Here is a 54,587-nt window from a genome sequence, read left to right on the forward strand (position 1 = left end):
GGCGAACGTGCTGACCTGGTTCTCCGCGCCGCTGGCGCTGTTCATCGGCGGGATCGGTGCCGTGTCGGTGTTCAAGGCAGTCTATGTCGATCGCCGCGACCTCAAATGCGCCTGCGTCGGCGGCGACAGCAACGTGCCGCTCGGCTTCGTGTCGCTCACCGAAAACCTGATGATGATCGCGATGGGCCTCTGGATGCTCGCGCGACCCCTGCTGGGAGCCTGACCCTTGCGTACCACTTTCGCCGCCCTCGCCCTGCTCGCCCCCCTGCCCGCCTTCGCGCAGGAGGATCACGGCATGCACGACATGGGGTCGATGCCCGCCGAACCGACGCCGCAGGACCATGCCGCGATGGGCCACACCATGCCCGACATGGACTTGTCCAAGCCGATGGCCAACATGCGCATGGGCGGCTCCGACCATGCCGCCGGTGGCTCGGGCACCGCGCTGCTGCCCCAGGCCGACGGGCCGATGCGCGGCGTGATGCTCAGCCATGGCGACTGGATGGTGATGGCGCACGGCTATGTCTGGGGCGTCTATACCGATCAGGGCGGCAAGCGCGGCAAGGACGAGGCGTTCGTCGAATCGATGGCGATGCTCAGCGCCAGCCGCGACTGGGGCGGCACCAGCCTCCAGCTCCGCGCGATGGGCAGCCTCGAGCCCGCGATGGGCCAGCGCGGCTATCCCAACCTCTTCGCCAGCGGCGAGACCGCGAACGGCCAGCCGCTGGTCGATCGCCAGCATCCGCACGACCTGTTCATGGAACTGAGCGCCCGTATCGACACCCAGGTCGCGCCGGACACCAAGCTCTTCGTCTATGGCGGCCCCGTCGCCGAGCCCGCGCTGGGCCCCAGCGCCTTCATGCACCGCCGCTCGGCCCGCTATTTCGCCCTGTCGCCGATCGCGCACCACTGGTTCGACAGCAGCCACATCACCTATGGCGTCGTCACCGGCGGGGTGCAGGCAGGCCGCGTGCAGCTCGAAGGATCGTGGTTCAACGGCCGCGAGCCCGACGAGCATCGCTGGGACATCGATCCGATCAAGCTCGATAGCTGGAGCGTGCGCGCGAGCTGGTCGCCCACCGACAACTGGGTGGCGCAGGTTTCGACCGGGCATCTCAAGAGCCCCGAAGTCACGCATGCGGGCGAGGACGAGCAGCGCACCACCGCCAGCCTCCACTATAGCAGTGGAAAGGTCTCGGCGATGGTCGCCTATGCCGCCAAGCATCGCCTGCCGGGGCCGGTGCTGAGCGCATTCACCGCCGAGGCGAACTGGGACCTGACCAGCCGCCACAGCCTGTTCGGCCGGGTGGAGAATGTCGCGAATGACGAGCTCTTCCCCGACCATGACGATCCGCTGCACGACGCCAAGTTCCGGGTGACGCGGTTCGAGGGCGGCTATGCCTATCGCATCCCGCTCGCGCACCAGACCGAGCTGGCGCTGGGCGGATCGGTTGCGGCCTATGCCAAGCCAAGCGCGCTCGACGCGGCCTATGGCAAGGCACCGGTGAGCTACACGTTGTTCGCGCGGTTTGCGCTGGGGCGGTAAGCGCGGGGGCGCCCCCTCCACCACGCCGCTGGCGCGGCGCGGTCCCCCTCCCCCGCTGCGCGGGAGAGGAAACGCTATCTACACAGGTGTTTCCTCCACCGCGAAGCGGGGGAGGGGGACCGCCGCCGAAGGCGGTGGTGGAGGGGGCGCCCCGGGTCTTCCCCCCGCAACAAATCCAGCGCATGGCGCACCCCATGCGCTGGACCACCAGAATCGCCGCCGCCGCGCTGATCGCGGTCCTCCAGGCCTGTGCCACGCCGCCGGTCCAGGCCCCGCCCCCGCCGCCCGCGGCGGTAGAAGCCCGCGCGCCCGTCACGATCCTGATCTCGATCGACGCCTTCCGCGCCGACTATCTCCAGCGCGGCGTCACGCCCAACCTCACCCGGCTCGCGGCCCAAGGCATCACCGGCCCCATGCGCCCGAGCTTCCCGAGCAAGACCTTCCCCAACCACTGGACGCTGGTCACCGGCATGGTGCCCGACCATCACGGCATCGTCGGCAACCGCATGGAGGACGCCGCCCACCCAGGCGAGACCTTCACCACCGCCAGCGACGCGCCCTATTGGTGGAACGCCGCCGCGCCGATCTGGGTCGAGGCGGAGAAGGCAGGCATCCGCACCGGCACGGTGTTCTGGCCCGGCGCGAACGTCGCCTGGGGCAGCAGGGTCACCAGACCCGATCACGGCGACTATGCCGGCGGCACGCGCCCGCGCGACTGGCTCCAGTACAACCAGGCGATAAGCGACACCCAACGCGTCGACACCGTGCTCGATTGGCTCCGTCGCCCCGCCGCCAGCCGCCCGCGCTTCGTTACGCTCTATTTCGACCGGGTCGACGTGGCCGGCCATGAACATGGGCCGGACTCGCCCGAGGTCACCCAGGCCGCCGCCGCGGTCGACGCGCAGATCGGCGCGCTGGTCGAGGGCCTCGCCGCGCTCCGCCAGCCCGCCAACCTGGTCATCGTCTCCGATCACGGCATGTCCGAGACCAGCGACACCCGCGTGATCCCGCTCGGCCTGCCCAAGGACAGCTATCACCTGATCGAAGCCGGCCCCTTCGCCGCGCTCGATCCCCTGCCCGGCAAGGAAGCATTGGTCGAACAGGCGCTGCTCCGGCCGCATCCTCACATGGAATGCTGGCGCAAGGCCGACATCCCCGCCCGCTTTCGCTACGGCACCAACCCGCGCATCGCCGCGCTGTTCTGCCTCGCCGAACCGCGCTGGATGATCGTCGAGAGGCTGCCCGATGCCCCCTTCACCCGCGGCGAGCACGGCTATGACAACCGCTCGGCGGACATGGCAGCGCTGTTCGTCGCCGCCGGCCCCGCGTTCCGCCACGGCACGGTCGCGGCGTTCGACAATGTCGACGTCACCCCGCTGCTCCGCGACCTGCTCGGACTGCCGCCCAAGGCCGGGCTCGACGGCGACGACGCGCCCTTCCGCCCCCTCCTCCAGCCCGGCTGAATCCGCTTGCCAGCAACGGGTTTCTCAATGAAACTCGTTGCCATGCGCTTCTTCGACGACATCCAGCCCGGCGACCGCGCCAGCTTCGGCCGCTACGACGTCACCCGCAAGGAGGTGCTGGAATTCGCGCGCAAATATGATCCCCAGCCCTTCCACCTCTCGGACGAGGCGGCGGCCAAGACCCATTTCGGCCGGCTGGCGGCGAGCGGCTGGCACACCAACGCGATGACGATGGCGATGCTGGTCGCGCACTACGAGGCGGACCCCATCGCCAGCCTGGGCGCGGCGGGCATCGACGAGCTGCGCTGGCTCAAGCCGGTCTATCCGGGCGACGTCCTCCGCTGCGAAACCGAAGTACTCGAAGCCCGCGCCTCGCAAAGCCGCCCCGACATGGGCATCGTCCGCAGCCGGCTGACGACGTTCAACCAGAACGACGAACCGGTGCTGACGTTCATCGCCAACGCCCTGATCGCGCGCCGCGCGGCGGGGTGATTGCAGCCGGTACGCCCGTCGATGGCGGGCTGTTCCTGACGACGATGGGATTCAAACGTCTGAACTAGCCTTGACATCGTCACGATAATATGGAACAAATCAGGAACGCTGACGAATCTCGCCCCGATCGGGGCCGGTCCAGCCCCTCGACATCGACGTACCCCAGATTGGCTGTGTCAGCGTGACATCGGGCCGCGTGAAGTCGCGTCTGCAACACCTGGAGAATCAAACATGACGGTTTCAACCTTTGGCATCCCATCGTCGATCGTCGATGGGGATCTGGCGGTATTGGCGCGGATCGCCGCCGCCTATGCGCCCCATGAAACGGACCCCGCGAGCCTCGCGATCGCCGTCGACGCGGGACACGTGATGGTGGGAACGACGCTGATCGAGAATGACGAACAGCTCGTGTCGGGCTTCAGTGCCCCGACCACGAATACGCGCATCGATCGCGTGGTGCTCAATCCGCAGACCGGCGTCGCGAGCAGGATCGCCGGGACGGAAAGCGCCACGCCCGTCCCCCCGGCCATTCCCGCCGGGTCCGTGCCCGTGGCACAGGTCAAGCTGCGGCCTGCGCAGGTCAAGATCCTGAACGAAGACATCACCGACGAGCGCGATTTCTTCGGCCAAGCCGCGTCGAGCGTGTCGGGAAGCCTGATAAACGTCCAACGCTTCTCCGTAAGCGGTGTCTATACGCCGACGCCGGGTACGACGAGCGTCATCGTCGAAGCGTTTGGCGGCGGCGGTGGTGGGGGCGGCTGCGCGGTAACCGGATCCAACCAGTCGTCCGCAGGCGGCGGCGGCGCCGCAGGATCCTATGGCAGGGCACGGTTCACTTCGGGCTTTGCTGGCGTGACCGTGACGGTAGGCCTCGGCGCATTCGCTACGAGCGCGGGTGCTGCCGGCGCGGACGGCCAGGCATCGAGCTTCGGCAATCTGCTGGTCGCACCCGGGGGCCTGGGCGGAACCGCCGGTGTCGCGACGTCATCTCCCGCCGCAACGTGGGGGACGAATGGGGGTCTTCCGCCGACGGGTGCCAATCTGGGCGGCGGCGGTGGTGGCGCCGGCGGTATCGGGCTGGCGCTTAGCCCTTCGTCTTCGGTTGGCGGGCGCGGCGGGGACAGCGCTCTGAACGGCGCGTCCGCAGGCAGCATCAACGGTGGCGCCGGTGGCGGCAACCCGAACGGCAGCGGATCCGGCGGCGGCGGCGGTGCCTCCAACATCGCGAACATGGCAGCACGCGCGGGCGGCCCCGGCAATGGCGGCTTGGTGATCGTCTGGGAATATTCGTGACCGCATCGCCCTAGCATGATCGACGTCGCCGGGTGGCCCTTCGCGCTACCCGGCGATTTCGTGTGTCGGCCGTGCCCAGCGGGGTGAGGAAAGCTGCGGAAGCATCTTGCTATTCGGCCCCAGTTCGAGCGCCGCGATAAACGTTCATGCGCGTGAACTTTGGCAACTTAGCCGCAGGACGCGCCCTTTGGTCGCTGCTATGCTCGGCTTCATGCAGCGCTGGGCAGCAGCCCGCCCGGCTGCCTGCCCGGGAGAGGGACCATGTCCGTTGCCGCGACATCCGACACCGCCGAAATCGATGCCAAGATCGCCGCGCTCGCCGATTGGCGCGGCGCGCTGCTCGCCCGCATCCGCCGGCTGATCCACGAGGCCGTGCCCGAGGTCGTCGAAGCGGTGAAGTGGCGCAAGCCGAGCAATCCGGACGGCGTGCCGGTCTGGTCGCATGGCGGCATCCTGTGCACCGGCGAGCTCTACAAGGACAAGGTGAAGCTCACCTTCGCGCGCGGCGCAGCGCTGCCGGACCCTGCCGGGCTGTTCAATGCCAGCCTCGACGCGGGCACCCGCCGGGCAATCGATCTGCGGCAGGACGCGGTGCTGGACGAGACGGCGTTCCGCGCGCTGATCCGCGCCGCGGCGGACGAGAATCAAGGCGTGTGCGCCTAAGCCTCCCCCGCCCTGTCCGGGCACTCCTCGCGATCGACCGCACCGATCCGATCCGGTCGCGTGCGCTGGCAATCGGTGCGCTGGGCATGGCCGTGCCGGTGGCGCTGGGGCTGCTGCTCGGGCAACCGCACGCCGGTTTCCTGATCGGACTCGGCGCCGTACTGCTCGCCGGCGGCCCTGCCGAGGCGAGCGTCGCCGGGAGCGACCGGGCGATGCGGCTCCTCACCATGGCACTGCCGGCGCTGGCCGCCGTGGCGACCGCGACGCTGCTTGCCCGGCTGCCCGCGGCGGACCCGGCGATGATCCTGATGGTCGCCATCGCGGCGCTGTCGGTGAACTACAGCCGCCCGCTTGCCGCTGCGGCCATCCGCTTCAACATCTATTGCGTGCTGGGGATGACGCTGATCGAGGGCAGCACGGCGCACGGCGCGGGCAGCGCGCTGGTGTTCGGGCTGGGCGCCTTGTGGAACATCCTGCTGCGGCTGCTGCTCGATCCACGAGGCCAGGCAGAATCAGCCCTCGTCCAGCCCCAGCGCCGGCAGCCCAGCCCTGCCCAGCGGCGCGCGCATTTCCGCAAACAGCTGCACAGCCTTGCCGGTTGGCAGTTCTCGCTGCGGCTGGCGATCGGCCTGGGTATCGCCAGCATGCTGCGTCACGCCTTCCCGACGCACCATTTCGCCTGGCTCGTGCTGACCGTCCCGCTGCTGACCGAGCATGGCATCGTGCCCCTGCCGCTGAAGACGCTCCAGCGGCTGCTCGGCACGTTCGGCGGCGTCGCGCTCGCCTGGCTGCTGTTCGCGCTGGCATATGGCCCCATCGCGCTGGGGATCGTCGCGGCGGTGCTGGCGACGCTGGTGCCGGTGGCCCGAGCACGCAGCTATCTGCTCTACGCGATCCTCTCGGCGCCGCTGATCCTGCTGGTGATCGACATCGGACATCCGGCGACGACGGCGCTGTTGGTCGATCGCATGGTCGCGACGTTGATCGGCGGGGCGATCGTTGTTGCGCTCAATCTGGCGTTCGATCGCCTGCTTGCCCTTGCCCCGCCCGCAATGCCCAGCGCAGGCCGCTGAGCGAGCCTCAGGCCGCCTGCAGCATCGCCGCCTGCCGCTTGGCGGCCCCGCGCTCCAGCTTGAACGCGCCGGTCTGGCCGCTCAGCACCTCGACTTCGCGGAGCAAATGCGTCGTCGCCGCCGAGGTCTCCTCGACCATCGCCGCGTTTTGCTGGATGCCGGATTCGATGGAACTCAGCGCGCCGGACACCGCCTTGGTGGCATCGGCCTGTTCGCGGCTGGCGCGGGCGATTTCGTCTGCACGGCGGGCGCTGTCCTCGGTCGAGGCCTCGATCGTCTGGAAGGCCTCGTCGATCAGTCCGACGGCGGCGACGGCGGTGCCGATCTCGTCGCGCGCGCGGGTCAGCTGTTCCTTGGCGCTCGCCGATTCGGTCTCCGCCCGCAGCGCCAGCGCGCTCACCAGATCGGCGACCACGGCGAAGCCGCGCCCTGCCTCACCGGCGCGGCCCGCTTCCACGGCCGCGTTCATCGCAAGCACCCGGGTCTGGAACGCAATCTTCTCGAGGCCCTCGATCACGCCATCGATGGCACGCGAGCTTTCGGTGACGGCGTCCATCGCGACCGTAGCGGCGGTGGTACGGTTGCGGCCCTCGGTCACCGCCGAGCGCGCCGAATAGCTCGCGGCGAGCGACTGGTCGGCCGCCGCCGCGGTCTCGCGGACGCTGCCGGTGATCTGCTTCACTGCGACCGCAGTGTGGCTCAGTTCGGCCGAGGCCTGCTCGGTGCGGCGGGCGAGATTGCCCGAGGCCTGGGCGATCTCGCGGCTGCCGGTCTCGATCGACTGGGTGCTGTCCATCAGCGCGTCGATCAGGTCGCGCAGGCGGTCGATCGCGCCGTTATAGCCGTCCTTCAGATCGCTGAACTCTTGGGGATAGTGTTCGGTGATCTTGGCGCTGAGGTCGCCGTCGGCCAGCCGCTGGAAATAGACGGCCATGCCGCGGACCACCGCGGCATGTTCCTTTGCGAGCAGGTTCTGCTCGATCTGCTCCTCGGCGGCCTGCTTGAAGCTGGCCATGGCGCGGGTGAGCCGGCCGACGCAATCGGTGAACTCGGTATAGGCGATCGGGCTCTTGAGGTCTCCCGCCGCCAACGCCTCCATGCGGACCACGGTGGTGACGTAGGGCACTGCGATCGCCTCGCGCAGCCACCAGGCGCTGATCACGCCGCAAACGAGCAGCACGATTTCAATGTCCAGCGAAACGCTTGGGGTGAACAGCGCGTCGGCCAGAGTCGCCGCAAGCAACAGCCCGACGAACAGGCCGAAAGCGATCAACAGCTTCAATCGGATCGGCGCATTCGCCTTGAACCACTCCATACCCAAGCCTCGTCTTTGATCTGCGTCAAAGACATCATAGACGAGGAAAAGTTTCTCGTTGCAGATTCGGGGTAAAGGGAAGTTACTTAGTTGCCTACGGCATATCGTTGCAGATTCCATATAATTATTGACTGATCGCCACCTTGCCTGGCCACTGGCCCCGCTGGGAACGTTCTACGTTTATTTTGTGAACGCGGGTTTTGCTTATGAAAGCCCAGAAATCCCCAATCGGCGCTCGGCAATGTGGCGGGACAGGCGGCGGTCAGCGCCGCCCTCCGCCCGGGCGGCCGCGGAAGTCGCGCCAGTTGTTGCGCCAGCGCTGCTCGCCGCGCCAACCGCCGCGGCGCTGCTCCCAATAAGCGCGCTGGCCGTCGTTCCAGGCATGGCGATGCCGGTAACGATCGTACACATAGACGCCGGTGCCGGGATAATAATAATCGTCGTACCAGCCCCAATACGGGCTGCCGTACGCGCTGCCATAACCGACCGCGACACGCGAGCCGCCATAGCCATAGCCGTCGTCCATGCAGCCGCCGAGCGCCGCCGCCCCGCCGAGAAGCGCCGCGCCGAGAAAGGACTTCAAACCGATATGCATGGGGTACGCTCCTCTACCGGAGGCGCGCGGCGGGGCGATGCCCCTGGCCGCGCCCCTCGGGCGGAGAAGCGCACGGACAGGCGGTGGAGTTCCGTCAGTGCCCTTCGAACGCGACGAGCGACGTGACCTGGATTCCGTCGCTGCGCAGTGCATCGGCGCCGCCGAGATCGGGCAGATCGACGACGAAGGAGGCCTGGACCACTTCCGCCCCCGCCTTGCGCAGCAGCCGCACCGCCGCGCGCGCCGTTCCGCCGGTGGCGATCAGGTCGTCGACCAGCAGCACGCGAGCGCCGGGCACCAGCGCATCGGCATGGATGGCGATCCGATCGGTGCCATATTCGAGGGCATAATCCTCGGCGATCGTGGCACCCGGCAGCTTGCCGTCCTTGCGGATCAGCAGCACGCCGGTGCCGAGCCGCACCGCCAGCGCCGCGCCGAACACGAAGCCGCGCGCCTCGACGCCGGCGACGAGATCGATCTTGCCCTCAACCTGCGCCGCCATCTTCTCGATCGTCAGCCGCAGCCCCTCGGGATCGAGCAGCAGCGTGGTGATGTCGCGAAACAGGATCCCCGGCTTCGGAAAGTCGGGGATCGTGCGAATGCGACTGCGGATGTCTTCGTTCTGCTGGATGTCCATCAATGCTTCATGCCGCGCCAAACCGTGAGGTACGCGCCATAGGCGAGCACGGTGGCAAACAGCAAGAAGATCACGACCGCCACGCCCGCCTGGTGGCGCACCTGCAGCGTCGGCTCGGCGGTCCAGACGAGAAAGGCGGAGACGTCCTTCGACATCTGGTCGACCGTTGCGCGGGTGCCATCGTCGAACTGGACCTGGCCGTCGCTCACCAGCGGCGGCGGCATCGCGATGTTGAGATTGGCGAAATAGGGATTGAAGTGCATGCCCTCGGGCGTCTTCATCGCCTCCGGGAACTGCGCCGCCTTCGCCGCATCGGGCTTCTCGCCATAGCCGGTCAGCAGCGAATGGACATAGGCAGCCCCGTCATGCCGCGCCTTGGTGATCAGGCTGAGGTCCGGCGGGTTGCCGGTGCCGGCATAATAGACCTTGGGGATATGGTCCGACGGGATGTTGTCGCGCTCGCCCCAGGTGCCGGCCTTTTCGTCGAACACCGGCTGCTTGTTCGCCCATTCCTTGGCGATCTTCTTCACCTGCGCGTCGCTGTACCCCAGGTCCTTGAGGTTGCGGAAGGCGATCATGTGCAGCGAGTGGCACGCTGCGCAGACTTCCTTGTACACCTTGAAGCCGCGCTGGAGCTGGGCGGTGTCGAACTTGCCGAGCGGCCCGTTCGAGGGGAGGTCCAGTTCCTTCGGATGCTTGTGCAGCGCCTGTTCGGCGGTCTGCTTGGGCGGCTCCTTGATGAGCCCCGTGATGCTGCCCAGCAGGGCGAGCAGCAGCACGAAGACGAAGCCGCCACCAATCAGGAACTTGATCGAGCGAAAGAAGATCGACGTCATGGTTCCCGGCCCCCTTATGCCGTCGCCGCGGTGGCGGTGATGCGCGATCCGCCTTCATCCCCGAGCACCGCTTCGGTGATCGAGTTGGGCAGCGGGCGCGGCGTCTCGATCCGCGAGATGATCGGCACGATGATCAGGAAGTGCGCGAAGTAATAGGCCGCGGCGATCTGGCTGGTGATCACGTAGAACGGCTCCGCGGGCGAACCACCGCACCAGCCGAGGATCAGCACGTCGGCGACCAGCACCCAGAAGGCGACGCGGTACATCGGCCGGTAATGGGCCGAGCGGACCGGCGAGCGATCGAGCCAGGGCAGGAAGAACAGCAGCAGGATCGAGCCGAACATAGCCAGCACGCCCCACAGCTTCGCCGGCAGGATGAAGTCCGCGGTGAAGGCGCGCAGGATCGCGTAGAAGGGCCAGAAATACCATTCGGGCACGATGTGCGCGGGCGTCGAGAGCGGGTTGGCCGGGATGTAATTGTCCGGATGGCCCAGATAATCGGGATAGAAGAAGATCAGCGTCGAGAACAGGATCAGGAAGATGCCCACCCCGAAGCCGTCCTTGGCGGTGTAATAGGGGTGGAAGGGCACCGTATCCTGCTCGCCCTTCACCTCCACGCCGGTCGGGTTGTTCGACCCCGGGATGTGCAGCGCCCAGATGTGCAGGATGATGACGCCCGCGATCACGAAGGGCAGCAGATAGTGGAGCGAGAAGAAGCGGTTGAGCGCCGCATCGTCCGGCGCATAGCCGCCGAGCAGCCAGACGCGGATCCAGTCGCCCACCACCGGGATCGCCGAGAAGAAGCCGGTGATCACCTGCGCGCCCCAGAAGCTCATCTGCCCCCAGGGGAGCACATAGCCCATGAAGGCGGTGGCCATCATCAGCAGGAAGATCACCACGCCGAGCAGCCACACCATCTCGCGCGGCGCCTTGTACGATCCGTAGTGGAGCCCGCGGAAGATGTGGATGTACACCACGACGAAGAACATGCTGGCGCCGTTGGCGTGGGCGAAGCGCAGGAACCAGCCCGCGTTCACATCCCGCATGATCGTGCCGTTGACCGAATCAAAGGCCCCGGCTGCCGAGCTGTGGAAGTGCATCGCCAGCACGATGCCGGTGACGATCTGAATCACCAGCGAGAGCCCGGCAAGAATGCCGAAGTTCCAGAAGTAATTCAGGTTGCGCGGCACCGGATAGCCGGCGCCGATCGCGTTATAGACGAACCGCGGCAGCGGCAGCCGATCGTCCACCCATTTCATCACCGGGTTTTTCGGCTCGTAATGGCGCGCCCAGGGAAAGCTCATCCAGGTCTCTCCTCACCCGACTGTGACAACCGTGTCGGACGTGAAATTATATTTTGGTACTTCGAGATTCTTCGGTGCCGGCCCCTGCCGGATACGGCCGGCGGTATCATAGGCCGAGCCATGGCACGGGCAGAAATAGCCGCCGAACGGCCCGCGATTCTCACCCTCGCCCGCCCCCAGCGGCACGCAGCCGAGATGCGTGCACACGCCCAGCGTGATCAGCCAGTTCTTGTGACCTTCCTTGGTGCGCTGATCCAGCGTCTGCGGATCGCGCAGGCTGGAGACCGGCACCGCATCGGCCTCGGCCACTTCCTTCGGCGTCAGATTGCGCACGAACAGCGGCTGCTTGCGGAAGCTGGCCTTGATCGCCTGCCCCGGCTCGATCGCCGCGAGGTTCACCTCGGTGGTCGACTGCGCCAGCACGTCGGCCGACGGATTCATCGAGTTGACGAGCGGCAGCACCACCACGCCCGCACCGACGGCCGCGACGGCCGGGGCGGCATACAGCAGATAATCGCGACGACGAGGATTCTCGAGAATTTCGCCGCCAAGGCCCACAGTCTGATCGGGAGAAACGCCTTCTTCAAACGTTGCCATGCTCTAGCCCTTGCACTTCGGGAACTCTTCCGCGTTGAAACCGCGGAGAGAGGAACGCGGACGAAACGAAGCTCAGTGCCGGCCGGATTTCCGGTGGCGTTACAAGTTTGATAGACGGCGCAATGCAGCTTTGCCAACAGGGTTTTTCATCTTCTCGTCTCCAAGGCCTTAATGTTGCACTGCAAAATGACTTCGCCCTCCACAATTCGCGTTGCGTTGTTCCAGCCTGAAATTGCTGGGAATGTCGGCACCATCTTGCGGCTGGCGGCGTGCATGGGGGTGGCGGTGGACCTGATCGAACCTATGGGTTTTCCCTGGGGCGATCGCGCCCGCAAGCGCGCGGCGATGGACTATGCGCCCGAGACGGTGCGCCATGCCGACTGGGATGCGTTCGAGAGCCGCATCCCCGGCCGGCTCGTGCTGTTCACCACCCGCGGCGGCACCCGGCTGCCCGAAGCGCGGTTCGAAGCCGGCGACACGCTGCTGTTCGGTGCCGAAAGCAGCGGCGTGCCGGACTTCGTGCACGCCCGGGCGAATGCTGCAGTGCGAATACCGCTGCGGCCGGAGCTGCGCTCCTTGAACCTCGCGGTCGCAACGGGCATCGGACTCGCCGAAGCGCTCCGCCAGACCGAAGGATTCCCGCAATGATCACGCTCGACGACCAGCAGCAGCGCGCCCGCGCCTGGTTCGAGGGTTTGCGCGATTCGATCTGCGCCGAATTCGAGGCGATCGAGCGCGAGGCCGGCTCGGATGCGTCGTTCGACTATCTCGCCTGGGACCGGGTCGATGCGAGCGGCGCGCCCGGCGGCGGCGGCGTGCGCGGGGTGATGAAGGGCCGGGTGTTCGAGAAGGTGGGCGTCAACGTCTCCACCGTCGGCGGCGCGTTCGAGGGCGATTTCGCCAAGACGATCCACGGCGCGGGCGAGGATCCCAGCTTCTTCGCCACCGGCATCAGCCTGGTCGCGCACATGGCGAATCCGCATGTGCCCGCGGTCCACATGAACACGCGCTTCCTGACGACAACCAAGCGCTGGTTCGGCGGCGGCGCCGATCTCAACCCGCCCTTGCCGTACGACGAGGACACCGCCGACTTCCACGCCCGGCTGCAGGCGGCGTGCGACGCGCACGACCCGTCCTACTACCCGCGCTTCAAGGCCTGGGCGGACGAGTATTTCTACATCCCCCACCGCAAGGTGCATCGCGGCGTGGGCGGCATCTTCTACGATCATCTGGAAAACGACTGGGAGGCCGATTTCGCCCTTACCCAGGATGTCGGCCGCGCCTTTCTCGACGTGTACCCGAAGCTGGTGCGGCGGCGGATGGACCAGCCGTTCGACGACGCCGATCGCCACCGCCAGCTCGAATGGCGCGGCCGCTATGCCGAGTTCAACCTGATCTACGATCGCGGCACGCTGTTCGGCCTCAAGACCGGCGGCAATGTCGATGCGATCCTGATGAGCCTGCCGCCGATGGCCGCCTGGAGCTGAGCCCATGGGCCTGCTGCCCGTCGCGAACGATCACCTCGCCACCATCGTCACCACGCTGGAAATGCGCGAACGGCCGAAGCCGCGGCCGATGGCCCCCTCCCCGTTCCGACTGATCCACTGGCCCGCGCCGGACAGCGAGAAATATCGCGCGCTGTTCCGCCGGGTGGGCGGGCCGTGGCTGTGGTTCTCGCGGCTGGTGATGGACGAGGCGCGGCTGCGGGCGATTCTCGACGATCCGCAGGTGGCGGTCTACGCGGTGGTGGACCGCACCGGTGTCGAGGTCGGCATGCTGGAGTTCGACTTCCGCACCCCCGCCACCTGCGAGCTCTGCTATGTCGGGCTGGTGCCGGAGATCACCGGCAAGGGCCATGGCAGCTGGCTGATGGCGCAGGCGCTGGCCTTTGCCTGGCGCAAGGACGTGACGCGCGTCTGGATCCACACCTGCACGCTAGACCACCCCGCAGCACTCGGCTTCTATCGCCGCCACGGATTCGTGCCCACCAAGCGCACGATCGAGACCTTCCCCGATCCGCGCCTGATCGGCGTGCTACCGGCGGACGCGGCGCCTCACATCCCCTGCCTGGGCTCGGTCGCGCGATAGGCGGCGACGCGCAGGATCAGCAGCGCCGTCCACACGCCGGCGCCGATCACCGACAGCAGCAGATAGCCGAGGAACTCGGGCACCGCGCCGCCGCCCGCGGCGGTCGCGATCAGGCCCGTGATAATGCTCGATACCGCCATTGCGCCGATGCCGCCGACGAACACCATCGCCGCGATCAGCAGGAAGAGCAGCCCGGTCACCCCGCTGCTGCGCACCCAGCCCTGCTTGAACGCCTCGATCAGCCCCGCCTCCGGCTTCGCGGCGTAGGCCGGGGCCGCCAGCCAGGTCCGCGCGAAGACGAACAGCCCCGGCGCGATGAACAGCGAGAAGCCGAGCTGGAAGCCGATGCTCACCGCCACTTCCAGCACCAGGAAGGGAAACAGCCGCCGCAACGCCGCCGTCATCACCTGCCCCAGCGTCTGCCCCTGGCCGCGCAGATACAGGCTGAACAGCGCGAAGATGCCGTAGTCGACCGCCAGATAGGCCAGCGCGATCGGCACCACGTTCGCCTCGACGAACTTCTGGTAGAAGGCGAGCAGCACCGCCTGGTCGGAAAGCGATTCGAGATCGGGGGCACCCTGCACCATCAGCAGCAGGATGCCGAGGCTCGGCAACAGGAAGAACAGCCCCGCGACCGGCAGCACCAGCGTCCGCTCGCGTTGCCACAGGGTCTTTGCGTCGGCGAACAGGCCGGCCAGGCGCAGCGTCATGCGGGCCACACCGAATCGGTCGTCGTAAGCGCGACGTAGAGCTTGCCCTGGAACGCGGCGAGCAGCAGCATCACCACCGCCTGCACGATGGCGGCAACGATCGTGGTGAGCAGCATCGCGGGCGTCAGTCCCGGCGCATTGCCCAGCAGCAGGGCGAAGACGCTGCCGAACACCGCCTTCGCCGCCAATTGCGCCACCCCGCCGAGCAGCAGGAACAGCAGGAGCAGACCGAGGATCCGCCAGCCATGCCCGCGGGTGAGCGCCCAGGAGCGGCCGATCGCGCGGAACAGCACCCCCTCGCGCAGCACCACCGTGCTGACGAGCAGCAGGCGCGTGAAGAGAAAAAGGCCCGCGACGACCAGCACCAGCGCCCACAGCGCAACCATGCTCGAGGTTTGCGGATCGACGACGATGTTCGCCCCCTGCCCGGCGGCGATCGCCATCAGGTCATAGCCGCGGGTCGCGAGGATCAGCGGCACGGGCAGCATCGCCACCGCCGCGGCGATCCCGATCCCGATCGAGACGAGCAGCGACGCCGGCAGCCGGCGCGCGGCCAGTCGCCCCGCATCCGCAAGGCTGCCCGAACCGGTCGCCAGCGCGATGACGATGAGCGAACCCCAGAAGGAGACGATCGACAGGAGGACGACCAGCGTCCCCACCGCTAGCCGCACGCCCGGGTTCGCCGTCGTCGCCGCAGCCGAAACGCAGCTGTTGATCACGCCCGGGGCGACGAAGGCCGCCAGCGCCAGCGGCACCAGCGTGCCCAGATGCGCGCCGACGAACGCCGTGGTCCGATCCCAGACGATGCTCATTTTTGCCATGCGGCGAAGTCCTTGCGTGAGGGACCCGGGGTGTTAGCCGGGGTGCACCGCCTTGCCAATGCTTGCCTTGGGCGCAGGAAGGGCGCAAGCGGCGGCGATCATGCACGAAACCATCGAATGGCGGGTCGAGCCCCGGCCGATCGACTATGCCGAAGCCCATGCCGCGATGGAGGCGCGCGCCGCCGCCGTCACCGCGCGCACGGCGCAGGAACTGGTCTGGCTGCTCGAGCATCCGCCCGTCTACACCGCCGGCACCAGCGCCGATCCCGCCGAGATGCTCGATCCGCGCTTTCCCGTCCACCGCACCGGGCGCGGCGGGCGCTATACCTATCACGGCCCCGGCCAGCGGATCGGCTATGTCGTGCTCGACCTGCGCGAGCGGCTGCGCGACGTGCGCAACTATGTCCATGCCATCGAAGGCTGGGTGATCGCGGCGCTCGGCGACTGCGGCATCGAGGCGTTCCGCGCGCCCGGCCGGATCGGCATCTGGACGCTCGATCAGGGCGTCGAGGCGAAGATCGGCGCGATCGGCGTGCGAATCCGCCAATGGGTGACGCTGCACGGATTCGCGATCAACCTGGATCCCGATCTGACCCATTTTACCGGCATCGTGCCCTGCGGAATCGCCGAATTCCCCGTCACCAGCGCCGCCAGGCTGGGCAAACCGATTGCGACGGACCGCTTCGATCAGGCGCTACAGGCCACATTTTTGCCATTTTTGGACGCTCTGGATCGCGCGGGATAAATTCGAGTCTTGAGGGTGTCCCCCGAACCGTCTAATGTCCAGCACGGTTTGGGTATTAACGGCGTACAAGCGTCGTCCAAATCCATTATCTAGGGAGCTATTACATGCGTGCAGTCCTTTCGAAGATCGTTGCTGGCTCGATGATCGCCGGTGCGGCCCTCCTGGCCTCGGCTTGCAGCAGCAACACCGAAACCAACGTCAACAACACCACCGAAGTCGTTGCTCCGGAAAACACCACCGACGCTTCGGTCACCAACGTTGACGTCGCTGCGCCGGTTGACAACGCCGTCGTCGACAACGCCACGGTGAACGCTTCGAACGCGATGTAATCATCGCGCTTCGGCGTACGGTACGAAAGGGCCGTCCGGGCGACCGGGCGGCCCTTCTCGTTTCGGCACCGGCCCCTCCCCGCGCCCCACGGATCATCGTGTTTGGAAAAAAGGGGCTTGGGCGACGAATCGAAACGCCCTAACGAACATCTCTCTAAGCGGTATCAAGAGGATGGGATGCTCAGTCGGCGTATCACTTTGGGCATGGCTGCCCTCGCGGCAATGTGCGTTTCGGCGCCTGCTTCGGCGCAATTCTTCTTCAAGTCGGTGGATCTGTCGGGTCCGCCCGTCACCGGCACCGAGCCGGGCATGATCGCCCAGGCGCTGCCGGGCGCCTCGCCGGCGGAGTTGCGCGCCGCGCTGGTGTGGAGCCTGCGCGCCGGTCTCAACGTTGCTGCACTGCAATGCAAGTTCGAGCCGACGTTGCTCGCCGATGACAACTATGTCGCAGCTCGCAAAGATCATGATGACGAGTTCAATAAAGCATATGATACGCTTGAGAAATATTTCCTAAAAACCGCGAAGACGAAGAAGGCCGCGCAGAACGCGCTCGACGTGTTTTCGACCCGTGTCTATTCGAGCTTTTCGACTGTCTCGGGTCAGCTGTCTTTCTGCCAGACGGCCGCCTCAATCGGTCAGGAGGTGGTGTACGCACCGCGGGGGACCGTGGGCGACGTCGCCCAGCGCCGGATGCGCGAGCTGCGCGAGAGCCTCAAGGCCTGGGGCGAGCAGCATTTCCGCACCCGCCGCGTGACCTTCGTCTGGCCGGTCCTGCGCCCGCTGCCGCAGTTCGGCAACGACAAATGCTGGCGGAACGGCGAGTATCAGGCCCGCAAGTGCGGATCCTTGGGCTGAATCAAACCCAAGCCTAGACAAAAAAGGGGTGGCCGCCGCGCCGCCCCTTCTTTTTTGCTGATACCACGTCGCGGAAATGGGGCTGACCTCACCGTGACCTCGTCATCCCGGCGGAAGCCGGGATCCATTCGCCTCTCGGTCTCCGCAAGCGCCGATAGCGAGCCCCAATGGACCCCGGCTTCCGCCGGGGTGACGGGTTGGGGGGCGGCAGTTGGTTTCCCTCCGTGCAGCTGGGTATCAGCGCAGGCCCAGCAGCTTGTGGGTCTGCAGCGTCAGGCGCCAGCGCGGCCGCTCCATCGCCACCGCGATCGCCGCGCGGGTGTTCGCCTCGGCCTCGGCGCTGTCCATCGGCTGGATCAGGAAATGGGCGAAGTCCCAGCCCTCGATGGCGTCGATATCGGACCCCGCCTGCGGCCAGACCAGCTTGAGCTCGTCGCCGCGCCGCTGCACCACCTCGCTGCCCGCCTTGGGGCTGATGCACACCCAGTCGATGCCCGGGTGGACCGGCAGCGTGCCGTTGCTCTCGATCGCGATGCGGAAGCCGCGGGCGTGGAGCGCCTCAACCAACGCATCGTCGATCTGGAGCATCGGCTCCCCGCCGGTCAGCACCACGAAGCGCTTGTCCGCGCCCGGCCCCCAATGGCCCTCCACCGCCGCCACCAGTGCCGCGGCATCGGCGAAGCGGCCGCCGCCCAGCCCGTCGATCCCGACGAAATCGGTGTCGCAGAAGCGGCACACCGCCGTCGCCCGGTCTTCCTCGCGGCCCGACCAGAGGTTGCAGCCGGCGAAGCGGACGAACACCGCCCGCGCGCCCGCATTGACGCCCTCCCCCTGCAGGGTGAGGAACATTTCCTTGACGGCGTAGCTCATGGGTGGGTGGCGTAGCGGGTCGGATCGGGCAGCCCGGCTTCCTCGAACCCGCGCGAGCGCAGCCGGCAGCTGTCGCACAGCCCGCAGTGCAGCCCTTCCGGCGTCGGGTCGTAGCAGGACCAGCTGAGGCCCGCATCGAGCCCCAGCCGCGCCGCCTCGCGGACGATATCGGCCTTGGTCATGTTCTGCAGCGGCGCCTGGATGCGGAAGGGCTCGCCCTCCACGCCCGCCTTGGTGGCGAGTTCGGCCAGCTTCTCGAAGCCGGCGATGAACTCGGGCCGGCAATCGGGATAGCCAGAATAATCGAGCGCGTTGACGCCGATATACAGGTCGCGCGCGCCCGCCGCCTCGGCCCAGCCGAGCGCGAGGCTGAGGAAGATCGTGTTGCGCGCCGGCACATAGGTGACCGGGATGTCGCTGCCGACGCCGGTCTTGGGCACCTCGATATCGGCGGTAAGCGCGGAGCCGCCGAACGCGCGCAGGTCCAGCGGCAGCACGACATGGCGTTCGGCGCCGAGCAGCGCGGTGATCTTCGCGGCCGCCTCCAGCTCGACCTTGTGGCGCTGGTTATAGTCGATCGACAGGGCGAGCAGGCGGTGGCCGTCCTCGCGGGCACGCGCGGCGGAGACCATGGAATCGAGTCCGCCCGAGACCAGGGCGATGGCAATGCTTTGAGTCATCGGCGGCATGTAGGCGCTTTCGCCGGCAAAAAAATGGCCGCCCCCGGAGGGACGGCCGGAAAGGATAGAAATGGGAAAACCAAACCAGGGAGAGACACCTCCCTGGGGACCTCATCCTTCTACCCCCAACCGGTTAACGAATGGTAACCAAGCCGCTCAGGAACACTCCCCGATGCGCTTGGCGTCATAGGTTTCGGAGAAAGGCTGGCCGTCGATCACACCCTGCATCTCCACGGTCACCTGGCGCGGCGTGTCGGTGGTGATGCGAGTGAGCATCGTGCCATGGCCGGTGCAGACGCTGCGCACGGTCGCTCGGCTGGCAGCGCTCTCCATCACCACATTCTGGCAGGGCGTGGTGATCTTCTCGGGGCGGAGGATCTGGTAGGGATCGCGCACGCACATCACGCGCTCCTTGCCCTCGCTGTCGCGGGCCGCCCATTTGCCCTTCTGGATCAGGTTGATCGCCGGCACGTCCACCGGCCGCGCGGTAGCCGCAGCAGCGCCCGGCCGCTGCTGCGCCGATGCACTCGCCGTCACCAGCGCCAACCCGGCCGCCACCATCCAAACCACGCGCTTGTTCACCCGTTCAACCTCCTCAACGGGGACGGCGCCGCTCCCACGGCACCGTCCGCCGATTCACATATCATAGGAGGATTACGGCTTTACAACGACGGCGGAACGAAATCGGCCAGCGCCACCGGGAACTGCTTCGAGCAGAAGGCGCAATCGACCTTGATCACGCCGCCCTCGTCGGCCATCGCGGCGCGCTCTTCCTCGGGGAACTTGGCGAGCACCTGCTGGATATAGTCCGCCCCGCAGCGGCAGCCGCGCGACAGGTCATGCCCGACGAGCATGCGCACCTCGCTCTCCTCGTTGAACAGCCGCCAAACGAGGCCTTCCAGCGGGATCGCCGGATCGGCCAGCTCGTCGGCGCCCATCGTGCCGCCCAGCGCCTCGACATGCTGCCATTCGGGATGGTCGAGCCGCACGTGCAGCCGCTCGCGCCCCACCTCGCCCTCGGGCAGATGCTGGAGGAACAGGCCGCCGGCGATCGTCTTGCCGGTTTCCTTGTCCTTGTGCACGCCGAGCCGCACCAGCGTCGGGATCTGTTCCGACTGGAGGAAATAGCTCTGCGCCGCCTCGGCGATCGAGGCGCCTTCCAGCGGCACGATGCCCTGATAGCGCTCCTTGGTGGCGACCTGGTCGAAGGTCACCGCCAGATAGCCGCCGTTGAACAGCGCCGAGAGCGACGGGTTCTTGCCGAGCCGGCTCAGCCGCGTGGCATCGAACTGCACATAGCCGCGCAGCTCGCCATTCTTGTAGTCGCACACCATCAGGCTGACGATGCCGCGCTGGGTCTGCGCCTGCAGCGTCATCTGCCCTTCGGCATCCTTGAGCGTGCTGCCGAGCAGCGCGGTGAGGGTCAGCGCCTCTGCCAGCAGCTTCTCGATCGGCGCGGGATAGGCGTGCGCCGAGAGGATCTCGTTCAGCACCGGGCCGAGCCGCGCGACGCGGCCGCGGACATGGCGCTCGGGAATGGCAAAGCCGGTCACGCGATCGAGATCGGCGGCGGGAACGGGGTTGGTCACGGTTCGTCTCCGGCATTCGTTTGCGGCCGCGAGAAGTCGGGGTGACTTCGCGCGTTCCGACGAACGCATTGTCTGGGTTCGGAGGCGTAGATAGGGGTTTCGTGGCGGGAAACAATGTGGGGCACCGCACCGGCCCCGGCGACGCGCAGACCGCGTTCGCACCGCCCTGCGACGGAAAGGGGACGCCGCAGCGCCCCCCGTCGTCAGCTCTTGAGGGTGGTCATCTCGACCGGCTTGCCCTTGGTGCTGGGGTTGGAAGCGTTCTGCTTCGGAGGCTTTTCGGCCTTCGGCTTGCGCACTTCCCGGTTCGACTTCTTCTGGCTCTTGGCCATGTCTGCTCCTGTCTGTTGGCTTGTCGCGACCCTGCGGTCGCGATCCGGTCAGCGGGTGCGCTTGGCGTTCTTGCGGGCCGCATATCTGGCGTCACGCGCCGCCTTGCGATCCGCCTCGGTCAGCACCGGCACGGCCGCTGCAGCCTCGGCCGCAGCCTCTGCCGCACGGATCGCCTCCGCCTTGCTTTCCCGCTCGGCAGCGGCGCGCTTCTCGCGCTCGGCCGAGGCGGCGAGACGTTTCTCGGCGTCCGCACGTTCGGCAGCCAGGCGCCGCTCCTTGGCAGCCGCCAGGGTAACTGCATCCGCCAGGGGCCTGGCCCGCAGCTGGGACAGCGCCTTGCGCTTGGCTTCCGATGCCGCGCTGGCGCGTTCCTGGAAGTTGGGGGCTCTATATGCCGCCATCGTTTACAGCCTCCCCATGCGCGTGGGCACGCGGGTCACGGCGCCGGCGATCACCTTGCTGCCATAGGCCTTGGCGATGATCGCCGTGTCGACCGCGCTGTTCATCACGACGCGCGTTCCGCCCGATTGCAGCGTTTCGATCGCGCTGATGACGATCTTGCGCTTGGCGCAGGTCGCGACGACGTGCTCCTTGGCGGCGCTGACGTTGATTGCTCTGGACATGCTGTCCTCCGTTTCCTGAAGCAGGTGGTTCCCGCTCGGTCCAAATGAAAACGGGCGAGCATTTGCATGCCCGCCCGATCCGATGTGCTTCAGGCCGACTGAAGATTGACGGCCGAGGTCTTGCCCCGACGGTCCGTCTCCAGCTCATAGGTAACGCGCTGGTCCTTATCGAGCGTGTGCATGCCTGCACGCTCGACGGCCGAGATGTGGACAAAGGCGTCGCCGCCGCCGGTTTCCGGCGCGATGAAGCCATAGCCCTTGTCGTTATTGAAGAATTTTACGGTTCCGGTGATCATATTGGGCATCCTTTGTCCCAGGCATGACGGGCATGCGCCAACAGCGGCGCATCCCGGCTTCGGTGAGGCTAGAAAGGGACAAAGGGAGGAGCCGAGGCGGCCCGATATCCGTCGCATGCGACGTCAGCCCGATACATATGGGGTGTCTCGCAAAGATTGTTAGGGGGCGCATCGCTTTTGTTGCGGCACTCGCTGAATTCTTTGGCCGTTTGATCGAAATCACGCCCCAGCGACGACAATGATGATGCGTGGCGCGCACCAATATTGACAATTTACGTAGTTTTACCGGGGCGCGCCGACCCCCGCGCGAATCGGCCTCTATGAAGCAAAGATGAAGATCCCCGCCATCTCCTTCTCCGCCCTGGCCTCAACGACCTCGCTGCGCGGTACCGGCACCGGCACCACCGCCAGCGCATCGCCCTCCAAAAAGGACGAGATGGCCGCGCGCAAGCTGGAGGAGGCCAAGCAGGCCGTCGCCATGCTGGGGGCGGTCAAGTCCAGGACCAGCGACGACCAGAAGGCGCGCGCCGCGCAGAAGGTGAAGGAACTCAAGGCGCGGCTCCAGGCACTCAAGATGATCTATGCGGGCGACCCCAAGAAGCTCGCCCGCGCCGCCGCGCAGATCGCGCGCGAGCTCGCTGCGGCGGTGAAGAGCTATACCAGCGCCGGCGGCAGCACGGTGGAGCTGGGCGGCGCGGAGGCCGGGGATAGCTCGGCCGGCGTGGCGGCGCCGGCAGGTGAGGCCAAGGCCGACGGCGCGGATGCGGGCCCAAGTGCGGGTTCGGGCGAAGCGACGCCCGCGGCCGAGAGCGCCGAGAAGGACAAGGCGGCGGCCGAAGGTGAAGCGGCCAAGCCCGAAGCGACGGGGCTCGGCACGAACAAGGCGGCAGACGAAAAGCGCGCCGCCGACGCCGCGCATGCCAAGGCCGATGACGATTTCAAGAACGAGGCGCGCGCGCTCGCCCGCGAGCTCAAGGCCGCGCTGCGCCGCAAGGACCACAAGCATCGCGACGACGATCCCCGCGACAGCAGCGACAAGCAATCTGGCGAGCAGGCGCTGGCTTCGGTCGAGCAGGCCGTGGGGTCGCTGCCGATGGCCGATGTCGCCGCAGTGAGCGCACTGGCGGGGATTTAAAGCCCGCTAATCCTCCCCCGCCAGGGGAGGTGTCAGGCGCAGCCTGACGGAGGGGGAGGACGCCGGCCCCTCTCGGCCGTCGTGCTCCCCCCTCCGTCGCGCGATGCGCGCCACCTCCCCCTGGCGGAGGAGGATCAAGTTTTCCTCAAAGCTGCCCGAAGCACCAGCGCAGGACGGACTTCTGGGCGTGCAGCCGGTTCTCCGCCTCGGGCCAGATCAGCGACTGGGGACCGTCGATCACCGCGTCGGTGACTTCCTCGCCGCGATGCGCGGGCAGGCAGTGGAGGAAGCGGGCGTCGGGCTTGGCGGCGGCCATCAGCGTTTCGTCGACCTGGAAGGGCATCATCGCCTTGAGCTTGGTCTCGGCATGCGCTTGGCCCATCGAGATCCAGGTATCGGTGACGATGATGTCCGCGCCTTCCACCGCCTCGCGCGCGGTGCCGACGACGCGGGCGCGACCCTTGCCCTTCGCCACATCCGTGTCGCTCGGCTGATAGCCTTGCGGGCAGGCGGCGACGACGTCGAAGTGCATCAGCCCGCCGGCTTCCATGATCGAGGCGAGCACGTTGTTGCCGTCGCCCAGCCAGGCGACCTTCAAACCCGGCAGCGCCTTGCCGCTTTCGAGGATGGTCAGCAGGTCGGCCATGATCTGGCAGGGATGCGAGGCATCGGTGAGGCCGTTGATCACGGGCACGCTGGCGTATTTGGCCATGTCGATCACCTTCTGATGGTCGTCGGTGCGGATCATGATCGCGTCGACATAGCCCGAGAGCACGCGCGCGGTATCGGCGATGCTCTCGCCGCGGCCGAGCTGCATCGAGCCCGCGTCCATCACGATGCTGGTGCCGCCGAGCTGGCGGATCGCCATGTCGAACGAGACGCGGGTGCGGGTGGAGTTCTTCTCGAAGATCATCGCCAGCACATGGCCGGCGAGCGGGGCGTCGGCATCGGGCTTGCCCTTGGGCCAGCCGGCGCGGGCCTGCTTGCGGGCCATCGCGTCGTTCAGCATCGCCGCGATCGCGTCGGGTCCGGCATCGGTGAGATCGATAAAGTGGCGGGTCATAAGGGCTCCGCAAATCAGCAGGGCTGGTGTGAAAACGGTTCGGTCTTCAATTCCTCCCCTGCAAGGGGAGGTGGCAGGCCGCAGGCCTGACGGAGGGGTGTCCCCGCTGGAGGGGCGGTCCGCCGTCACCGGCCGGGACACCCCTCCACCGCCCTGCGGGCGGTCCCCCTCCCCCTCCGGGGGAGGATCTGCGGGTTGCCCTCCCCCGCCATCGGACGGGGGAGGAAAGGACGTCAGGCCGCAGCCGCCGGGGCGAAGCTGCGCGCGCCGGCGCTCAGCTTGTCGACCGCCTCGGCGATGTGGCTTTCGTCGATCACCAGCGGCGGCAGGACGCGGAACACGTTCTCGCCCGCGGCCACGGTCAACAGCCCGTGATGATCGCGCAGATGGGCGACGAAGTCGCGGCTCACCACCGAGTCCTTCATCTTGATGCCGAGCATCAGCCCCTTGCCGCGGATCTCCTCGAACAGGTGATCATGGTTGGGGATCAGCTGCTCGAACGCCTGGCGGAGCCGCTCGCCCATGCGGGTGACATGCTCAAGGAAGCCGGGCTCCTCCATCACGTCGAGCACCGCCATGCCCGCCGCCATCGCCAGCGGGTTGCCGCCATAGGTGGAGCCGTGCGTGCCGGCGACCATGCCCTTGGCCGCCTCTTCGGTGGCGAGGCAGGCGCCGAGCGGGAAGCCCGCGCCGATGCCCTTGGCCGAGGTCATGATGTCGGGCGTGATGCCGTAATGCTCATAGGCCCACATCTTGCCGGTCCGGCCATAGCCGCACTGGATCTCGTCGAGGATCAGCAGCAGGCCGTGCTCGTCCGCCGCCTTGCGCAGGCCCTGGATGAACTCGACCCGGCCGGCGGTCATGCCGCCCTCGCCCTGGATCGTCTCGACCAGGAAGCCCGCCGTCTCGTCGTCGATCTTGGCGATCGCGCCTTCGAGATCGTTGAACGGCACATAGTCGAAGCCCGGCAGCAGCGGCTCGAACCCGTCGCGCATCTTGCCCTGGTCGGTCGCCGAGATCGCGCCGAGCGAACGGCCGTGGAAGGCGTTCTTGAAGGTGATCAGCTTGTGCCGCTGCGGGTTGCCGTTGGCATAGTGATAGCGGCGCGCGGTCTTGATCGCGCACTCGATCGCCTCGACGCCCGAGTTGGTGAAGAACACCGTGTCGGCGAAGCTGTGCTTGAGCAGACGCTCGGCCAGCGCCTCGCCCTGCGGGCTGCCGTACAGGTTCGACACGTGCATCAGCGTGGCCGCCTGGTCGGCGATCGCCTTCACCAGATGCGGATGGCCGTGGCCCAGCGCGTTGACGGCGATACCGGCGGCGAAATCGAGATAGCGTTCCCCTCGTTCCCCGATCAGGTAGCAGCCCTCGCCTCGCACCGGCCGCACACCGCACCGCGGGTAGACGGGCATGAGCGGGGTGATGGTCATGGGAACGAACCTCCTTGACGAAAAAGGGTTGGGAAAACTCCAGAAACGCAAAAGGGCGACCTATCCGGGCCGCCCTCCCGCTTAATTAGAGCCGCTTGGGGCTGCAGGTCAACCTGCCTTTATGCCCGTCCCTATGGCTGTGCCGGCACACGGTGGTTCCACTGCTGGGTGGCACCGCGGCTGCGGCCGTAATCCGCGGTGCAGGCCATGTACCAGGGGTAGAATTGCAGCGGCTTGGCCTTGGCGTCGATCGCCTGCCACTGGCTGCAGGTCTTGCCGTAGAAGACGTGATCTTCCGGCTTCTCGCCACCCGGCGCCTTGGTGAGCGACGCCATGCGCAGCCAGCCATAGCGCACGCCCAATTCCTCCACCTGCGCCGCAGAGAAGCTGTACACCTGCGTCTCGAGCAGATCGACCGCGCGCAGCGCGCCGGAGATCGCGGAGAAGCGCTGCATCGGCTGATCGGTGCCGGTCCAGGTACCGGGATCCATCGAGGTGTTGACCATCAGCGTGACCTCGGCCCGGCCGCCCGGCCCCGCCGCCTCGAACGCCCGCTCCTCCGGCTGGAGGAACATGCCGAAGCGCGCGCCGCCGTCCATGTACATCTGGATGCGCTTCTCCTCGATCGGTTGCACCGGCGGCCCGTCGACCAGCCGCTCCAGCGTCACCGGCGGCACGCCCGGCGGGACCGAGGACGAAGCGAGCAGCGCATCGACATAGCAGCCATGGATACGCTCCTGATCGGCAGGCGACGGGTTGCCCAGCAGCGGCGCGACGAGCGCGGTCAGGTCGACGGCATAGGCTCCGCCATCGTCGAGATTGCTCACGCCGACCAGCAGCTTGCGGCCGACCTTCCCTTCCTCCGCCACTTCCTGCAACGTGCCCAGGCTCATGATCTTGAGCAGCCGTGCGCGGAGCGGCACGAAGGTCGCGCTCGATCCCTTCAGCACCGCGCCCAGCCCCGCGCCGCTGCCGCGAACGCGCAGCAGATCGGCTTCCTTGAGGATCGAATAGGCGAGGACGAGATCGCCGACATTGGACGTCCCCGGCTGCACCACGAACCCGGTGTCGCCTTCCTTGCCGGAAAGCGGGCCATCGACCCAGGCGGCATAGTCGCGGTCGCCGGGCACCTTCTGGTTGGCGAGGAACAACAGGGTGCTCTGCAGCGAGCCGGTGCTGACGCCGGTGACGATGTCCCAGGTCGGCAGCGTGCCCAGGCCGTAGAAGAAGCCCGCGCCGAAGGCACCGTGCTGGCCGCCGCCGCTGAGCGCAAGGAAGCGATCGGGCTCGACGGCGCTGGCCGCCGCACCCGGCGCGCCCGTGGTGCGCAGCCGCAGCGCGCGGCGCGCGCGCAGTGCCGCCCCGAGCTCTTCTTCCGCGCTGCCCGGCACGCTGGCCAAGGCATCGCCGGCAATCATCCGCATCTGGCGCGCCTGCCACGCCGGACCGACGCTGATCGGTATCATCTTGTAGTTACAGCCCATGATCGCCTTGGGCCGCGGCTGCGAACAGCCGGCCAGCGACAGTCCTGCCGCGGCAATCGCGAACAGCAAGCGTAGCGTCTTCCTCATGATCCCCACCCCATTGGGAACCCGCCCCCGCGAGTCCCTTCATGTCACCTTACCGTATAACCCGTTTTACTAGGTAACGATTTCGCGCAATGCTGCGAATACCTCGCCGTCGATCGCCTTGCCGATCTCGCCCGCCATGATGCCCAGCGCCTGCTCCACCGGCAGCGCGGCGCGATAGGGGCGGTCGGCGGTGAGCGCGTCGTAGAAGTCGCAGACGGTGATGATCCGCGCCTCGCGGGCGATCAGCATCGCGTCGAGCCCCAACGGATAGCCGCGCCCGTCGAGCCGCTCGTGATGTGCCCCCGCAACCGCCGCCATGTCGCGCAAGGGTGTGATGCGCGAGAGGATCGCGGTGGTGTGTGCGGCATGGCTGCGCATCTCTTCCCATTCGATGTCGTCGAGCTTGCCCGGCTTCTCCAGCACGCGGCTGCTCACCGCCAGCTTGCCGACATCGTGGAGCATCGCGCTGCGCTTGAGCGTGCGCAGCGTGGCGCCCTCGACGCCCAGCGCCTGCCCCAGCGCCTCGGTGTACGCGCCCACCCGACCCGAATGGCCGCCGGTATAGGGGCTCTTTGCGTCGATCACCGCACCGAACGCGGCGGCAATGTCGTCGAGATAGTCCTCGTCGACCGCGACGCGTTGCTCCTTCGGCTCGAAGACGCGGACGCGGGCCTCGAGCGTGGGATGCGCAAGGTCCGCCCAGAAGCCGGGCTCGCGGGTTACCAGCACCGCGAAGCACTGCGCGAGCGCGGGGTCGAACCAGCTGCCCGAGCGCGCCGCCACTTCCTCGATCGCCGCTTGGGAACCACCCGCTCGATGGAACACGTCCGCGATTTGCGCCAACAGCGCCAGCTGCGCCGCCAGCGGGATCGCGTCGCCGCGCAGGCCGAGCGGCTTGCCGCTGCCGTCCCAATGCTCGTCGAGCGCCGCGATCGCCTGCGCCACCGGCTCGGGGAAGCGGAGCTGGCGGGCGATGTCGGCGCCGCGGGTGCAGCGGGTCTGGATCAGGTCGGTGACGATGGCGTTGCCGTCGCGCAGGATGGCGAGGATCGCCTTGGCCCGCGCGCCCAGCCGCTCGCCCTGGCCGGTGCGGGTGAAGACATAGCGCAGCGTCGGCCCCAGCCCGACCGCGAGCAGCTTGTGCTCCTGCTTCACCTTGCGATCGTCGGCGAGATAGAGCTCGGCGATCCGCGCGGCGTTGCTGCTGCAGCCCAGGTCCTTGAGCAGCGTGGCGTAATAGATCGTCCTGCGATCCGAGGCGGGCAGCTGGAGCGCCACCGCCATCCGGCTGGCGATCCAGCACGCCCGCAGCGAATGGCCGGCGGGCTGCCCCTCGGTCAGGTCTAGCGCGTAGGAGAAGGCACCCAGGATCTCGGCCAGCGACGTCGTGTCGTCGGACCGGGCATCGAAATGGGCGGAATCATAGTGCAGCATGGGCGGCGTCCATCGGGGGGACGCAGCCATAGCCGGAGTCGGCTTAAGACCGGGTTTCGCTCAGCTCTTGATCTTCCACCCGCGGCGCAGCAGCGTGTAGCAGAACAGCCCCAGCACCACGTCGAGCCCGAGGATCACCGCCGTCCCGAGCAGGATCGGCGAATCGGCGACGCCGAGGAAGCCGTAGCGGAAGCCCGAGATGATGTAGAAGAACGGGTTGGCATGGCTGATCGCGCGGAACACCGGCGACAGGTTCTCGACCGAGTAGAAGGTACCCGAGAGCAGCGACAGCGGCGCCACGACGAAGTTGGTGATCGCCGCGGCATGATCGAACTTCTCCGCCCAGATCGAGGTGAGTACCCCCATCAGAGCGAGGAACAGCGAGCCGAGGAAGCCGAACCACAGCACGGCCCAGAAATGCGCCGGGAAGACATGGACGCCCCACAAGGCCATCGCCAGCCACACCGTGCCGCCGACGCAGAAGGCGCGCGTCACCGATCCGCCGGCCAGCGCCGCCAGCATCTCGCCGGTGGAAAGCGGCGGCATCAGATAATCGACGATGGTGCCCTGGATCTTGCCGACCAGCAGCGAGAAGCTGGCATTGGCGAAGGCGTTCTGCAGCATGCCCATCACGATCAGGCCTGGCGCGATGAAATCGGCGTAATGAATCGGGACGCCGTCGAGCACGACCATCCGTCCGCCGCCGCCCAGCGCGACCGTGAAGATCACCAGATACAGCAGCGTCGTGACGGCCGGCGCCCACACCGTCTGGAGCTGCACCTTGAAGAAACGGCGCACCTCCTTGATATAGAGGGTGCGCAAGCCTCCCCAGTTGACGTTGCGAATCACCGGAACGCCCGGCTCGGGAAGCTGTGAACCGATTTCGGGGTGGCTGCTCATGGCGCGATCGCGTACCCGCTGACGCCGCCGCCCGCAAGACGAAGGAACCGAAGTGAGCTGGACCGACGAGCGTATCGAAACGCTGAAGAAGATGTGGGACAGCGGCCTGACCGCGACGCAGATCGCCGAGGAACTGGGCGGCGTGTCGCGCAACGCGGTGATCGGCAAGGCCCACCGCCTCGGCCTGCCCTCGCGTCCGTCGCCGGTGAAGTCCAACGAGGCCAAGGCCGCCGCGGCCGCGGCACCTGCCGCTGCTGCTGCACCCGCCGAGCCCAAGCCGGCCCCCGCGCCCAAGCCCGCGCCGGCCCCCGCCGCGCCGCGCCCCCAGGCGGCCGCGCCGGCCCCTGCCCCGCGCCCGGCGCCCCCCGCGCCTGCGGCACCCGCGCCCTTCGACGACGATGCCGATGTCGACAGCGACTCCGAGGCTGCCGAGCCCGCCGCCCCGCGCGCGCCGCAGCCGGTGCTCCGTTCGGTCGGCCCGGGCGGCTTCATCCGCCAAAATCCGGGCGAGCAGGCCCCGCCGAGCACGCCCGCCCCGCCGCGCCGCCTCGTCCCCGCCAAGCCGAGCGAGGCGATCGCGGGCAAGACGACGCTGCTCGATCTGAACGACAAGATCTGCAAGTGGCCGCTCGGCCATCCGGGCGAGCCGGACTTCCACTTCTGCGGCGAGAAGGTGAACCCGGGCTTCCCCTATTGTGTCGATCACTGCGGCCACGCCTATCAGGCGCAACTCCCCCGCCGCGACCGTCGCCCGGCGCCGACCATGCCCTTCGGCGGCACCCCGCGCCCGCGGTGAGGCTTTCCTAAGATCCTCTCCGGCACGGGGAGGGGGACCAAGACGCGGAGCGGCTTGGTGGAGGGGAATCGCCGCGGGCGAGTCCGGTGCGGAGAACCCCCTCCACCACCGCCTTCGGCGGCGGTCCCCCTCCCCGTGCCGGGGAGGATCTTTGCCGACCCACACCGAACCCCACCCCCGCCTTGCGCGGGCACCCCCGCACCCCCTATACGTTCCGCATGTCCGAAGACCTCTTCGCTGCGCCCTCCGTCCCCGCCGGCACCTATGACGCCTCGTCGATCGAGGTGCTCGAAGGCCTGGAGCCGGTCCGGCGGCGGCCGGGCATGTATATCGGCGGCACCGACGAGCGCGCGCTCCACCATCTCGCCGCCGAAATCCTCGACAATGCGATGGATGAGGCGGTCGCGGGGCACGCCAACCGCATCGAGGTGACGCTCGCCGCGCCCAACCGCATCACCATCGTCGACAATGGCCGCGGCATGCCGGTCGATCCGCACCCGCGCTTCCCGGACAAGTCGGCGCTCGAGGTGATTCTCTCGATGCTCCACTCGGGCGGCAAATTCTCGGGCAAGGCCTATGCCACCTCGGGCGGTCTGCACGGCGTCGGCATCTCGGTGGTCAACGCGCTGTCGGTGGACACGGTGGTCGAGGTGGCGCGGGACAAGCAGCTCTATCGCCAGCGCTTCAGCCAGGGCCAGACGCTGGGCCCGCTCGAGAAGCTCGGCGGCACGCCCAACCGGCGCGGCACCAGCGTCGCCTTCACCCCCGATCCCGAAATTTTCGGCGAGATGCTGTTCAAGCCGGCGCGGCTGTACAAGCTCGCCCGCTCCAAGGCCTATCTGTTCGCGGGCGTCGAGATCCGCTGGAAGTGCGATCCCGCGCTGATCACCGACGACACGCCGGCCGAGGCGGTGTTCCAGTTCCCCGGCGGCCTCGCCGATCACCTGAAGGAGCAGGTCGGCACGCGCGAATGCGCCACCGCCGATTTCTTCGCCGGTACCCAGGAGTTCCCCGATTCGCAGGGCCGCGTCGAATGGGCGGTCGCTTGGCCGCTGTGGAGCGACGGCAGCTTCAGCTGGTATTGCAACACCATCCCGACGCCCGATGGCGGCACCCATGAGCAGGGCCTCCGCCAGGCGCTGGTGCGGAGTCTGCGCAGCTTCGCCGATCTGGTCGGCAACAAGAAGGCCAAGGATCTGAGCCCGGACGACGTGGTGACGGGCTCCGAGGTGATGCTCTCGGTGTTCATCCGCGAGCCGCAGTTCCAGAGCCAGACCAAGGACCGCCTGACCAGCCCCGAGGCGACCGCGCTCGTCGAAAAGGCGGTGCGCGACCATTTCGACCATTTCCTCACCGACAATATGGAGCGCGGCAAGGCGCTGCTCGGCTATGTGCTCGAGCGGATGGACGATCGCCTGCGCCGCAAGCAGGAGCGCGAGGTCAAGCGCAAGTCGGCCACCACCGGCCGCAAGCTGCGCCTCCCCGGCAAGCTCACCGACTGTTCGGCCGACAGCCCCGAGGGCACCGAGCTGTTCATCGTCGAGGGCGATTCGGCCGGCGGCTCGGCCAAGCAGGCGCGCGACCGCAAGACCCAGGCGATCCTGCCGATCCGCGGCAAGATCCTCAACGTCGCCAGCGCCACCTCGGCCAAGATCCTCGCCAACCAGGAAATCGCCGACCTGATCCAGGCGCTGGGCTGCGGCACCCGCAAGGACTGCGATGCCGCCCATCTGCGCTACGAGCGCATCATCATCATGACCGACGCCGATGTCGACGGCGCGCATATCGCGACGCTGCTGATGACCTTCTTCTTCCAGGAAATGCCGGACCTGGTGCGCAAGGGGCATCTCTACCTCGCCCAGCCGCCGCTCTACCGCCTGACCGTGGGCTCCAAGAGCCTCTACGCCCGCGACGACGCGCACCGTATCGAGATCGAGAAGACGGCGTTCAAGGGCAAGAAGGTGGAAGTCAGCCGGTTCAAGGGCCTCGGCGAGATGAACCCCAACCAGCTCAAGGAAACCACCATGGACCCCAAGACGCGCGGCATGCTGCGCGTGACGCTGCCGCAGGAATATGAGGAGCGTGCGGGGGTGAAGGACCTGGTCGACCGGCTGATGGGCAACAACCCGGCGCACCGCTTCGCGTTCATCCAGGAAAATGCGGCGCGGCTGGACGAGGAAGTGATCGACGCCTGAGCGGGCGCCGCTCAGCGCGGCGCGTTGCGCGTCGCACGGGCATCGGGCGCGCGCAGCCAGTGGATGCGCCGGTTGGTCGCATGCACGCGGCAGAGATAGAAGGTCACGCCTTCGCTCTCGAACGGGTGTTTCTCGGTCTCGGCATTGCACTGCATTTCGCGCTCGGTGACCCACTGCCGCTCCAGCGCGGCCAGCCGCGTGCGCTGCGCCGGCGGGAGGCGGTCGCGCACGCGCTTGGTCAGCTGGTTCAGCACCCGATCGCGCCGCTTCCACTCTAACTCCGCACAGGCCATGCGCGCTATCTCGAACAGGTTCTCGTCTTCGGGCCGGCTGCGCTGCCATCGCTTTGCGGCGCGCATGCAGGCGTGGAACGACGCCGACAATTCGCCCTGCCATGCCGGCGCTTGCACGGGCATGGGCGCAGGCCCCCACAGCATCGCGAGAAGTGCAAGCATCGGAATCCACCTTTCGTCGCATTCTGAAGCGCAGGGCCAGGGCCGCACCAATGCTTCAAAGCAGCCCGATCGCCGCGCCGCTTAAGGTTGTCGCTCGGACGGCCCCGAATGCGTCTGCGCACGCAGCCAGGTAATGCGCTGATCGGTCTCGATCAGCTTGCAGGCATAGAGGATCACGTAATACGGTTCCGCCCTGTCCCGGGCGGTTTGATCCCAGCATTTGTCCTCGGTCGCATTGGACCATGCCCGCTGGAGCATAATCAAGCGCGTCCTTCGCTCCAGAGGCAGGCTGTCGCGCAGCGTCTCATAGGTTGCGTTCAGGATCAGTTCGCGGCGCTCGAATGCATCTTCCGCGCAATTCTCTTCGGCCGCGTCTCGCCGCACCTCGTTCTTCGGAAAGCGGTCCCTGGCCTTGCGGAGGCAGACATAATAGCTGGGCGGAAATGCCAGCTTCGCGTCCTGCCCCATGGCGGGCATGTTTGCGAAGATCATTGCTGCCAGCATCACCCCATCGAACATGATGCACGCCCCCGCGTCTTATCGCCCACGTTCCTTCCGCAACATGTCTAGCGCATCGGCATGTTCCTGCGGATAGCGTTTTTTCAGTATGTCGGCAGATTGGCTGGCCTGGTCGCGCTTTCCGGTGGCGAGTTGACGCTCCCGCAGGTGCCGGACATATGCGCCCCGCCGCGCATACGCATTGTTGATCAACGCTTCCTCGTATCTCGGATCGGACCTTGCCACCGTCCGGTCGGTCTGGCGCACCGCATCGGCGAGAATGTTGGCCGCGTGACCATGCTGCACGGCGATCGACCACGTAACGTTGCGAACCGCATCGCTCGCCCCGTCGAGATCATAGCTGGTCGCCCGCGCGACCCGCCGTACTACCGGCGCATAGTGACTCTTCTGGACATACGCATGTTGCGCGGCGCCAAATGCTTGCGTGTCCCGCCGGGCGACGGCCTTCCATCGCTCGGTGAACGCCGCCGTACCGGGCACAAGGCCCTTGAAGTCGCGCGCCCAGGGCTTCGCCGTATCGCTCGCCATGAAGGCGGCGGCGTCTCCGGTATTGGTTGCGAGCTGGTAGCTGCCATAGGACACGCCGCCCGCATCGCCCTTTCCGGTGCTGACCGTGCCGGGCCCGCGCCCGCTTGTCTCGTGGCGCTCGGAGAGAATGCCGAGGCTGGCGCCATCATCGGATCGCGTTGCACGCCCGGTACGCCTGCCGCCGCTCGACTCGCGGGCCCGGGCCCCCGCTTGGCTGCCCCCCGGCCCCGAGGTGAATCGCCCGTCGCCCGGATCGTGGTTCGGGTTGAACTTCAGTTCGATCGCGCCGTCGTCGGGCAGATCCGGCACATGCCGGCCAGTTCGCAGGTAGCGCGCGAAGGCGCTGTTCGCCATGGTTTGACTGCTCGCTCCTCGCATACGCCGCCCTCCGATAGAGAACAAACCGTAAACGAAAACATGCTGTGTAGGACAGCGCCAATCTCGCCGTAGCGCGGAGAAACGCATCCAAATCGGATCCTCCGCGCGCCGCACTTTCGGATGGGTACCCTACAGCTCCCCGCGCATCCGGCGCTGGTGGTATTTCACCCGCACGGTGATGCCGAGCACCATCAGGAAGAAGGCCAGGCCCAGCACCGCCGCGGGTACCGCGATTGGCATCGGCCACACCTTCGCCCGCAGCGCCGCGAGCAGCGCGCCGAGCACCGCCAGCCACACCGCGCCCATCCGCAGCGGCCGCGCGATCTGCCGCAGCTCGGCCTTGTAGGCAGCGCGTTCGGCGGGGTCGTTCAGGCGGGGCGGGGTCGGCATGTCCAGTCTTCCTTCAACAGCCCGTAGAGCGTGGTGTCGCGGATGCCGATATGGGTCTCCCATTCGGCGCGCAGCACGCCCTCCAGCCGGAAGCCCAGCCGTTCGAGCAGCCGGCGCGAATACACATTGTCCGGGTCCGTGTCCGCAAAAACCCGCCGCTGGCCCTCGGCGAGGAAGAGCTGGTCGAGCACCGCGGTCAGCGCTTCCTCGGCGATCCCCTGCCCCCAGTGCGGCCGGGCGAGCAGATAGCCGATCTCGCTGACCGCCGCCCGCTTCTCGCCCACCGCGACATAGCCGATCGCGCGGTCGTCCCCGCCGCGGGTGATCGCCCAGACACGCCAGGCCGGGGCGCCGCGCGAGAGGCTGGCGCGGGTCTGTTCGACGGTCTCGTGGGGCGCATGGCTCCACCAGGTCATCAGCGCGGGATCGGAGAGGCTGGGAAACAGCGCCTCGGCATCATCCACCGTCCGCGGCCGCAGGCGCAGCCGCGCGGTGGTCAGCACCGGGGTATCGGCCATCTCAGCGATTACCACCGATCAGGTCGCCCAGCCCGCCGAGCACCGAACCCTCGCCGCGATTCTGCCCGCCGCCATTGGCCGCGGCGAGCATCCGCCCCGCCAGCCGTGCGAAGGGCAGCGACTGGATCCACACCTTGCCGGGTCCGCGCAGCCGGGCGAAGAACACGCCCTCGCCGCCGAACACCATGCTGCGCACGCCGCCGACCGAGACGAGGTCGAAGTCGACCGACGGCGTGAGTGCTGCCAGGCAGCCGGTATCGACATGGAGCTCCTCGCCCGGCGCCAGTTCGCGCTCGACGATCGCGCCGCCCATCTGGACGAACACCCAGCCGTCGCCGTCGAGCCGCTGCATGATGAAGCCCTCGCCGCCGAACAGCCCGGTCATCACCCGGCGCTGAAAAGCGATGCCCATCTGCACGCCCTTGGCGGCGGCGAGGAAGGCGTCCTTCTGGCAGATCAGCGTGCCGCCGATATCGGCCAGCCGCAGCGGCACGATCGCGCCGGGCACGGGCGAGGCGAAGGCGACGCGCGCCTTGCCGGTGCCCTGGTGGGTGAAGACCGTGGTGAACAGCCCCTCGCCGGTGACCAGCCTTTTGCCGGCGCCGAGCAGCTTGTCCATGAAGCCGCCGCCCTGGTTGCTGCCGTCGCCGAACACCGTCTGCATGGTGATGGCGGCATCCTTCCACACCATCGCGCCCGCCTCGGCCACCGCGCTCTCGCCGGGATCGAGCTCGATCTCGACGAACTGCAACTCCTGGCCCTTGATCTCGAAATCGATGTCGTCGGCATAGCCTTCGCGGCGCGTGTGCGACCAGGGGCTGATCGGCGGCATGGGTCTCTCCTGTGCGTGTTGCAGCGATGTACTACACCAAGGTCAGCGGTGCGGGAAAGCCTCTCCCTCCCCTCCCGAACGCCCGGGGTGACATCGGGAAGGCGCTGTGTCATTGCGCAACTTAATTACAAGGCATGAGTCGGCGTCCAGCCGATCCGCAGGAGAGTGTGATGCGTGTTATCGATCATGTGATCGTCGGCCATTCCGGCGGCGGCGTGGGCCGCCGGTCGGACGTTTTCGATCCTAATAGCGGCGCCGTGCAGGCGCAGGTGGCGCTCGGCACCGCCGCCGATCTCGACCGCGCGGTGGCCGCCGCGATGGCCGCCCAGCCCGGCTGGGCCGCGACCAACCCGCAGCGCCGCGCCCGCGTGATGTTCCGCTTCAAGGAACTGGTCGAGGCGAACATGGATGCGCTCGCGCATATGCTCTCCTCCGAACACGGCAAGGTGATCGCCGATTCGAAGGGCGACATCCAGCGCGGGCTCGAGGTGATCGAGTTCGCCTGCGGCATCCCCCACGCGCTCAAGGGCGAATACACCCAGGGCGCTGGCCCCGGCATCGACGTCTATTCGATGCGGATGCCGCTCGGCATCGGCGCGGGCATCACCCCGTTCAACTTCCCGGCGATGATCCCGATGTGGATGTTCGGCGTGGCGATCGCCTGCGGCAACGCCTTCATCCTCAAACCCTCGGAGCGTGATCCCTCGGTGCCCGTCCGCCTCGCCGAGCTGATGCTGGAGGCCGGTGCGCCCGAGGGCATCCTGCAGATCGTGCAGGGCGACAAGGAGATGGTCGACGCCATCCTCGACCATCCGGCGATCAGCGCGGTGAGCTTCGTCGGCTCGTCCGACATCGCCCATTACGTCTATCGCCGCGGTGTCGAGGCGGGGAAGCGCGTCCAGGCGATGGGCGGCGCCAAGAACCACGGCATCGTCATGCCCGACGCCGATCTCGACCAGGTAGTGGCCGACCTCTCCGGCGCCGCGTTCGGCTCTGCCGGCGAGCGCTGCATGGCGCTCCCCGTGGTGGTGCCGGTCGGCGACAGGACGGCGGATGCGCTGCGCGAAAAGCTGATCCCGGCGATCGAGGCGCTGCGGGTGGGCGTCTCCACCGATGCCGAGGCGCAGTACGGCCCGGTGGTCAACGCCGCGCATAAGGCCCGCGTGGAAGGCTGGATCCAGACCGGCGTCGACGAGGGCGCCGAGTTGGTCGTGGACGGCCGCGGCTTCCAGCTGCAGGGGCACGAGAACGGCTTCTTCATCGGCCCGTCGCTGTTCGACCGCGTGACGCCCGACATGCAGGCGTACAAGGAGGAGATCTTCGGCCCGGTCCTCCAGATCGTCCGCGCCCCCGATTTCGAGACGGCGCTGCGCCTGCCGAGCGAGCATCAATATGGCAACGGCGTCGCGATCTTCACCCGCAACGGCCACGCCGCGCGCGAGTTCGCGGCGCGGGTGAATGTCGGCATGGTCGGCATCAACGTGCCGATCCCGGTGCCGGTCGCGTATCACAGCTTCGGCGGCTGGAAGCGCTCTGCGTTCGGAGACGTCAACCAGCACGGCATGGAAGGCGTCCGCTTCTGGACCAAGGTCAAGACCGTCACCCAGCGCTGGCCCGACGGCGGCGTCGGCGACGCGGCCAATGCCTTCGTCATCCCGACCATGGGGTGACGGGGGTGCGGGCGTCCCTCTCCCCCTCTCTGTCATCCCGGCGAAAGCCGGGATCCATTGGGGTCACCGGCGCGGCTCCAGTCCCGACGGAGTGGCGAATGGATCCCGACTTTCGTCGGGATGACGGAAGAAGGAAGGACGGCTTAGGGGTCTGGGGTGTCCAACGGCGGAAAGCCGAGGCTGATGGCGAGATCTTCCCAGAAGGGATTTTCCTTCTCGATCAGCACAACCTTCCAGTCGCGCTTCCATTCCTTGAGCTGTTTCTCGCGCTTGATCGCCGCCGCCATGTCGCCCCTAGCCTCGTACCAGACAAGGCGCTTGACGTTGTTGCGCTTGGTGAAGCCGGGGACCGTGCCGCTACGGTGCTGGTAAATGCGCCCCAGCAGGTCCGACGTGACACCCGTATACAGCGTGCCATGCCGCCCGCTCGCCAGCATGTAGACGCACGGCAGTTTGTCCACCCTACCCCTCCACCGTCATCCCGGCGGAAGCCGGGATCCATTCGCCACGCGGCCGCAGATAGAGCCGCGACGGAGACCCCAATGGATCCCGACTTTCGTCGGGATGACAGCTTGAGACAACAGGCATCATGACTCACCAGTTCGACCTCACCGACGACCAGCGCCAGATCCAGGAGATGGCGCAGAAGTTCACCGCCGATGCGATCACCCCGCATGCGGCCGAGTGGGACGAGAAGCACGTCTTCCCCCGCGATACGATCAAGGCCGCCGCCGAACTCGGCTTCGCGGCGATCTACGTGTCCGAGGAATCGGGCGGCATCGGCCTCGGCCGGCTCGAATCCGCGTTGATCTTCGAGGCGATGGCCTATGGCTGCCCCTCGACCAGCGCGTTCATCTCGATCCACAACATGGCCGCCTGGATGATCGACCGGTTCGGCGCGCAGACCGTGAAGGACAAGTATCTCCCCAGCCTCGTCACCATGGACCGGCTGGCCAGTTACTGCCTCACCGAACCCGGCTCGGGCTCGGACGCCGCCGCGCTCAAGACCCGCGCGGTGCGCGACGGCGACCATTATGTCGTCACCGGCACCAAGCAGTTCATCTCGGGGGGCGGCGAAAACGACCTCTATGTCACCATGGTCCGCACCGGCGAGGACGGCCCCAAGGGCATCTCCGCGCTGGTGATCGAGAAGGACATGCCCGGCGTCAGCTTCGGCGCGCAGGAGCGCAAGCTCGGCTGGCACTCGCAGCCCACCGCGCAGGTGAACTTCGACAGCGTCCGCGTGCCTGCCGAGAACCTGATCGGCGCCGAGGGCGAAGGCTTCCGCATCGCGATGATGGGGCTGGACGGCGGGCGGCTCAACATTGGCGCCTGCTCGCTGGGCGGTGCGCAGCGCTGCCTGGACGAGGCGGTGCGCTACACCCAGGAGCGCAGGCAGTTCGGCAAGGCGATCGCCGACTTCCAGAACACCCAGTTCCTGCTCGCCGACATGGCGACCGAGCTGGAGGCCGCGCGCGCGCTGCTCTACCTCGCCGCCGCCAAGGTCACCGCCGGCACGCTCGACAAGACCCGGTTCGCCGCGATGGCCAAGCGGCTGGCGACCGATACCGGCTCGTCGGTGGTCGACCGTGCACTGCAGCTGCACGGCGGCTATGGCTATCTGATGGACTATCCGATCGAGCGCTTCTGGCGGGATCTCCGCGTCCACTCGATCCTGGAGGGCACCAACCAGGTGATGCGGATGATCGTCGGCCGCGATCTGCTGAAGGACTGAGGCGGAAAATGCTTTCCTACAGCAGTGCGTTTATGCTTTGTTCGACTATGTCCGGCGCGCGGACCAGGGAGGAAGCCGGGTTGATGTCGCTTTCCCGGAACTTTCGGAACTTTCGCCCACCCCAGATCCTCCCCGGCACGGGGAGGGGGACCGCGCGGCAACGCCGCGTGGTGGAGGGGCCGCGCCGCAGGCGCGGGGACGGCTTCGGCATCGGGCACACCGCCGCATGCGCGGCGGCCCCTCCCCCAACCCGCTGCGCGGCTTGGTCCCCCTCCCCGTTCCGGGGAGGATCTTGCTGATGGACATCCTCACCGCCATCGAAGGCCCCGCCGCGCGCCTGCGCCTCAACCGCCCCAAGGCCCTTCACGCGCTCAACACCGCGATGTGCCAGGCGATGCTCGACGCGCTCGACGCGTGGGAACAGGACGACGCCGTCCACATCGTCCTGCTCGACCATGCCGAGGGCCGCGGCTTCTGCGCCGGCGGCGACATCCGCATGATCGCAGAGAGCGGCGCGGGCGATGGCGCCGAAGCCGCCGACTTCTTCCGCACCGAATACCGGCTCAACCACCGGCTGTTCACCTATCCCAAGCCGATCGTCGCCTTTGTCGACGGCATCGTGATGGGCGGCGGCGTCGGCATCTCGCAGCCGGCGCGGTTCCGCGTGGCGACCGAGAACACCAAGTTCGCCATGCCCGAGACCGGCATCGGCCTGTTCCCCGATGTGGGCGGCGGCTGGTATCTCTCGCGGCTGCCCGGGCGGATGGGCGAGTATCTGGCACTCACCGGCCACCGGCTCGACGGCGCCGAGTGCCTCGCGCTCGGCCTCGCCACCCACTACCTCCCCGCCGAGGCGCTCGACTCCGCCAAGGCGCAGATCACCACCGCGCCCGACAAGGCGCTGGCGATCCTCGACGACCTCTCCGTCGAGCCGCCGATCGCCAAGATCCTCGCGCACTATGCGGATATCGACCGGCTGTTCGCCGGCGACACCGTGGAGGACATTGTCGCCGCGCTGGAAGCCGAGGACAGCGAGTGGGCCGCGGCAACGCTGGCCACGCTGCGCACCAAGTCGCCGCAAGCCTGCAAGGTCTCGCTGCGCATCGTCCACGAAGGGCGCACCATGCCGGGCTTCGCCGCCGAGATGGCCCAGGAATATGCCGTCGCCAGCCGCGTCTGCCGCCTGCCCGATTTCGCCGAGGGCGTGCGCGCCGTGATCGTCGACAAGGACAACAGCCCGCGTTGGTCTCCATCCACCCCGGAAGCGGTGGACAGCACCGCGATCGATGCCATCTTCGCCCCCCTGCCGCCAGCGCAGGCCTGGGCGCCCTGAACGGAGAACATCATGTCTTCCTACGAAACCCTCCTCGTCGAGCAGCGCGGCGCGGTGACGCTGATCACGCTCAACCGGCCCAAGGCATTGAACGCGCTCAACAGCCAGGTGCTCAGCGAGTTGCTCGACGCGATGCGCGCCTTCGACGCCGATCCGTCGCAGGGCTGCGCGGTGCTCACCGGCAGCGAAAAGGCCTTCGCCGCCGGCGCCGACATCAAGGAGATGCAGGCGCAAGGCTTCGCCGACATGTACGGCCATGACTTCTTCGCCGGCTGGGACGCCTTCACCCGCACTCGCAAGCCGATCATCGCGGCGGTGTCGGGCTACGCGCTGGGCGGCGGCTGCGAAGTGGCGATGATGTGCGACTTCATCCTGGCGGCAGACACCGCCAAGTTCGGCCAGCCCGAGATCAAGCTGGGCGTCTCGCCGGGCATGGGCGGCTCGCAGCGGCTGACGCGTGCGGTGGGCAAGGCCAAGGCGATGGAGATGTGCCTCACCGGCCGGATGATGGACGCCGCCGAAGCCGAGCGCGCCGGGCTGGTCAGCCGCATCCTGCCGGCTGCCGAGCTGGTCGAGGAAGCGGTGCAGACCGCCGCGACCATCGCCGCAATGCCGCCGCTGGCGGTCAAGGCCAACAAGGAGATGGTCAACGTCGCGTTCGAGACCAGCCTTGCCCAGGGCGTGCAGTTCGAGCGCCGCCTGTTCCACGCGCTGTTCGGCACCGAGGACCAGAAGGAAGGCATGACGGCGTTCGTCGAGAAGCGTCCGGGGAACTGGACGGGGCGTTGAGGCACTCGTGACGAGCAAAAGCCTTCCTTCGTCGTCATCCCGGCGAAAGCCGGGATCCATTGCCCTCAACGCTCCGGCTCCTGCTGCGACGGCGTGGCGAATGGATCCCGGCTTTCGCCGGGATGACAGAAGGAGGCGTCGGATTTTGAGAGGAAGCAGATGGCACGCGTAGCATTTATCGGCCTCGGCAACATGGGCGGCGGGATGGCGGCGAACCTCGCCAAGGCCGGCCACGACGTCCGCGCCTTCGATCTGTCCCCCGAAGCATTGGAGCGCGCCAGGAAGGCCGGCTGCCTGCCCGCCGCCGACGCCGCCGAGGCGATCGCCGGTGCCGAGGCGATCGTCACCATGCTGCCCGCCGGCGCGCATGTGGAAGCGCTCTACACAGAGACGCTGCTCGACCATGCCGAGGCCGGCGCGATCCTGATCGACTGCTCGACGATCGACGTCGCCACCGCCCGCCGCGTGACCGAGGCGGCGACCCAACGCGGGCTGCTCGCCGTCGATGCCCCCGTGTCCGGCGGGATCGCCGCGGCGACCGCCGGCACGCTCACCTTCATGGTCGGCGGCGCGGTGGCGGCGTTCGAGCGCGCCGAGCCGTTCCTTGAGGACATGGGCAAGGCCGTCATCCATGCCGGCGCCAGCGGCGCGGGCCAGGCGGCGAAGATCTGCAACAACATGATCCTCGGCGCGACGATGGTCGCGACCTGCGAGGCCTTCGCGCTGGCGGAGAAGCTGGGGCTCGACCAGCAGCGCTTCTTCGACATCGCCTCGGTCTCGTCGGGCCAGAGCTGGTCGATGACGAGCTATTGCCCCGTCCCCGGCGTCGGCCCGGAGACGCCCGCGGACCGCGACTATCAGGGCGGCTTCGCGGCACCCTTGATGCTCAAGGACCTCAAACTGGCACTGGAAGCCGCGGCGAGCGTTGGCGCGCAGGTGCCGATGGGCGAACGCGCCGAACAGCTCTACGCCGCATTCGTCGCGGGCGAAGGCGCGGGACTCGACTTCTCGGGGATCATCAAGACGCTGCGGTGAGGAGTGTGACCGCTCCCCACCAGCGTCATCCCGGCGAAAGCCGGGATCCATTGGGGTCTCCGGTGCGGCTCCTGCCGCGGCCGAGAGGCGACTGGATCCCGGCTTTCGCCGGGATGACAGAGACTGGGTCACCCGCTCCGGGCGCGGCTCGCCAGCAGGTCCTGGGTCAGCACCTGCGGCAGCACCTCGGGCGCATCCTGCCCCGGCTTGTACCAGAGGTAGAGCGGCACGCCCGCGCGGTTGTGCGCCTCGATGAAGCGGCCCAGCGTCGCGTCGCCATTGGTCCAGTCGCCGACCAGCACCGCGACCTTGCCGTCCGCCAGCGCCTGCTCGACCGCCGCGGTCTCGATCACCGCCTTCTCGTTGACCTTGCAGGTGAGGCACCAGTCGGCGGTGAAATAGGCGAAGACCGGCCGCCCCTGCGCCCGCAGCTCGGCCAGCCGCGCCTCGCTGAACGGCTCGGCCCCCGCCATGGCCGTGGGCGCGCCGCCCGCTGCCGCCGGATGCACCAGCGCGACGCCGCCGAGCGCCAGCAGCACCAGCGGCACCGCCGGCAGCCAGGCGCGGCTCCGCCCCTTGGCTTGCCGGACACCCGCCCACCACAGGCCGAGCGTCGCCAGCAGCGTCGCCGCCAGCCCGATCGTCATGCCGTCCACCCCGGCCTGCTTGCCCAGCACCCAGGCGAGCGCCAGCGCGGTGAGGAACATCGGAATGGAGAGGATATGCCGCATCGTCGCCATCCACGCGCCCGGCTTGGGCAGCCTGCGCCGGAAGGCCGGCACGAAGCCGAGCAGCAGGAAGGGCAGCGCGATGCCCAGCCCCAGCCCGCCGAAGATCGCCAGCCCGGCGAACCATGGCAGCACCAGCGCCGCTCCCAGCGCCGAGGCCATGAACGGCCCGGTGCACGGCGTGGCGATGAACGCCGCCAGCGCGCCGGTGGCGAAGGCGCCGCCATGCCCCTTGCTCGCCGCGCGGTTGACGAAGGCGGGCGTGGTGATCTCGAACAGCCCGGCCAGGTTGAAGGCGATGGCGGCGACCAGCAGCAGCAGCACCAGGATGACGCGCGGGTCCTGCAGCTGGAACGCCCAGCCCACCGTCGCCCCCGCCGCCCGCAGCCCCAGCAGCAGCCCGCCCAGCGCGAGGCAGACCGCGACCACGCCCGCGGTATAGGCCAGCGCCTCGGCACGCGGGCTACCAGCCTCGTTGTTGGCCTTGGCGAGGCTCAGCGCCTTGAGGCTGAGGATCGGGAAGACGCAGGGCATCACGTTGAGGATCAGCCCGCCCAGCACCGCCGCGAAGAAGGCGCCGATCGCCGCCAGCCACGGCGTCGCCGCGGGTTTGACAGGCGGCACCGCGCCCGGCTTGGCGGTGACGGTCAGCCCCTGCCCATCGATCGCCAGCACGCCCTCCAGCGCGGCGGGCGCGGTGCGGGCCTTGGTCTCGAGCACCAGCCGGTCCCCATCGCGCACCACCGTCTGCGGCGCGGCATAGTCGACCGCGTTGGCGGTCAGCGGGTAGAAGTACACGTCCTTGGCCGCGGCACTCGCCGGGTACGGCACCGCGATCCGCAGCGCGCCAGCCTCCGCCTGGAAGGTCGCCGACGTGCTCAGCGGCTTGGGCAGCTTGGCGCGCCACCCGTCGAACTTTGCCCGAGCCGCCGGATCGATCGCGCCGTCGCCGATCGTCAGGCTGGTCTCCAGTTCGGCCTTTTCGGGCACGCACAGCGTATCGGTGCAGACGAGATAGTCGAGCTTGAGCTTCACCGGCAGCACGCCCGTGGCGTCCGCCGGAATATGCAGCGTCGTCAGCCGGACGAAGGTGCCTTCGTAGACATAGTTCATCAGCCCGGCGATCAGCAGCCGCTGCGGCAGGGGATAGCGGAAGTCTTCGGCCTTGGCCCCGGCCGGCAGCGTCCAGTGCGCCTCGGCGGGCAGCCCGGCATCGCCCGGGTTCTGCCAATAGGCATGCCATTTCGGATCGGGGGTCGAGACCAGCGCCAGCGTCACGTCGCTGCCCGGCGTCGGGTGCGCCGTCTCCGCCACCAGTTCGCTGCGGACATGGGGGCCCTTGGCGAACCCCTGCGCCGCCGCCGGGACGACAGTCGCCAAGAGGAGCAGGAGCGACATCAAAGCGAAACGAAGCTGGGCCATGGCGCCGTCCTTGCCCAGTTCGCCGCGTTCGACAATAGCTGGGTGTACCAACATCCACCCGTGCCCGGAGCCGGCCCCGAATGAAATTGCTTGCCCCCCTCGCCGCGCTCGCGCTGGCCGCCACCCCCGCCCTCGCCCAGCAGAGCGCACCGGCACCTGCCGCCGCGCTGCCCGCGACCTCCCCCAAGCTGGTGGTGGTGATCTCGGTCGACCAGTTCTCGGCCGACCTGTTCGCCGAATATCGCAGCCAGTTCACCAGCGGTTTCGCCCGGCTGATGGGCGGCGCGGTGTTCCCCGCCGGCTATCAGAGCCATGCCGCGACGGAGACCTGCCCGGGCCACTCCACGATCCTCACCGGCGACCATCCGTCGCGCACCGGCATCATCGCCAATGACTGGACCGACTTCGCCGCCCCGCGCGCCGACAAGACCGTCTACTGCGCCGAGGACGAGACCGTGCCGGGCTCGGATTCGAACCACTATACCGTCTCCGACAAGCATCTGAAGGTGCCGACGCTGGGCGAATGGATGAAGCAGGCCGATGCGCAGTCGCGCGTCGTCTCGGTCGCGGGCAAGGACCGCGCCGCGGTGATGATGGGCGGCCACAAGGTCGACGAGCTCTGGTGGTGGGACGGCAAGGCATTCGTGTCCTATGCCGGCCGCACCGCGCCGGAGGCGGTGACCAGGATCAACGCCGCGACCACCGCGCGCATCGCCGAGGCGCAGCCCGCGCTCGACCTGCCCGGCTTCTGCAAGGCCCGCAGCCGCGCCATCCCGGTCAGCGCAACGAAGACCGTCGGCGACGGCCGCTTCGCCCGCGCGGCGGGGGACGCCAAGGCGTTCCGCATCTCGCCCGAGTTCGACGATGCGGTGCTGGCGCTCGGCGCCAAGCTCGCGACCGACATGAAGCTCGGCCAGCAGGGCCATACCGACCTGCTGATCCTCGGCGCCTCGGCGACCGACTATGTCGGCCACACCTACGGCACCGAGGGCAGCGAGATGTGCCTGCAGCTGCTGTCGCTCGACCAGACGCTGGGCCGGCTGTTCGACGCGCTGGACCGCACCGGCGTCGACTATCAGGTGGTACTGACCGCCGATCATGGCGGTCACGACCTGCCCGAACGCCACCGCGAGCATGGCGCGCCGACCGAGCAGCGCATCACCGCAGAGGTGACCACCACCAACATCGGACGTGCGCTGGCAGGCAAGCTGGGGCTGACCGGCCCGGTGCTGGTCGGCGGCCCGGGCGGCGATGTGTATGTCACGCCGTCGGTCCCGCAGGCGAAGCGCGCCGCGGTACTGGCCGAGGCGGTGAAGCTCTATGCGGCGAACCCGCAGGTCCAGGCGGTGTTCACCCGCGCCCAGATCGAGGCGACGCCGATCGTCCACACCCCGCCCGAGACGTGGAGCCTGATCGAGCGCGCCCGCGCCTCCTATGATCCGCAGCGTTCGGGCGACCTGATCGTCGCGCTCAAGCCGCGCGTCACGCCGATCCTCGATCCGTCGATCGGCAATGTCGCGACGCATGGCAGCTTCTGGGACTATGACCGCCGCGTGCCGATCCTGTTCTGGCGCAAGGGCATGACCGGCTTCGAACAGCCACTGTCGGTGGAAACCGTCGACATCGCGCCGACGCTGGCCGCGCTGATCAAGGTGCCGGTGCCGGTGGAGATCGACGGGCGTTGCCTGGATATCGACGCGGGTGTGGGCGACAGCTGCAAGTAACTGGATCCTCCCCGGAACGGGGAGGGGGACCAAGACGCGCAGCGGCTTGGTGGAGGGGGAGCGCAGCGAGGGAGTCCGGTGCTGAGCCCCCCCTCCACCACCGCCTTCGGCGGCGGTCCCCCTCCCCGTGCCGGGGAGGATCTTAGCGCTTCTCGAACGGCCGCATGCCCGACAGCCGGTTGTTCGCCACCGTGATCCGACCACCCGACAAATCCGCCACGAACGCCGGGTCCACCGGTGCCCCCGGCGCCAGGCTGGCGCTATTGCCCTCCACCCGCAGACCGTCGGTCGGGTAGGTCCGCGCCTCGGCCGCGACCACGATCAGCCCCGATCGGTTCTCCTTCGCCGCCCCTTGCACGAACATGTTCTGCGCGATCGTCCCCGTGCCGCCCTCGGACAGGTCGATCATGTAGTTGGTCTTGCGCCCCGCGCTGTCGTCGAAGCTGTTGCCGGTGATCGCCACCCGGCGCGCGCGCAGCTTGACGTAATGGCCGCCGGTGCCGCGCTCGAAGCGGCTATGGGTGATCGTCACCAGCCCGTCGATCGACAGATAGACCGAATGCGCGCAGTTCGGCGATTCGTCGCACTGGCCGAGCCCGGCGAAGCTGGAGCGATCGATTGTGATGCTGCGCACCGTCGGATGCCCGCCGCCGAGAATGCCCTCCTGGCTGTCGAGGAAGGTGGAGCGGGTGACGGTCAGGTCGCCCATCTCGATGCGGATGCCCGCGCCGTTGCCGTCGCGCACGCGGAACCTGCGGAACACCACGCCTTCTACTGCCGATCCGCGCCCGCGCAGCACGAACGCCGCCTTGTCCTCGCACACGGTGCGCTCGAAGATCGCGGTCCCCGGCTGCACCGCCTTGTAGGTGATCCGCCCGGCTGCCTGCACCACGCACTCGTGATAGGTGCCGGGCGCGATCAGGATCGTCGCGGTGCCGTCGCGCACTGCCGCCACCGCCGCGGCGAGCGTTGGATAGCCCTGCCCCGTCTCGGCGATGGTGAAGGGCATGGCGGCGGCAAGCGCGAGCAAGAAGAACGACATGCCCGCATCCTGCCACGCCGCCCCTTAAAAATCCGCCGATGCGCGAAGCTGCACATTCAGCGCTTGTGCGCCGCAACGAAGCATTGCAGCATGCAGCCATTCGGTCACACGGGCGTTTGGGAGCTTCGATGGGATCACCGGGGGCGTTCGACGAGATTTGGGGGCATGGCGGCCCGGAGGCGCCGCGCGAGGCGTTCACCGCGCTGTCGCAATGGATCGCGGACACGCCGCCTGAGGAGCTGCAGCGCCGCCAGCAATCCGCCGAGGCCGCCTTCCGGCAATTGGGCATCACCTTCGCCGTCTATGGCGACAGCGACGCCGCCGAGCGCATCATCCCCTTCGACATCGTGCCCCGCATGTTCCTGCAGCGCGAATGGGAGAAATTGAGCGAAGGCCTGGTCCAGCGCGTCGAGGCGATCAACGCCTTTCTGGAAGACATTTACGGCGCGCGGCGCATTCTTGACGAGGGCATCATCCCGCCCGAGCTGATCCTGCGCAACGAGCAGTTCCGCCCCGAAGTCGCCGGCATCCGCCCGCCGCATGGGGTGTGGGCGCATATCTGCGGCATCGACCTGGTCCGCACCGGCGCGGACGAATTCTACGTGCTGGAAGACAATGCCCGCACGCCCTCGGGCGTCTCCTACATGCTGGAGAATCGCGAGGCGATGATCCGGCTCTGCCCCGAGCTGTTCCGCGATTTCCGCGTGGCGCCGGTGGACAGCTATCCGGACATGCTGCTGGAAACGATGCGCTCGGTGGCGCCGCTCGGCCGCGCGCGGCCGGTGTGCGTCGTGCTGACCCCGGGGCATTTCAACTCGGCCTATTACGAGCACAGCTTCCTCGCCGATTCGATGGGGGTGGAGCTGGTCGAGGCCGCCGATCTCGTGGTCGACGACGACGTGGTCTATATGGAGACGATCGCCGGGCGGGTACGGGTGGACGTGATCTACCGCCGCATCGACGACGACTTCCTCGACCCGCTGGTCTTCCGTCCGGATTCGCTGCTCGGCGTGCCTGGGCTGATCGCCGCGTATCGCGCGGGCAATGTCGCGCTGCTCAACGCGCCGGGCAACGGCATCGCCGACGACAAGGCGATCTACAGCTACATGCCCGAGATCGTCCGCTTCTATTCGGGCGGCGAGGCCAAGCTGCCCAATGTCGAGACCTGGCGCTGTCGCGAACCACAGGCGCTGAAATATGTGCTGGAGCATTTGCCCGAGCTGGTAGTGAAGCTTGTCGACGGCTCCGGCGGATACGGCATGCTGGTCGGGCCCACCGCCACGCACGAGCAGATCGAGACCTTCCGCGCCGCGCTGATCGCCGAGCCGCACCGCTATATCGCCCAGCCAACGCTGGCGCTGTCGACCGTGCCGACGCTGACCGAGAAGGGCCTGGCCCCCCGCCATGTCGACTTCCGCCCGTTCGTGCTGACCGGCAGCGACAAGGTGCGCGTCGTCCCCGGCGGCCTTACCCGGGTGGCGCTGCGCGAAGGGTCGCTGGTGGTGAACTCCAGCCAGGGCGGCGGGACCAAAGACAGCTTCGTGCTGCTGGGGGACGCGGCATGAAAAATTTGCTGCCCCCCTTCCTTCGTCATCCCGGCGAAAGCCGGGATCCATTGCCCTCAACGTCTCGGCTCCTGCTTCCACGGAGCAGTCAATGGATCCCGGCTTCCGCCGGGATGACGGATGGTGGGGAGACTCGCCCATGATGATGCTCTCCCGCACCGCCGCCGCGCTGTACTGGCTCGGCCGCTATGTCGAGCGCGCGGACTTCATCGCACGACTGGTGGAGGCGACGATCCGCCTCGATGCGCTCTCTGCCCGCCCCGCCGGCGAGGCGGCGTGGCAGAGCGCGCTCACCGTCAGCTATACCGACGAGATCTTCGCTGCGACCGGCCACCCCGCCACCCAGGCGCATGTCGCCCGCTTCCTGACGCTGGAGGCGGACAATCCCGGCTCGATCACCCGCTGCCTGGAAATGGCGCGCAACAATGCCCGCGCCGTCCGCACCGCGCTCACCCGCGAGGCGTGGACCGCGATCAACCGCGCCTGGTGGCTGTTCGCCAACCGCGCCTCGACCGGCGGCGCCACCGAGACGCTCGGTCTGGTCGAACAGGTCAAGGGCGAGACGCGCGGCTTCGAAGGCGCGATCCACCGGATGATGCGCAACGAGGCGACGCTGCTGATCCAGCTTGGCGCCGCGATCGAGCGGGCGGACAACACCGCGCGGCTGGTCGACGTGAAATACCATCTGCTGCTGCCCGCGGGCGAAAGCGTCGGCGGCGCGATGGACCGCGACCAGTGGACGACGATCCTGCAGACCGTCTCCGCGGTCACCGCCTATCGCTGGCTCTATTCGGAAGGGTTGCGGCCGGACAATGTCATCGACCTGCTGGTCAGCCGCGCCGAGCTGCCGCGCAGCCTGGCGGCGTGCGTCGAGGAAAGCGTGACCCTGCTCAGCCAGCTCGCCAAGCGCACCGGGCTGCAGGGCGAGGCCGATCGCATGGCCCGCGCCCGGCTCGCCCGCGTCCAGAAGGCGCGCACCCCCGACATCATCGTCGGCGGCCTGCACGAATATCTGGAGAATTTCATCGCCGAGAACGCGCTGCTCGACGGCGCGATCGCTCGCCAGTTCCGGTTCCTCTGATGCGCATCGCCGTCGAACACCGCTCGATCTACCGCTTCACCCAGCCCCAGGCGCGCATCGTCCAGATGCTGCGCCTGACGCCGTGCGACACCCAGCACCAGACGGTGGTGAGCTGGATGGTCGGCGTCGATTGTGACGCGCGGCTGCGCGACGCGGTCGACGGCTATGGCAACGCGGTGACGATGCTCTACGCCGAGGGGCCGATCGAGGCGATCGAGATCGCGGTCACCGGCGAAGTGCTCGTGCAGGACAATGCTGGCGTCGTGCGCGGAACGCCCGAGCCGCTGCCCCCTGCCCTGTTCCTGCGCACGACGCCGCGCACGGCGCCGAGCCCGCAGCTGGCTGCGTTCGCGGCGGATGTGAGCGCGGGCACCGCCGATCCGATCGAGCAGCTGCACCGGCTCAACCAGGCGCTCCACGCCCGCTTCCGCTGCGTGCCCGACGTGCCGGACAACGGACTGACCGCAGCCGAAGCCTTTGCCGGAAAGGCCGAGGCATCGCGCGACGTCGCGCAGATGTTCGTCTCCGCCGCGCGCACGCTGGAGGCGCCGGCGCGCTATGTGTCCGGCTACCACCTCAATGGCGACGCCCAATGCGCGCCGCATGCCTGGTGCGAGGCCTGGGTGCAGGGTCTCGGCTGGGTGGCGTTCGATCCGGTCACTGGCATGTCGCCCGACGACGGCTATGTGCGGGTGGCGGTCGGCCTGGATTCCGAGGGCGCGGCGGCGGTCGCCGGGCATCGGATCGGGCATGGCGAGGAGCAGCTCGCGGTGGACCTGCACGTCGATCGGCTGGGGAACGAGGAATAGGCGAGCAGCCGCGGCTCCCCCAACAGCGTCATCCCGGCGAAAGCCGGGATTCATTGGGGTGTCCGTCTGGACTCTTGCTGTTACCGAGAGGCGACTGGATCCCGGCTTCCGCCGGGATGACGGCGTCGCTCAAGCGGTGCCCTCAGGCCAGTGCCGCCGCAACCGCATTCGGCATCGCGCCCACCGCGTCTTCGTCAACGAGCAGCGACCAGCCGGTCGGCCCGAGTACCTCGATCGGGCGGTAGCGCGTCTTGTACGCCATCCGCGCGCTGCCCTTCACCCAATAGCCGAGATACACATAGGGCAGCCCCGCTGCACGGGCGCGCAGGATATGGTCCATGATAATGAAATTGCCCATCCCGGGCCGCGCCTCGTCGTCGGTGACGAAGAAGCTGTAGATCATCGACAGGCCGTCGCCCTGCTGGTCGGTGATGCACGCCCCCACCAGCCGGCCGCGTTCGCCGTCCACCGACGGCTCGCGATATTCGACCACATAGGAGCTGACCGGCGACTGCTCGACCATGTCGGCATAGTCGCTCTCGTCCATCGCCGCCATGCCGCCGCCGGGGTGGCGCGAATCGAGATAGCGCTTGAGCAGTTCGTACTGCTCGCCGGTCGCCCAGGGCTTGCAGGCGGTCACTTCGAGATCGCCGTAGCGCTTGAGCAGCTTGCGCTGGGTGGCGTTGGGCTCGAACCCGTTGGCGACCACGCGCACCGAGGCGCAGGCGGTGCAACCCGCGCAGCTCGGCCGATAGGCGACCGATTGGCTGCGGCGAAAGCCGATGCGGCTTAGCGCATCGTTGAGCTCGCCGGCATGGTCGCCGGACAGCTCGGTGAAGATCTTCCGTTCCTGCCGCCCGGGCAGATACGGGCAGGGCGACGGGCTGGTCACGAAGAAACGCGGGAAACGTGATAATGCGGTCACCGCTCAGCCGTCCTCTGCTCCATCGGGCCGTCCCGACCGGCCCCTCTTACGCCGTTATGGGGTTGGTTTTGGATGATGAAAAGCGCGTTTACCATCAATCAGGGCCATTCCCGCGCCATCGGCTTTCCCGAGTGACGCGGAACGGGACGATTCGGTTCCGCGGTAACCATGCTTCGCGGCAAAGCGGGACCGGCGCAGTGCCGGAAGCAGCCGATACCGATGGGCGCCACCTAGCTGCGCGACTCGATTCGCTCAGCCGAGCGTGCCGAGTCCCAGTGCGTCGAGCGCCCGCCCGACTCCGTCTTCCTCGGCGATTGCCGCCCCGGCTTCTCGCGCGCGCCCGGCAATGCTGGCGCTCGCCAGCAACCGCGTAATGGCGGCGGATGCACGCGCGGGGGTGTAGCGGCGCTTGGGCAGCGACAGGCCCAGCCCGGCACGCTCGATCCGCAGGGCATTGTCGAACTGGTCGCCGAAGATCGGGCAGACGAGCTGCGGTACCCCTGCGCGGATCGCCTGGGCCGTGGTGCCGATGCCGCCATGGCCGATCACCGCCGCAGCGCGCGGGAAGATCTGCGAATGCGGCGCATAGCCCGCCACGAGCACCGTGTCGGCCGCGAGATGCCGGTGCTGGTCGAGCAGATCGTCCCCCACCAGCAGCACGGCCCGCCGCCCCAGCCGCCGCGCCGCCTCGACACTGGCCGCGTAGAAGCCGTCCTCGGCATAGACCGCCATGCTGCCCAGCGTGAAGACGAGCGGCGGCGGCCCCGCCTCCAGAAAGGCTTGCACCTCGGCCGAGAGCCCCTCCCCTGCGAACCCGCCATCGTAGAAGACGAAGCCGGTCTGGGCGAAGCTCGGCGGGGCATCGCCGGGCGCAGGGGAAAAGACGGGCGACCACAGCCCGATCGCCCGGTCCACCGCCAAGGGCCCGGCCAGCACTTCATTTCCCGCGAAGGGCGGTGCGCCGGCAGCCGCGCGCATTGCGGCGAACGGCTTGAGCCCCTTGGCGTAGCGCTTTTCGGCGAGCCGCAGCAGCGGCCTTACCGCACCCGCGCCGAACCAGCGCCGCAGCGTCACCAGCGCGGTTTCGCCGCGGGTGAGCACCGGCGGGTCCTCCGCCGAGAGCAAGGTGATCGGCTGGAGCAACGCCGAGGCGAGCGGCACCCTCGCCGCCTGCGCCGCGATACGCGCGTGGATCGAGAAGCTGCTGGCGAGCACCAGGTCCGCGCCCGCAATCACCGGAGTCAGGTCGGCCAGCGTCACCTCGGCATAGGGCACCAGCACCCGGTTGATGATGAAGTCGAAGTCGGTGGCGATCGCCCGCGCGATCGCGCCTTCGTCCATGCTGGTGTCGGCGATCAGCTGCGGGCCGTCGGGGCGGATGGGGTGGAATTCGATGCCGTGCCGCGCGGCAATCGGCCGCACCGACTCCGCGCCTGCGAACACGGGCGTGTGGCCCCGTGCCTGCATGCCGAGTGCCAGTGCGATGAACGGGTGCACGTCGCCCAACGTGCCCAACGTTGCCAGTACCACCCGCATGCGCTTGTTCCCCCTAGGGGAGCAGGGTCATTACTGGATGGTGGCGCAGCGTCAATGAAGATCCTCCCCGGCACGGGGAGGATCTTTGACTCAGTATGCGCGCGCGACCAGGATCCGTTCGACCGCCGGCTTGCCGGTGAACGGGCAGGTGCCTTCGGCCGGGGCGGCATCGCCCGGCACGTTGCGGAAGGTGAGCTTGAGCGTCTTGAGCCGCTCGACCACCGCGTCCAGCTCGGCGCCGGTCGGCTTGGCCCAGCTCACCTCGGCCCAACCGGGGAACTTCACCGAATCGTCGAACATCGCCGCCAGCGTCTCGAAGTCGGTCACGTCGCGGCGGATATTGCCGTCCAGCCGCTCGCGCGCGTCGAGATACAGGCCCTGCTGGATGCTCTCGAGGATCGCCGCCGCTTCCGCCACGAAATCCCCGCGCGGCATGATCTGCGAATCGAGCTTGCCGTCCTCGCGGTAGAGCTTGTTGCGCTGGATCACCGAGACGTTGCCGCCGGCGACATCGCGACCGCCGACCTCGATCACGATCGGCGCGCCCTTCTTCACCCAGCCCCAGCGCTTGGTCTGTGCCTTTACCGCCTTGAGGTCGAGCAGCGCGCGCACCGGTTCGCCCAGCGCGCTCAGCTTGGCGAGTTCGGCCTGGAGCGACTTGCAGTATTCGATGGTCGCGGCGTCCTCGGGCTGGTCGCGCAGCATCGGCACGATCACGATCTGCCACGGCGCCACCATCGGCGGTACGCGCAGGCCGTCGTCGTCGCCGTGCACCATGATCAGGCCGCCGATCATGCGGGTGGAGACGCCCCAGCTGGTCGTCTGCGCCAGCTCGAACTGGCCTTCCGAATTCTGGAACTTGATGTCCTGCGCCGAGGAGAAGGTGGTGCCGAGGAAGTGCGAGGTGCCGGCCTGCAGCGCCTTGCCGTCCTGCATCATCGCCTCGATCGAGAAGGTCGAGACCGCGCCCGGGAAGCGCTCATTCTCCGGCTTCTCGCCGGCGACCACCGGCATCGCCAGGCAGTCCTCGGCGAAGCTGCGATAGACCTCGAGCATCTTGAGCGTCTCTTCCTGCGCCTCCGCAACCGTGGCGTGGGCGGTATGCCCTTCCTGCCACAGGAATTCGGCGGTGCGCAGGAACATGCGGGTGCGCATTTCCCAACGGACGACGTTCGCCCACTGGTTGATCAGCACCGGCAGGTCGCGCCAGCTCTGCACCCAGCGCGACATCGCCGCGCCGATCACCGTTTCCGAGGTGGGGCGGACGACCAGCGGCTCTTCCAGCTTGGCCTCGGG

Annotated in this window: 58 protein-coding genes (2 of these 58 running past the window's edge); 25 read left to right on the forward strand and 33 right to left on the reverse strand. The window is 68.0% G+C overall.

Annotation, left to right across the window (positions count from 1 at the left end):
• The 7 genes from ABIC65_RS08540 to ABIC65_RS08570 form a co-directional block, all read left to right on the forward strand.
• Positions 1 to 223 carry the end of a glutaredoxin family protein gene (locus ABIC65_RS08540; RefSeq protein ID WP_354308085.1) on the forward strand. Its footprint begins 536 nt before the window's first position, so the window shows 223 of its 759 coding nt (coding positions 537–759); its start codon lies beyond the left edge, outside the window; the stop codon is at positions 221 to 223.
• Between the two features lie 3 nt (positions 224 to 226).
• A complete protein-coding gene (locus ABIC65_RS08545; RefSeq protein WP_354308086.1) occupies positions 227 to 1,546 on the forward strand; it encodes a hypothetical protein in 1,320 nt (439 codons plus the stop codon).
• A 194-nt stretch (positions 1,547 to 1,740) separates the two neighbouring features.
• Complete coding sequence (locus ABIC65_RS08550) at positions 1,741 to 3,009, forward strand: ectonucleotide pyrophosphatase/phosphodiesterase (RefSeq protein ID WP_354308088.1); 1,269 nt, start codon at positions 1,741 to 1,743, stop codon at positions 3,007 to 3,009.
• A gap of 42 nt (positions 3,010 to 3,051) precedes the next feature.
• Entirely contained in the window at positions 3,052 to 3,501 is a 450-nt protein-coding gene (locus tag ABIC65_RS08555) for a MaoC family dehydratase (protein ID WP_354308602.1), read from the forward strand.
• Positions 3,502 to 3,732: 231 nt separating this feature from the next.
• Positions 3,733 to 4,794, forward strand: coding sequence for a hypothetical protein (locus ABIC65_RS08560; protein ID WP_354308089.1), 1,062 nt, complete (start codon positions 3,733 to 3,735; stop codon positions 4,792 to 4,794).
• Positions 4,795 to 5,055: 261 nt separating this feature from the next.
• Entirely contained in the window at positions 5,056 to 5,457 is a 402-nt protein-coding gene (locus ABIC65_RS08565; protein ID WP_354308090.1) for a DUF1801 domain-containing protein, read from the forward strand.
• Positions 5,448 to 6,530, forward strand: a complete 1,083-nt coding sequence (locus tag ABIC65_RS08570; RefSeq protein WP_354308091.1) for an FUSC family protein — start codon at positions 5,448 to 5,450, stop codon at positions 6,528 to 6,530. Before ABIC65_RS08565 ends, ABIC65_RS08570 begins: the two co-directional genes overlap by 10 nt.
• Positions 6,531 to 6,537: 7 nt before the next feature.
• On the opposite strand, the gene ABIC65_RS08575 is transcribed toward ABIC65_RS08570, so the two are convergent.
• The 6 genes from ABIC65_RS08575 to petA form a co-directional block, all read right to left on the reverse strand.
• Positions 6,538 to 7,845 (reverse strand): methyl-accepting chemotaxis protein, encoded by a 1,308-nt coding sequence (locus tag ABIC65_RS08575; RefSeq protein WP_354308092.1) that lies wholly within the window; start codon positions 7,843 to 7,845, stop codon positions 6,538 to 6,540.
• A gap of 262 nt (positions 7,846 to 8,107) precedes the next feature.
• Positions 8,108 to 8,440, reverse strand: a complete 333-nt coding sequence (locus ABIC65_RS08580; RefSeq protein WP_354308093.1) for a hypothetical protein — start codon at positions 8,438 to 8,440, stop codon at positions 8,108 to 8,110.
• A gap of 94 nt (positions 8,441 to 8,534) precedes the next feature.
• Positions 8,535 to 9,077, reverse strand: a complete 543-nt coding sequence (locus ABIC65_RS08585) for an adenine phosphoribosyltransferase (RefSeq protein WP_354308094.1) — start codon at positions 9,075 to 9,077, stop codon at positions 8,535 to 8,537.
• The gene (locus tag ABIC65_RS08590) at positions 9,077 to 9,913 is read right to left on the reverse strand and encodes a cytochrome c1 (protein ID WP_064309834.1); all 837 of its coding nucleotides are present in this window, start codon (positions 9,911 to 9,913) and stop codon (positions 9,077 to 9,079) included. Before ABIC65_RS08590 ends, ABIC65_RS08585 begins: the two co-directional genes overlap by 1 nt.
• Positions 9,914 to 9,927: 14 nt before the next feature.
• Positions 9,928 to 11,217 carry a cytochrome b gene (locus ABIC65_RS08595; protein WP_354308095.1) on the reverse strand — a complete coding sequence of 430 codons (1,290 nt, stop codon included), beginning with the start codon at positions 11,215 to 11,217 and terminating at the stop codon, positions 9,928 to 9,930.
• Positions 11,218 to 11,229: 12 nt separating this feature from the next.
• Positions 11,230 to 11,814 (reverse strand): ubiquinol-cytochrome c reductase iron-sulfur subunit, encoded by a 585-nt coding sequence (gene petA / locus ABIC65_RS08600; RefSeq protein ID WP_354308096.1) that lies wholly within the window; start codon positions 11,812 to 11,814, stop codon positions 11,230 to 11,232.
• A gap of 204 nt (positions 11,815 to 12,018) precedes the next feature.
• Here petA and ABIC65_RS08605 point away from each other — a divergent pair, with 204 nt between their 5' ends.
• The 3 genes from ABIC65_RS08605 to ABIC65_RS08615 are packed head-to-tail and all read left to right on the forward strand — an operon-like array spanning position 12,019 to position 13,902.
• Positions 12,019 to 12,462: a tRNA (cytidine(34)-2'-O)-methyltransferase gene (locus tag ABIC65_RS08605; RefSeq protein ID WP_354308604.1), complete on the forward strand. Its 444-nt coding sequence runs from the start codon at positions 12,019 to 12,021 to the stop codon at positions 12,460 to 12,462.
• On the forward strand, positions 12,459 to 13,301 hold the full coding sequence (gene hemF / locus ABIC65_RS08610; protein WP_354308098.1) for an oxygen-dependent coproporphyrinogen oxidase: 843 nt from the start codon (positions 12,459 to 12,461) through the stop codon (positions 13,299 to 13,301). Before ABIC65_RS08605 ends, hemF begins: the two co-directional genes overlap by 4 nt.
• 4 nt (positions 13,302 to 13,305) lie before the next feature.
• Positions 13,306 to 13,902, forward strand: a complete 597-nt coding sequence (locus ABIC65_RS08615) for a GNAT family N-acetyltransferase (RefSeq protein WP_354308099.1) — start codon at positions 13,306 to 13,308, stop codon at positions 13,900 to 13,902.
• Here the strand turns inward: ABIC65_RS08615 and ABIC65_RS08620 are convergent.
• Together ABIC65_RS08620 and ABIC65_RS08625 are read right to left on the reverse strand one after the other, a co-directional pair.
• Entirely contained in the window at positions 13,869 to 14,612 is a 744-nt protein-coding gene (locus tag ABIC65_RS08620; protein WP_354308100.1) for a hypothetical protein, read from the reverse strand. The two genes, ABIC65_RS08615 and ABIC65_RS08620, sit on opposite strands and share 34 nt — an antisense overlap.
• On the reverse strand, positions 14,609 to 15,433 hold the full coding sequence (locus tag ABIC65_RS08625; protein ID WP_354308102.1) for a hypothetical protein: 825 nt from the start codon (positions 15,431 to 15,433) through the stop codon (positions 14,609 to 14,611). The genes ABIC65_RS08620 and ABIC65_RS08625 overlap by 4 nt, the downstream gene beginning before the upstream one ends.
• A gap of 100 nt (positions 15,434 to 15,533) precedes the next feature.
• Between ABIC65_RS08625 and lipB the strand changes: the two genes are divergently transcribed.
• The 3 genes from lipB to ABIC65_RS08640 all read left to right on the forward strand — a co-directional run bounded on the left by lipB (position 15,534) and on the right by ABIC65_RS08640 (position 17,362).
• Positions 15,534 to 16,178 carry a lipoyl(octanoyl) transferase LipB gene (gene lipB / locus ABIC65_RS08630; protein WP_354308103.1) on the forward strand — a complete coding sequence of 215 codons (645 nt, stop codon included), beginning with the start codon at positions 15,534 to 15,536 and terminating at the stop codon, positions 16,176 to 16,178.
• Positions 16,179 to 16,282: 104 nt separating this feature from the next.
• Positions 16,283 to 16,507, forward strand: coding sequence for a hypothetical protein (locus tag ABIC65_RS08635; protein WP_354308104.1), 225 nt, complete (start codon positions 16,283 to 16,285; stop codon positions 16,505 to 16,507).
• A gap of 204 nt (positions 16,508 to 16,711) precedes the next feature.
• Positions 16,712 to 17,362, forward strand: a complete 651-nt coding sequence (locus ABIC65_RS08640) for a hypothetical protein (RefSeq protein WP_354308106.1) — start codon at positions 16,712 to 16,714, stop codon at positions 17,360 to 17,362.
• A gap of 237 nt (positions 17,363 to 17,599) precedes the next feature.
• Here ABIC65_RS08640 and queE read toward each other — a convergent pair whose 3' ends face one another.
• The 8 genes from queE to ABIC65_RS08680 all read right to left on the reverse strand — a co-directional run bounded on the left by queE (position 17,600) and on the right by ABIC65_RS08680 (position 21,753).
• Positions 17,600 to 18,232 (reverse strand): 7-carboxy-7-deazaguanine synthase, encoded by a 633-nt coding sequence (gene queE, locus ABIC65_RS08645; RefSeq protein ID WP_354308107.1) that lies wholly within the window; start codon positions 18,230 to 18,232, stop codon positions 17,600 to 17,602.
• The gene (gene queC / locus ABIC65_RS08650) at positions 18,229 to 18,921 is read right to left on the reverse strand and encodes a 7-cyano-7-deazaguanine synthase QueC (protein WP_354308109.1); all 693 of its coding nucleotides are present in this window, start codon (positions 18,919 to 18,921) and stop codon (positions 18,229 to 18,231) included. Before queC ends, queE begins: the two co-directional genes overlap by 4 nt.
• Positions 18,922 to 19,068: 147 nt before the next feature.
• Positions 19,069 to 19,494, reverse strand: a complete 426-nt coding sequence (locus ABIC65_RS08655; protein WP_354308110.1) for a hypothetical protein — start codon at positions 19,492 to 19,494, stop codon at positions 19,069 to 19,071.
• An 80-nt stretch (positions 19,495 to 19,574) separates the two neighbouring features.
• The gene (locus tag ABIC65_RS08660; RefSeq protein WP_354308111.1) at positions 19,575 to 20,501 is read right to left on the reverse strand and encodes an Hsp33 family molecular chaperone HslO; all 927 of its coding nucleotides are present in this window, start codon (positions 20,499 to 20,501) and stop codon (positions 19,575 to 19,577) included.
• A 203-nt stretch (positions 20,502 to 20,704) separates the two neighbouring features.
• Complete coding sequence (locus ABIC65_RS08665) at positions 20,705 to 20,833, reverse strand: hypothetical protein (protein ID WP_354308112.1); 129 nt, start codon at positions 20,831 to 20,833, stop codon at positions 20,705 to 20,707.
• Between the two features lie 48 nt (positions 20,834 to 20,881).
• On the reverse strand, positions 20,882 to 21,235 hold the full coding sequence (locus tag ABIC65_RS08670; protein ID WP_354308114.1) for a DUF6481 family protein: 354 nt from the start codon (positions 21,233 to 21,235) through the stop codon (positions 20,882 to 20,884).
• Positions 21,236 to 21,238: 3 nt separating this feature from the next.
• Positions 21,239 to 21,457, reverse strand: coding sequence for a hypothetical protein (locus ABIC65_RS08675; RefSeq protein WP_354308115.1), 219 nt, complete (start codon positions 21,455 to 21,457; stop codon positions 21,239 to 21,241).
• 89 nt (positions 21,458 to 21,546) lie between these two features.
• Positions 21,547 to 21,753, reverse strand: a complete 207-nt coding sequence (locus ABIC65_RS08680) for a cold-shock protein (protein WP_121074684.1) — start codon at positions 21,751 to 21,753, stop codon at positions 21,547 to 21,549.
• Positions 21,754 to 22,084: 331 nt separating this feature from the next.
• Between ABIC65_RS08680 and ABIC65_RS08685 the strand changes: the two genes are divergently transcribed.
• Positions 22,085 to 22,888, forward strand: coding sequence for a hypothetical protein (locus tag ABIC65_RS08685; protein ID WP_354308116.1), 804 nt, complete (start codon positions 22,085 to 22,087; stop codon positions 22,886 to 22,888).
• Between the two features lie 145 nt (positions 22,889 to 23,033).
• Here the strand turns inward: ABIC65_RS08685 and argF are convergent, their stop codons facing one another.
• From argF to ABIC65_RS08710, 5 genes are all read right to left on the reverse strand, one after another.
• Positions 23,034 to 23,951, reverse strand: coding sequence for an ornithine carbamoyltransferase (argF, locus tag ABIC65_RS08690; RefSeq protein ID WP_354308118.1), 918 nt, complete (start codon positions 23,949 to 23,951; stop codon positions 23,034 to 23,036).
• 233 nt (positions 23,952 to 24,184) lie between these two features.
• Positions 24,185 to 25,381, reverse strand: a complete 1,197-nt coding sequence (locus tag ABIC65_RS08695; RefSeq protein WP_354308119.1) for an aspartate aminotransferase family protein — start codon at positions 25,379 to 25,381, stop codon at positions 24,185 to 24,187.
• A gap of 131 nt (positions 25,382 to 25,512) precedes the next feature.
• Positions 25,513 to 26,952, reverse strand: a complete 1,440-nt coding sequence (locus tag ABIC65_RS08700; RefSeq protein WP_354308120.1) for a patatin-like phospholipase family protein — start codon at positions 26,950 to 26,952, stop codon at positions 25,513 to 25,515.
• A gap of 69 nt (positions 26,953 to 27,021) precedes the next feature.
• Positions 27,022 to 28,386 carry an HD-GYP domain-containing protein gene (locus tag ABIC65_RS08705; protein WP_354308122.1) on the reverse strand — a complete coding sequence of 455 codons (1,365 nt, stop codon included), beginning with the start codon at positions 28,384 to 28,386 and terminating at the stop codon, positions 27,022 to 27,024.
• Between the two features lie 60 nt (positions 28,387 to 28,446).
• On the reverse strand, positions 28,447 to 29,286 hold the full coding sequence (locus ABIC65_RS08710) for an ABC transporter permease (RefSeq protein WP_354308123.1): 840 nt from the start codon (positions 29,284 to 29,286) through the stop codon (positions 28,447 to 28,449).
• Between the two features lie 52 nt (positions 29,287 to 29,338).
• Here ABIC65_RS08710 and ABIC65_RS08715 point away from each other — a divergent pair, with 52 nt between their 5' ends.
• The gene (locus ABIC65_RS08715; protein WP_354308124.1) at positions 29,339 to 30,082 is read left to right on the forward strand and encodes a GcrA family cell cycle regulator; all 744 of its coding nucleotides are present in this window, start codon (positions 29,339 to 29,341) and stop codon (positions 30,080 to 30,082) included.
• Between the two features lie 218 nt (positions 30,083 to 30,300).
• Complete coding sequence (gene parE, locus ABIC65_RS08720; protein ID WP_354308126.1) at positions 30,301 to 32,277, forward strand: DNA topoisomerase IV subunit B; 1,977 nt, start codon at positions 30,301 to 30,303, stop codon at positions 32,275 to 32,277.
• Positions 32,278 to 32,288: 11 nt separating this feature from the next.
• Here parE and ABIC65_RS08725 read toward each other — a convergent pair whose 3' ends face one another.
• The 6 genes from ABIC65_RS08725 to ABIC65_RS08750 form a co-directional block, all read right to left on the reverse strand.
• Complete coding sequence (locus ABIC65_RS08725) at positions 32,289 to 32,732, reverse strand: lysozyme inhibitor LprI family protein (RefSeq protein ID WP_354308127.1); 444 nt, start codon at positions 32,730 to 32,732, stop codon at positions 32,289 to 32,291.
• An 81-nt stretch (positions 32,733 to 32,813) separates the two neighbouring features.
• Positions 32,814 to 33,251, reverse strand: a complete 438-nt coding sequence (locus ABIC65_RS08730; RefSeq protein WP_354308129.1) for a lysozyme inhibitor LprI family protein — start codon at positions 33,249 to 33,251, stop codon at positions 32,814 to 32,816.
• An 18-nt stretch (positions 33,252 to 33,269) separates the two neighbouring features.
• Positions 33,270 to 34,133, reverse strand: coding sequence for a hypothetical protein (locus tag ABIC65_RS08735; RefSeq protein ID WP_354308130.1), 864 nt, complete (start codon positions 34,131 to 34,133; stop codon positions 33,270 to 33,272).
• 153 nt (positions 34,134 to 34,286) lie between these two features.
• Positions 34,287 to 34,547 carry a hypothetical protein gene (locus tag ABIC65_RS08740; protein WP_354308132.1) on the reverse strand — a complete coding sequence of 87 codons (261 nt, stop codon included), beginning with the start codon at positions 34,545 to 34,547 and terminating at the stop codon, positions 34,287 to 34,289.
• Positions 34,526 to 35,065, reverse strand: coding sequence for a GNAT family N-acetyltransferase (locus ABIC65_RS08745; RefSeq protein ID WP_354308133.1), 540 nt, complete (start codon positions 35,063 to 35,065; stop codon positions 34,526 to 34,528). The genes ABIC65_RS08740 and ABIC65_RS08745 overlap by 22 nt, the downstream gene beginning before the upstream one ends.
• Position 35,066: 1 nt before the next feature.
• Positions 35,067 to 35,897 carry a TIGR00266 family protein gene (locus ABIC65_RS08750; protein WP_354308134.1) on the reverse strand — a complete coding sequence of 277 codons (831 nt, stop codon included), beginning with the start codon at positions 35,895 to 35,897 and terminating at the stop codon, positions 35,067 to 35,069.
• Positions 35,898 to 36,067: 170 nt separating this feature from the next.
• Between ABIC65_RS08750 and ABIC65_RS08755 the strand changes: the two genes are divergently transcribed.
• Positions 36,068 to 37,567 carry a CoA-acylating methylmalonate-semialdehyde dehydrogenase gene (locus ABIC65_RS08755; RefSeq protein WP_354308135.1) on the forward strand — a complete coding sequence of 500 codons (1,500 nt, stop codon included), beginning with the start codon at positions 36,068 to 36,070 and terminating at the stop codon, positions 37,565 to 37,567.
• A 143-nt stretch (positions 37,568 to 37,710) separates the two neighbouring features.
• On the opposite strand, the gene ABIC65_RS08760 is transcribed toward ABIC65_RS08755, so the two are convergent.
• The gene (locus ABIC65_RS08760; RefSeq protein WP_354308136.1) at positions 37,711 to 38,028 is read right to left on the reverse strand and encodes a GIY-YIG nuclease family protein; all 318 of its coding nucleotides are present in this window, start codon (positions 38,026 to 38,028) and stop codon (positions 37,711 to 37,713) included.
• 128 nt (positions 38,029 to 38,156) lie between these two features.
• Here ABIC65_RS08760 and ABIC65_RS08765 point away from each other — a divergent pair, with 128 nt between their 5' ends.
• The 4 genes from ABIC65_RS08765 (at position 38,157) to mmsB (ending at position 42,459) form a co-directional block, all read left to right on the forward strand.
• The gene (locus tag ABIC65_RS08765; RefSeq protein ID WP_354308137.1) at positions 38,157 to 39,302 is read left to right on the forward strand and encodes an acyl-CoA dehydrogenase family protein; all 1,146 of its coding nucleotides are present in this window, start codon (positions 38,157 to 38,159) and stop codon (positions 39,300 to 39,302) included.
• 298 nt (positions 39,303 to 39,600) lie between these two features.
• Positions 39,601 to 40,635: an enoyl-CoA hydratase/isomerase family protein gene (locus ABIC65_RS08770; RefSeq protein WP_354308138.1), complete on the forward strand. Its 1,035-nt coding sequence runs from the start codon at positions 39,601 to 39,603 to the stop codon at positions 40,633 to 40,635.
• A 12-nt stretch (positions 40,636 to 40,647) separates the two neighbouring features.
• Positions 40,648 to 41,424, forward strand: a complete 777-nt coding sequence (locus ABIC65_RS08775) for an enoyl-CoA hydratase (protein WP_354308139.1) — start codon at positions 40,648 to 40,650, stop codon at positions 41,422 to 41,424.
• Between the two features lie 159 nt (positions 41,425 to 41,583).
• Positions 41,584 to 42,459: a 3-hydroxyisobutyrate dehydrogenase gene (mmsB, locus tag ABIC65_RS08780; RefSeq protein ID WP_354308140.1), complete on the forward strand. Its 876-nt coding sequence runs from the start codon at positions 41,584 to 41,586 to the stop codon at positions 42,457 to 42,459.
• A 128-nt stretch (positions 42,460 to 42,587) separates the two neighbouring features.
• On the opposite strand, the gene ABIC65_RS08785 is transcribed toward mmsB, so the two are convergent.
• Positions 42,588 to 44,609, reverse strand: a complete 2,022-nt coding sequence (locus ABIC65_RS08785; RefSeq protein ID WP_354308141.1) for a protein-disulfide reductase DsbD family protein — start codon at positions 44,607 to 44,609, stop codon at positions 42,588 to 42,590.
• Positions 44,610 to 44,689: 80 nt separating this feature from the next.
• Between ABIC65_RS08785 and ABIC65_RS08790 the strand changes: the two genes are divergently transcribed.
• Positions 44,690 to 46,333, forward strand: coding sequence for an alkaline phosphatase family protein (locus ABIC65_RS08790; protein WP_354308143.1), 1,644 nt, complete (start codon positions 44,690 to 44,692; stop codon positions 46,331 to 46,333).
• A 142-nt stretch (positions 46,334 to 46,475) separates the two neighbouring features.
• Here the strand turns inward: ABIC65_RS08790 and ABIC65_RS08795 are convergent, their stop codons facing one another.
• Complete coding sequence (locus tag ABIC65_RS08795) at positions 46,476 to 47,375, reverse strand: right-handed parallel beta-helix repeat-containing protein (protein ID WP_354308144.1); 900 nt, start codon at positions 47,373 to 47,375, stop codon at positions 46,476 to 46,478.
• A gap of 128 nt (positions 47,376 to 47,503) precedes the next feature.
• Between ABIC65_RS08795 and ABIC65_RS08800 the strand changes: the two genes are divergently transcribed.
• The 3 genes from ABIC65_RS08800 (at position 47,504) to ABIC65_RS08810 (ending at position 50,830) form a co-directional block, all read left to right on the forward strand.
• Entirely contained in the window at positions 47,504 to 48,940 is a 1,437-nt protein-coding gene (locus tag ABIC65_RS08800) for a circularly permuted type 2 ATP-grasp protein (protein ID WP_354308145.1), read from the forward strand.
• 145 nt (positions 48,941 to 49,085) lie between these two features.
• Complete coding sequence (locus tag ABIC65_RS08805) at positions 49,086 to 50,021, forward strand: alpha-E domain-containing protein (RefSeq protein WP_354308606.1); 936 nt, start codon at positions 49,086 to 49,088, stop codon at positions 50,019 to 50,021.
• The gene (locus tag ABIC65_RS08810) at positions 50,021 to 50,830 is read left to right on the forward strand and encodes a transglutaminase family protein (protein WP_354308147.1); all 810 of its coding nucleotides are present in this window, start codon (positions 50,021 to 50,023) and stop codon (positions 50,828 to 50,830) included. Before ABIC65_RS08805 ends, ABIC65_RS08810 begins: the two co-directional genes overlap by 1 nt.
• Before the next feature lie 142 nt (positions 50,831 to 50,972).
• On the opposite strand, the gene ABIC65_RS08815 is transcribed toward ABIC65_RS08810, so the two are convergent.
• From ABIC65_RS08815 to ABIC65_RS08825, 3 genes are all read right to left on the reverse strand, one after another.
• Entirely contained in the window at positions 50,973 to 51,755 is a 783-nt protein-coding gene (locus ABIC65_RS08815) for an arginyltransferase (protein WP_354308148.1), read from the reverse strand.
• A gap of 252 nt (positions 51,756 to 52,007) precedes the next feature.
• The gene (locus ABIC65_RS08820; RefSeq protein WP_354308149.1) at positions 52,008 to 53,291 is read right to left on the reverse strand and encodes a glycosyltransferase; all 1,284 of its coding nucleotides are present in this window, start codon (positions 53,289 to 53,291) and stop codon (positions 52,008 to 52,010) included.
• Positions 53,292 to 53,381: 90 nt separating this feature from the next.
• Positions 53,382 to 54,587, reverse strand: the 3' portion of a protein-coding gene (locus tag ABIC65_RS08825) for an aminoacyl--tRNA ligase-related protein (RefSeq protein WP_354308150.1). The gene runs 327 nt beyond the window's last position; the window shows 1,206 of its 1,533 coding nt (coding positions 328–1,533); its start codon lies beyond the right edge, outside the window — the gene reads right to left on this strand; it ends in the stop codon at positions 53,382 to 53,384.

This window comes from Sphingomonas trueperi, from assembly GCF_040545665.1.
In the GTDB taxonomy this organism is placed as follows: Bacteria; Pseudomonadota; Alphaproteobacteria; order Sphingomonadales; family Sphingomonadaceae; genus Sphingomonas; species Sphingomonas trueperi_B.

Bases quoted from the DNA above. Each gene is read 5' to 3' on its own strand.
- ABIC65_RS08550 (WP_354308088.1), top strand. From the start codon at position 1,741: ATGCGCTGGACCACCAGAATCGCCGCCGCCGCGCTGATCGCGGTCCTC.
- ABIC65_RS08555 (WP_354308602.1), top strand. From the start codon at position 3,052: ATGCGCTTCTTCGACGACATCCAGCCCGGCGACCGCGCCAGCTTCGGC.
- ABIC65_RS08560 (WP_354308089.1), top strand. From the start codon at position 3,733: ATGACGGTTTCAACCTTTGGCATCCCATCGTCGATCGTCGATGGGGAT.
- ABIC65_RS08565 (WP_354308090.1), top strand. From the start codon at position 5,056: ATGTCCGTTGCCGCGACATCCGACACCGCCGAAATCGATGCCAAGATC.
- ABIC65_RS08575 (WP_354308092.1), bottom strand. From the start codon at position 7,845: ATGGAGTGGTTCAAGGCGAATGCGCCGATCCGATTGAAGCTGTTGATC.
- ABIC65_RS08580 (WP_354308093.1), bottom strand. From the start codon at position 8,440: ATGCATATCGGTTTGAAGTCCTTTCTCGGCGCGGCGCTTCTCGGCGGG.
- ABIC65_RS08585 (WP_354308094.1), bottom strand. From the start codon at position 9,077: ATGGACATCCAGCAGAACGAAGACATCCGCAGTCGCATTCGCACGATC.
- ABIC65_RS08590 (WP_064309834.1), bottom strand. From the start codon at position 9,913: ATGACGTCGATCTTCTTTCGCTCGATCAAGTTCCTGATTGGTGGCGGC.
- ABIC65_RS08595 (WP_354308095.1), bottom strand. From the start codon at position 11,217: ATGAGCTTTCCCTGGGCGCGCCATTACGAGCCGAAAAACCCGGTGATG.
- petA (WP_354308096.1), bottom strand. From the start codon at position 11,814: ATGGCAACGTTTGAAGAAGGCGTTTCTCCCGATCAGACTGTGGGCCTT.
- hemF (WP_354308098.1), top strand. From the start codon at position 12,459: ATGATCACGCTCGACGACCAGCAGCAGCGCGCCCGCGCCTGGTTCGAG.
- ABIC65_RS08615 (WP_354308099.1), top strand. From the start codon at position 13,306: ATGGGCCTGCTGCCCGTCGCGAACGATCACCTCGCCACCATCGTCACC.
- ABIC65_RS08620 (WP_354308100.1), bottom strand. From the start codon at position 14,612: ATGACGCTGCGCCTGGCCGGCCTGTTCGCCGACGCAAAGACCCTGTGG.
- ABIC65_RS08625 (WP_354308102.1), bottom strand. From the start codon at position 15,433: ATGGCAAAAATGAGCATCGTCTGGGATCGGACCACGGCGTTCGTCGGC.
- lipB (WP_354308103.1), top strand. From the start codon at position 15,534: ATGCACGAAACCATCGAATGGCGGGTCGAGCCCCGGCCGATCGACTAT.
- ABIC65_RS08635 (WP_354308104.1), top strand. From the start codon at position 16,283: ATGCGTGCAGTCCTTTCGAAGATCGTTGCTGGCTCGATGATCGCCGGT.
- ABIC65_RS08640 (WP_354308106.1), top strand. From the start codon at position 16,712: ATGGCTGCCCTCGCGGCAATGTGCGTTTCGGCGCCTGCTTCGGCGCAA.
- queE (WP_354308107.1), bottom strand. From the start codon at position 18,232: ATGAGCTACGCCGTCAAGGAAATGTTCCTCACCCTGCAGGGGGAGGGC.
- queC (WP_354308109.1), bottom strand. From the start codon at position 18,921: ATGCCGCCGATGACTCAAAGCATTGCCATCGCCCTGGTCTCGGGCGGA.
- ABIC65_RS08665 (WP_354308112.1), bottom strand. From the start codon at position 20,833: ATGGCCAAGAGCCAGAAGAAGTCGAACCGGGAAGTGCGCAAGCCGAAG.
- ABIC65_RS08670 (WP_354308114.1), bottom strand. From the start codon at position 21,235: ATGGCGGCATATAGAGCCCCCAACTTCCAGGAACGCGCCAGCGCGGCA.
- ABIC65_RS08675 (WP_354308115.1), bottom strand. From the start codon at position 21,457: ATGTCCAGAGCAATCAACGTCAGCGCCGCCAAGGAGCACGTCGTCGCG.
- ABIC65_RS08680 (WP_121074684.1), bottom strand. From the start codon at position 21,753: ATGATCACCGGAACCGTAAAATTCTTCAATAACGACAAGGGCTATGGC.
- ABIC65_RS08685 (WP_354308116.1), top strand. From the start codon at position 22,085: ATGAAGATCCCCGCCATCTCCTTCTCCGCCCTGGCCTCAACGACCTCG.
- argF (WP_354308118.1), bottom strand. From the start codon at position 23,951: ATGACCCGCCACTTTATCGATCTCACCGATGCCGGACCCGACGCGATC.
- ABIC65_RS08695 (WP_354308119.1), bottom strand. From the start codon at position 25,381: ATGACCATCACCCCGCTCATGCCCGTCTACCCGCGGTGCGGTGTGCGG.
- ABIC65_RS08700 (WP_354308120.1), bottom strand. From the start codon at position 26,952: ATGAGGAAGACGCTACGCTTGCTGTTCGCGATTGCCGCGGCAGGACTG.
- ABIC65_RS08705 (WP_354308122.1), bottom strand. From the start codon at position 28,386: ATGCTGCACTATGATTCCGCCCATTTCGATGCCCGGTCCGACGACACG.
- ABIC65_RS08710 (WP_354308123.1), bottom strand. From the start codon at position 29,286: ATGAGCAGCCACCCCGAAATCGGTTCACAGCTTCCCGAGCCGGGCGTT.
- parE (WP_354308126.1), top strand. From the start codon at position 30,301: ATGTCCGAAGACCTCTTCGCTGCGCCCTCCGTCCCCGCCGGCACCTAT.
- ABIC65_RS08725 (WP_354308127.1), bottom strand. From the start codon at position 32,732: ATGCTTGCACTTCTCGCGATGCTGTGGGGGCCTGCGCCCATGCCCGTG.
- ABIC65_RS08730 (WP_354308129.1), bottom strand. From the start codon at position 33,251: ATGTTCGATGGGGTGATGCTGGCAGCAATGATCTTCGCAAACATGCCC.
- ABIC65_RS08735 (WP_354308130.1), bottom strand. From the start codon at position 34,133: ATGGCGAACAGCGCCTTCGCGCGCTACCTGCGAACTGGCCGGCATGTG.
- ABIC65_RS08740 (WP_354308132.1), bottom strand. From the start codon at position 34,547: ATGCCGACCCCGCCCCGCCTGAACGACCCCGCCGAACGCGCTGCCTAC.
- ABIC65_RS08745 (WP_354308133.1), bottom strand. From the start codon at position 35,065: ATGGCCGATACCCCGGTGCTGACCACCGCGCGGCTGCGCCTGCGGCCG.
- ABIC65_RS08750 (WP_354308134.1), bottom strand. From the start codon at position 35,897: ATGCCGCCGATCAGCCCCTGGTCGCACACGCGCCGCGAAGGCTATGCC.
- ABIC65_RS08755 (WP_354308135.1), top strand. From the start codon at position 36,068: ATGCGTGTTATCGATCATGTGATCGTCGGCCATTCCGGCGGCGGCGTG.
- ABIC65_RS08765 (WP_354308137.1), top strand. From the start codon at position 38,157: ATGACTCACCAGTTCGACCTCACCGACGACCAGCGCCAGATCCAGGAG.
- ABIC65_RS08770 (WP_354308138.1), top strand. From the start codon at position 39,601: ATGGACATCCTCACCGCCATCGAAGGCCCCGCCGCGCGCCTGCGCCTC.
- ABIC65_RS08775 (WP_354308139.1), top strand. From the start codon at position 40,648: ATGTCTTCCTACGAAACCCTCCTCGTCGAGCAGCGCGGCGCGGTGACG.
- mmsB (WP_354308140.1), top strand. From the start codon at position 41,584: ATGGCACGCGTAGCATTTATCGGCCTCGGCAACATGGGCGGCGGGATG.
- ABIC65_RS08785 (WP_354308141.1), bottom strand. From the start codon at position 44,609: ATGGCCCAGCTTCGTTTCGCTTTGATGTCGCTCCTGCTCCTCTTGGCG.
- ABIC65_RS08790 (WP_354308143.1), top strand. From the start codon at position 44,690: ATGAAATTGCTTGCCCCCCTCGCCGCGCTCGCGCTGGCCGCCACCCCC.
- ABIC65_RS08795 (WP_354308144.1), bottom strand. From the start codon at position 47,375: ATGTCGTTCTTCTTGCTCGCGCTTGCCGCCGCCATGCCCTTCACCATC.
- ABIC65_RS08800 (WP_354308145.1), top strand. From the start codon at position 47,504: ATGGGATCACCGGGGGCGTTCGACGAGATTTGGGGGCATGGCGGCCCG.
- ABIC65_RS08805 (WP_354308606.1), top strand. From the start codon at position 49,086: ATGCTCTCCCGCACCGCCGCCGCGCTGTACTGGCTCGGCCGCTATGTC.
- ABIC65_RS08810 (WP_354308147.1), top strand. From the start codon at position 50,021: ATGCGCATCGCCGTCGAACACCGCTCGATCTACCGCTTCACCCAGCCC.
- ABIC65_RS08820 (WP_354308149.1), bottom strand. From the start codon at position 53,291: ATGCGGGTGGTACTGGCAACGTTGGGCACGTTGGGCGACGTGCACCCG.